Here is a 57,671-nt window from a genome sequence, read left to right as displayed (position 1 = left end):
ATCTTTTATCTTTCCCAATACGCTTCTTCTAAGCTGTCTTCACGTTCAGGTAAACCACGTGACAGACGAGGTGAATGCTGGGCTAGCACCTCATAACTGGCACGGTTGGAATATTTGCAAACTTGCGAGAAGGATGAATAGGTTAAAAAGTTATTCTGATGCTTGCTCGAATTAGGGACGTTCTCTTTATGATATTTATTGGCTGCCATATCATGCAGCAATGCCGATAACGCCGCATCTCCCGCACCATTAGTATTTTTAATTTTCTCAGGTCCACCCATATACGGTGAAATATGAGAATAAACACGTATCGGATTTTCACAACTTATTTTTGATGCTGGGCGACTAAATTCATAACGATTGAATTCAGCAATAGAACCAGGTAATAGTGGCAACGATGTTTCACGTTTCGCCGCATCTTCAGTATATCCTGCCATAAATAAACCGACTGGGCCTGCGGTGCATAATACAAGATCAACCCAATTTAAGGCTTTATTTGACGCTGCAAGGGGATCACTTTCCCCGGTTAATGCTTCGGCTTCATCTTCATTCATGGCAACAACAGTGACATGATCACGCAAAAAATTTTGCCAAAATTGAGGGTCATCTTGAATAACAAATTTAGTACCTAAGGTTAAAACAACAGGTACATCATATTTCTTAGCATATTCAATCGCTCTCATTGTTGCCTCTGGCATTGGATCACCAGTTTTGCAGCGAATTAAATAAGCAGTCAATACTAAGGCTGAAGCACTTTTAAATATTTTTTCTGGAACACTTTCTGCGCGAAGTTGGTTCATTTGCCCTTCACTAATAGCAAAGGTTCTTTCTCCATCCTCTGTGATCAAGGCAAAGCAGCGCCCAATCGCTCCATCGACCGCTTGTAAATAATTCAGATCCATCCGACTTGATGTATTACATAAATAACGATAACCGTAACTACCAATTTTTATATCTTGACTCATCACACCTAACAACGTTGAGCGATCATCTGCCAGCACCGAATAATTGTGTAATGTGTTGCCAATCGTTCCCCCAGCATATTCGTTAGTAATCAGACCATTTTGTTTGAGCTCAGTGTACAACGCTTCGGCCTTCTGATCGTCAATCACTAACGAATGGCCTTTACTAAGCTCATATTTTTCGATGAGGTCAGTATTTACTTTCGCTTCTATATCCACCAAGGTCTGGTCAATACCAATAATATGTGTACGTGACATTTTTTTATTTTCTTGTGCTTGGATAACAAGTGGGTCACGTGCATGAACAGGAAAGTAATGCTTTGATTTGCGTTGGCCAGGAAATTTCATAACGTCAGTCTGAGTAGAGGAGAAAAAGATGCGCGATTCTACCGCGCACCCATTAGCGCGGCAACTAAGGCAATTATAGCAAACGTTTGCTCTTGATTATTTTTATTCACCTTCCATAAAGCTGAGATCAGGTAACCTATCTAAATGCTCTGAATAGCGTTTTAGGTCAAATTGCCCTTCGTTTTTCATCACATCAAAAATCTCAATTGCAAGCGCACAAGCAATAGAGGCAACGGCATCCTCCCTTGAGTGACCTGTCATCATCAAGCGCATCAAGGTTTCTTTGACCTTTAACGGATTTCCGTCCGCGAGTTGATTCTCTACTGTTTCAATGAGGAACGCGTCATCCATAATCTGATTGTCATCTTGCATTTTGTGGCCTTTTGTTACGCTTTAAAATGGCACGCACTATGCCATAAGCCATTGTAGAATTCTAAAACTAATTTCTGCTGACATTGACAGATACGACGCCAATTAAACCAGATAGAAGTGTGATTGCTGTCTCGGATCTGTCGCGACGAAAATCTTTCTGCTAGAATCTGCGACCAAGTCAATTGAGTGGTATTAAGTAATGTCAGACAACCGCAGCGCAAACAGCCAAAAGAAAGTCATCGTCGGCATGTCCGGTGGTGTTGACTCCTCCGTTTCGGCGTATCTTCTCAAAGAGCAAGGTTATCAAGTCGAAGGCCTGTTCATGAAGAACTGGGAAGAAGATGATAACGAGGAATATTGTACAGCGGCGGAAGATTTAGCCGATGCACAAGCCGTGTGCGATAAGTTAGACATCCCTCTTCATACCATTAATTTTGCCGCCGAATATTGGGACAACGTATTTGAATATTTCCTTGAGGAATATAAAGCAGGGCGAACTCCCAACCCAGACATTCTTTGTAACAAAGAAATCAAGTTTAAAGCCTTTTTAGAGTTTGCAGATGAAGTGCTAGATGCCGATTATATCGCCATGGGCCACTATGTTCGACGCACCTTCCCTGAAGGTAATGACAAACCAAAAATGCTGCGCGGCTTGGACAACAACAAAGACCAAAGCTACTTCCTCTATACACTAAGCCATGAACAAGTGGCTCGTAGCTTATTTCCTGTCGGTGATTTAGAAAAACCCGAAGTTCGACGCATTGCGGAAGAACAAGGTTTGGTGACGGCGAAGAAAAAAGATTCAACTGGTATCTGTTTCATCGGCGAGCGCAAATTTACCGACTTCTTGTCTCGCTATTTACCAGCACAACCGGGTAAAATTGAAACACCAGAAGGTCTCGTTATTGGTGAACATCAAGGCCTGATGTACCACACTTTAGGTCAACGCAAAGGGTTACACATTGGTGGCCAAAAAGGCGGTGGCGGTAACGAAGACCCATGGTATGTCGCTGATAAAGATCTTAAACGTAACGTTTTGATTGCAGTCCAAGGCGCTGATCACCCATTATTGAAATCTCATGGCTTGATCGCTTCCCAATTACACTGGGTTGATCGTACACCAATCCAAGCAACGCTAAGCTGCACGGTAAAAACGCGTTACCGTCAAACGGATATAGCGTGTACCATCATCCCTATTGATGATGAAAACATTAAAGTCATTTTTGATGAGCCACAAGTGGCCGTCACGCCTGGTCAATCCGCGGTTTTCTATCAAGGCGATGTGTGTCTTGGCGGTGGAATTATTGAGCAGCGAATTTAAACAACTTAGGAGTAATAAACGTGGCTAACACCCTTTATGACCGTACCATCGCTTTTGCGGGTATCTGCCAAGCTGTCGCTTTAGTGCAACACGTAGCAAAAAATGGTCACTGTGATTCAGACGCGTTTGAAACTTCTCTAACGGCTATCTTAAGTACTAATCCAAGCAATACACTTGATGTCTTCGGCTCTGAGGCCAACTTAAAAATTGGCCTCGAATGTTTGGTGAAAGGTATTGATAGCACGCCATCAGGGAGTGAAATCACTCGCTATATCATTAGCCTGATGGCATTAGAGCGTAAATTAAGCGCTCGTCGTGATGCGATGTCACAGCTGGGCGATCGTATTCAAACGATTGAACGTCAAGTCAACCATTTTGACTTGCTTGATGATCAGATGATCAGCAACCTTGCCAGTATCTACTTGGATGTTATCAGCCCTATTGGCCCAAGAATCCAAGTCACTGGAACCCCTACCATACTTCAACAAACTTCAACCCAGCACAAAGTGCGCGCCTTACTCCTTTCAGGAATTCGTTGCGCTGTCTTGTGGCGTCAGGTTGGAGGAAAGCGTCGCCATCTGATCTTCGGTCGTAAGAAAATGATCGAACAAGCTCAGATTTTATTAGCTCGAGTCTAATATTGACGCAAAGAATTCACTCTCACACTTAACCTCAAAATTCAGGAGAAAAACATGGAACTGTCAGCCTTGACTGCTGTTTCACCGGTAGACGGCCGCTACGGAAGTAAAACGATTGCGTTACGCAGTATCTTTAGTGAGTTTGGTCTCCTCAAGTATCGGACCATTGTTGAAATTCGTTGGTTACAGAAGCTTTCAGCCACTGCTGGAATTGCCGAAGTTCCAGCATTCAGTGATGAAGCCAATCAATTTCTTAATGCGATAGCAGACAATTTTAGCGAAGAAGATGCCGCTCGTATTAAAGAAATTGAACGCACAACGAACCATGATGTTAAGGCTGTAGAGTATTTCTTAAAAGAAAAAGTAGCGGGTGTTCCTGAGCTGCACGCCGTTAATGAATTCATTCACTTTGCTTGTACTTCAGAAGACATCAACAACACATCTCACGCGCTAATGCTCAAAGAAGCGCGCGATACCGTGCTTCTTCCTGAAATGCGCAACATTATTGATGCGATTCGTCACTTAGCAGAAGAGTATCGCGATATTCCGTTATTGTCTCGTACCCACGGACAGCCAGCATCACCAAGTACTATGGGTAAAGAGATGGCTAACGTAGCGTACCGTATGGAACGCCAATATAAGCAGATTGCCAATATCGAGATTCTCGCAAAAGTAAACGGCGCAGTAGGTAACTACAACGCTCACCTTTCAGCCTATCCAGAACTCGACTGGCATACCTTTAGCGAAGAGTTTATCACTGAATCGCTAGGTGTGGCGTGGAACCCTTATACCACACAAATTGAGCCACATGATTACATCGCAGAGCTATTTGATGCCGTTGCCCGCTTCAATACTATTCTGATCGACTTCGATCGTGACATTTGGGGCTATATCGCTTTGGGCCACTTCAGACAAAGAACCATTGCGGGTGAAATTGGTTCATCGACAATGCCACATAAAGTCAACCCGATCGATTTTGAAAACTCAGAAGGCAACCTAGGCCTTGCTAATGCCGTGTTCAATCACCTAGCACAAAAGCTGCCTATCTCTCGCTGGCAACGTGACTTAACAGATTCAACCGTGCTGCGTAACCTTGGTGTGGGTGTTGGTTATGCGATCATAGCCTACACTTCAACGCTAAAAGGGATCAGTAAACTGGAAGTGAACCGTGATGCGCTGCTTGCTGAGCTCGATAAAAACTGGGAAGTCCTTGCTGAACCAGTGCAAACGGTTATGCGCCGCTACGGCATCGAAAAACCGTACGAAAAATTGAAAGAACTCACGCGCGGTAAGCGAGTCGATGGTGAAGCGATGCGCCACTTTATTGATGGCCTTGCGCTACCTGAAACTGAAAAAGCACGCTTGAAAGAGATGACACCAGCCAACTACATTGGCCAAGCAATTGAGTTAACCGACAAATTGTAATGCTCTTCAATCTAGCCGATTAATGACAAAGCCCACTTAGTGGGCTTTGTTTTTTAAGGTCGTATTTTATGTTATATCGTTTTTGATACCATAAAAAACGTTAGGCGTACTGCTGTTCAAACTCTTGCATAAAATCAACTAAGGCTTGAACGCCTTCCAGTGTCATCGCATTGTAAATCGAGGCACGCATACCACCCGCGACTCGGTGACCTTGCAGCGAGACTAAACCACGCGCTTCAGCCAACTCTAAAAACGTACTATCCAACTCTGGTTTCACTAATTGGAAAGGCACATTCATCAGTGAACGGTTGTCTGGGTGAATGGTATTGCGATAGAAAGGTGACTCATCAATTGCGTTATAAAGCAGCGCTGCTTTCTCGCGGTTGATTATCTCAATCGCAGCGACACCACCCTGCCCTTTTAGCCACTTGAACACGAGACCCGACAAATACCACGCAAACGTAGGCGGCGTGTTGAACATAGAATCTTGTTCAGCTTGTACTTTATAATTCAAGATAGTCGGTAGCACATCACTGGCTAAATCAAGCAAATCATCACGAACAATCGCAATACAGATCCCCGCTGGCCCAATGTTTTTCTGCGCTCCCGCATAAATGACTCCGTACTTTGAGACGTCTATTTGGCGCGACAAAATCGTAGATGACATATCAGCTACAATCGGTTTGTCTGTATCTGGTAAATCATTAATCTCAATACCATCTATTGTTTCATTCGGACAAAAATGCACGTAAGCCGACTCAGGATCGATTTTCCATTCGCTGGCTGGTAATACCGCTGTTTTGCCCTCTTTGGTCACTTTGGCGTTAAAAACATCGATTTCACAATATTTCTTCGCTTCTTTGACCGCACTTTCAGCCCAGTAACCCGCATCTATATAGGTCGCTTTAGTCGCATCGCCTAATAAGTTTAAAGGCACCGCCGCAAACTGAGCGCGCGCTCCACCCTGACAAAATAATACTTTGTAATTACTTGGGATATTAAGCAAATCTCGCAGATCTTGCTCCGCTTCTTGAGCAACATGAATAAAAGGTTTACTGCGATGACTAATTTCCATAACGGACGTGCCAAGCTCGTTCCAGTTAATAAACTCGGCTTGCGCTTTTTCCATCACGGCTTTAGGTAAGGCTGCTGGGCCTGCGCTGAAATTATAGACTGGGCCCGCTTGATTTGATTCCATGAGTTCCTTGCTCCTGCTATCGACAATTAATGTGATTAATACCACTTTTTGATGTGGATAAAAAGCGAGAAAAGAGCTTCTATCGGCTCTTTTCTCTTACTGATTGCTAAAACTCGCGAAATCGTTTGCTTGAGCGCCGTTCGCTATCGCATCAATGCCGGAAGTAATAGTGTCAATAGCGGCATTTGATTGCCATTTTCAAATTCCAAGTTGCCCTGTTTCAGCTCAGCTTGGAGTCGATATCCTTGATCGGTTTGCTGCATAATTTCCATCACAACAAGCTCATCAATACCTTGCTGGATAAAAGGAAAATCTTCAACCAGCTGGTTAGAAATGAAGGTATCAATGTGGCCGGTTAAGGCTGGTAAAATGGTACTCGGATCTTGCACCACATTATTTGTCCCTTCAGGAACCGCTATCTTCCAGTTTGATTCAAACTCACCTTGGCCAACTTTTAGCGCCATTTTATTCATCGATAGATAAAAACCTTTCTCGAATAATGATTGCACATAAGGCAGTGCTTGCTGAATGTCCTCATCAGAAAGTTCTGGGCTGTTTTGGTAAAGCGTTGAGAGCTTCTCAAAAGCGTCACCATCTAAATCACCCAAAGTAAAATCAAGATTGAGGTCCTTCACCTCGCCTTCGCTATAAGTTAATTTATCCATCTCAATCAAGTGATTACTATCAAAGCGAGAAGGCTCTCCTTTTAATACCGAATCAAAGGAATAACGCATGTTGTCCATACTCAGCGTATTTTCACCTAGGCCATCGACAAGATTAATTTTTGCTAACGCCAATGACTGTTGTCCTAGCCAGAAGACTTTATCTTGTTTACCTATACCTTGACCAGTTAGCTGTGAAAGCATCATTTTTTCACCACTGGTAAAATCCAACTCAACAGAAGGAACATTGAGTTGATAAGTGATTTCACCTAGCACCGAAATATCACCTTTCAATGTGGCGGGCGTTGTCGAAAACGTCATCTCGCCATCTTCACTTTGGTAGTGCCAACTGTCTAGCGCCACAGTGTATTGAGTATTGCCATTCAACTGCGTGATACTGGTCATCGTCAATGGTAGATTTTCTTGATCAGCTATAACGGATGTTGCTGTTAAACTCAACAGGCCATGCTTAACCTCGCTATTGACTAAAACTTGGGTCGGTAAACCATCGGCAACAAACTGTTGTTTGAGCGTTTTATCTGCAATCTGATAGCGGGTTTGCACGGTTGATGAAAGGTAACCGCGCTTATAACTGACAATGTCCGCCTCGATTGAACCTGAAGAGATATTTGCAATACCGTTAGTGATCACCTTTTCACCGATTTGCCCGACAGCCAACGGCCAACATGCTGCTAAGACGATAGCACCACCAACCGCACCAATGATTTTTAACTGTTTCATAGTGTTCCATTCCTGAAGATTTTACCCAGTCTACCGTAAACAATTGAAAACCAAAACATGGAGTTAGGTCAGAGTATTGCTAAGATGTGATGAGAAATTCTAAAACCTAGCTCTCAAACCCACTGCGTAATACTTGCTACAGTAGTCAAAACAGCGATGACAGTAGAGGCTTGTGTGAACCATTACGCACTACTTTGTTTAGACAATAACCCAATCAGCACAGAACAGTTGCGAGCTGAGTTAGCTCCGTTCGCCACTAAATTTGATCTTCATACAGCGGACACCATAGATGAAGCTGAGCAAGCCCTAGAATATTTGCACGAACAGCAACAAACGATTGCATTGGTCATTGCCAGTCACCATGAGCAGTTTGATGGTGCGGATTTTTTGACTCAACTCGATAAATCAACCCACACGCGTTCAGCGCGGAAAGTGCTGATAAGCTGCGGACAAGATATTCAAGCCATTCTCACCGCCGTCAATGAGGGGCGATTAGATCACTGTCTCACTAAACCACTACAAAATAACGTGCTCTATAAAACCGTCCAAAAAGAGCTCACGACCTACATCTTAGATCATGATAAAGACAACATTCTCAACTACAGCACAATACTTGATCAACAGCGCATCTTACGCGCGCACATCGATAATAAAATGCGCAGTTATCGAGATGGTTTTATCTCCGATTACCACAAGCTTTCTGATACAGAACTGGCTGAACAAGTAATTGGTGCTTTACACCAATTTTTTGAAAATGAAGATGAAACTCGCGCCTGCCGAACCTATTCCACTAATCACTTTCTTACCAAAGAGGGAGAAGAGAACCGCTTTCTTTGGTTCATCACTGAAGGTGAAGTGGCCCTGTATAAAAAAGATGATTTAGGGCAACAAAGAGAAGTGGTTCGCCACAAAAAAGGCAACATTGTCGGTGGTATGTCTTTTGTGACTGGTGAGAAATCTTTTTCTACTGCCGTCACCCTGACTAAAACCGATGTGATTAAACTAGACCGAGATGTATTTGCAAAAGTCATGCATTCGGATACTCGGCTATTGCCCCTATTTACTAACTTGCTGCTCCGCCATTTTAACCGCCGCTTACAACGCAGTATTAACACTAAATTGCAACTACAAAAAACGCTCGAATCACTTGAGTCAGCTCATCAGCAATTAATCGAGCGGGAAAAAATGGCCATGCTCGGTCAGCTTGTTGCCGGTGTCGCTCATGAGCTAAACAATCCTGTCGCCGCAATTTTACGTGGAACCGAAACATTGTCAGACAAGATTGAGCACTTAGTCCAAGAGACTGAACATAAAAACCTGCAACATAAAGGCAGCCAACTATTAAGGAATGCACTTTCAGCCAAACCTACTTCTACATCAGAAGAGCGAGCACGCGCTAAAGCGATAGAAAATGAAATTCATCATCGTTTAATCGCGAAAAAATTGGTCAAACTCAATCTAGATGATGATCTTGCGCTCCGACAATCGGCTAAGCACGATCCCGAAAAAACGTTAGAAACACTGGAACAATTAGAAAACTATTTCCTAACTGGTAGTACACTTCGTTCTATCAATGTTTGTGCACAACGCATCGCCGATATGGTACGAAGTCTTAAAGGGTATGCTCGCCCTGATGATGAAGCACTGCACAAGGTCAATATTCATGAAGGTATTGAAGACACTCTGGTTATTTTCGAAAATCGTCTTAAGCGCCACAAAGTCGAAAAAGAGTATGCCGACTTACCTTTGATTACCTGTCAGCCGATTGCATTACAACAAGTATGGACAAACCTCATTTCCAACGCTATTGACGCCTTCCCAGCCAATGGCGTACTGCACATTGCAACCACATTAGCAAAACAGGGTAATCAATCTTTTGTGACCATCAGTTTCACGGATAATGGTTGTGGGATCCCGTACGAGCAGAAAGAGCGTATCTTCACATTAAATTACACGACGAAAAAAGAAGGTAACTTTGGACTCGGTATTGGGCTTTCTGTCTGCCAACAAATAGTCCACCAGCATCAAGGTTGGATCGATGTTCAATCTGAACAGGATAAATACACGACGATGACGGTATGGCTGCCAGTTAGTCGATAACTTGTCGTGCTGATGATTAAGGAGAATATCATGAACAAATTTTTGATCTTATGCGTGGACGATGAACGTGAAGTATTGGACAGCGTCATACAAGATCTCGACGAATTTGAAGAGTTTTTTATCTTAGAAGCCGCAGAGTCTGTTGCAGAGGCAAAAGAAGTGATTGCCGATCACCAAGCTCAAAATATCAAGCTGGCTTTAATTTTGTGCGATCACATTATGCCCGAACAAACAGGCATTAGTTTCTTAATTGAATTAAGCCGCAATGAAGAGACGCAACATACACGCAAAGTACTACTAACAGGCCAAGCAGGGCTAGAAGACACCGTAGAAGCGGTGAATCATGCCAGCCTACATTTTTATGTAGCCAAACCTTGGGATGGGAACAAACTTCGCGATGTTATCAAAGATCAATTAACACAATATATGATTGAAAACGAATCAGATTTAATGCCTTGGGCCAGAGTCTTGGATGCCGAGAAAATCTTCAATGCGATCGCACAAAACCGCATCAGTTTTGGTGAATAAAATATCCTAACGAAGAAATGGCACTCTCTTTGCTTATTTTTTGCGAAGACAACAAAAGAATGACACTTTTTAATGGCGACAATGTCAATCTATGCACTATGATGTCTAAATTCTTTAATGTCACCGCGGGTATTCCGCGACTGGCCATGGAAATAAACTAAAAATATAGGTTTATAGTGACTATGCGTAAAACAATCATTGCAGCCGCTTTGCTGCTAGCCTCAGGCCAAACACTGGCAGAAATAGACCGAAATAGCCCATCCGTCATGAGCAATTTTAGTTATGACTATATCGAAGCTCGTATTGGAGCAAGTCCAGTCACCTTTGGTGCTGCGATGAGCAAATCAATTCACCCAAATGCACATGTTATTGGTCGTATAGACTCTGAGTTTGAAGGTGATTTTGACGCAGCCGCAGGTTTTGGCTTTCATGCTCCTATTAACAACTGGGCTGACTTCACGGGTGAAATGCTATTACGCCTCGTAGATACCCGCGATAATAAAAGCGCCGATACAGGAATGGAATTAAACCTTGGCGTACGTCAATGGCTTGGACCACAGTTGGAAGTTGGTGGCAAAGGTGGCTTTGTTTCTATTGATGACAATGATGACTGGATTGCGTCTGTTTATGCCCGTTTTCATTCTACAGAACTTTTCTCTCTCGGTGCCGAAGCTCGTATCAATGATGCTTACGGCGATCAGCTGATGTTTACGACTCGTTTTAAGTTCTAAGTGTAAGCTAAATACAATAAAAAGCCGAGACATAAGACTCGGCTTTTTATTTGATAACTATCTTTATTTATTTAATAACAGTGCTACAAAACTGTCAGCGTAATGAGCAGCTTTCTAATAATTGACGCTTGCGAGGCTCTTGCAGCAATTTCCAATGAATGCCTTCGATCGCACCAGCAAACTTCCACAGTAGTTTTACATCGACGTCACTACCGTACGTTTTTCTCACTTTAGAAAATATCGTAGGAGCACCTAAGCGCATGAACGTTTCCACATCATTGATGCCCGCTTTTTTAACCATACGCTCTAACGTTAACTGCATGTTTGGCAAATCACGTAGTCGACGACTTGCAGAGGATTTTTGAAAGCTACGTTGCTCAACAGAATAGCGGATGGAACGTTCAATAATCGTATCTAGGCTCTCATGATTGCTCACAAAAAGCTCAGTAATATCATAATAATTAACGGTTGCTGTGGTCTGCTTTTTAACGTGTTTGTATTTTTCGCAGCCTAATTTTGTGAGTGCATCATCGAGCTCTTCACCTCCACGAATAAAAACAGACTCTTCACTAATCAGTGAATACATCGCTTCTTTTTGGAAAAGCCCAACACCACCAAACATTGAACGCTTTTGAAATGCGCCAAATTTAATAACGTAATTGAAAAATGCATGCTCAATCATATCCATTGATCCTTAATCAAGTTCCCCGATTAATAGTGATCACCAGATAGCAGCGTATTTTTGCGAATAAAAAGAGTAAGTTAGTAACAAGCTTGTAGTAGTTTAGTATTAGCTTGCTTAATATGGGTACTATCATAGTTAACGATACAAAATAAGTCTGGGCATACATCACATCAATAAACATATCTGCGCAGAGTTATGAGATGAAAATCACATCATTGTGTTTATGAATAAATTTTTTTTGACACACATTCCTTTCATTAACGTATTAAGGCTAATGTATCAAGAAAACAAATTAATGCGATTAATGGTGAATTGATTGCTTATTTGGGTTAGCAGACGGTAAAATGCCTTCAGTACAGATTGAGCACAAATTTATGAATCATCTATCTTTTTACTGGCTTCCAGATCATCATCAAATGCTCATCCAAGGGTTAGAAAGTGAATTTTCTCAATTGGTTGAACACTCACTCAGCACAGGAAAAATTTCACTTCCTCCTATTCCTGATGTTGTTCTAAAAATACAGCGCTTATGCACATTAGAATCTACTGAAATTTCAGATGTCGCCGATTGTCTACTTGAAGATCCCGGACTGACTGCAATTGTAGTACGCGTAGCAAACTCTGTTGTCTTTAATCGTCGAAATATTACCTGTACGGATTTAGTCACGGCTGTATCACGCTTAGGCATACTACGAGTACGCGACATTGTAACAGCCCAAGCGATTGAGCAGTTAAAGCACTCTGTAAACTTAAGCAAAGAATGCAATAAAATATTGGTTAATAGCGCCGCCATATCGCGAGAGCTTGGCGCAACCATGGTGATGGTAACTCACGCATTTAAACAACTTGAACCAAGCCGATATCAACATTTAGAGCAGGAAAAAGCCTTACTTGTCGGTCTACTTGCGGATATTGGCTTGTTTTGTCTGGTACACGAATATCATTTATATCTTGAGAAAGGCAACTATCTCGATCAAGACATCGCCCTACAGATTTTTCAGTCGCGATGTTCAAAAACCAGTCAGCTTGTGTTAAGAAGTTGGGGATTCGACTCAGATTTCCTTGGAGTAGCAGGAAATCAATCTTTAGTCGCATCTTCTCACGAAGTCAGTTACCTTGATGTGGCACGTATTGCTCACCATCTTTTACTGTTTCGTCGTCAAGATGAAGAGATTGAAGAGCATGACGTCGAAATTAATGCGACCGGAGCTGAGGTGCTATATAACTTAAGTAACCTTAGTGAGCTTGAATTCAAATCAAAACTCAATGATGTGATCAACGCAAGCGGCTTCTAAACCCAAAATAATCAGAGGATGAGATGTTCTCAGGGATGTTATTTATTTTTGCCCCACTAATAGTGGGGTATCTATTTTCTATTGCCAATCAACAGTGGCTAGCAGCATTAAATAAAGCCACGTCTTGGTTAGTTTACGTCATTCTGTTTCTGATGGGTTTAAGCTTGGCAGCCCTCGATAACTTGGGCAGTAACCTACAGTTGATACTTAAATTTACCACCGTATTTTTCTTGATGATTGGTGCTTGCAACTTGTTGGTCTTGCCCTTTATTGACAAATTTCTACCCATAAAAACCGATGTGAACCATTCAAAACTGCCACTATCTAGCATGGCGTTAGAATCCGTAAAGCTGATTGTGGTTGTCGGTGGAGGATTGGCGCTTGGGGTTGTATTAGGATTCGATTTAAGTTGGGTGAGCACCGCCAGTGAATGGATCTTGTTCGTATTACTTTTCTTTATTGGTATTCAGTTGAGAAATAGTGGTTTAACTCTACGACAAATTTTGCTCAATAAATACGGAATGGTCATCGCATTAGTCATTATATTGACCTCTTGGATTGGGGGGATCATTGCGGCCATGATTCTTGATATCCCAATTTATCGAGGACTAGCCATGGCTTCCGGTTTTGGATGGTATTCACTTGCCGGGATTTTAATGGGTGATGCTTTCGGCCCAGTCTATGGTGGTGCCTCTTTCATGATAGAGCTACTTAGAGAACTGGTTGCTTTAGTGATGATCCCCATGCTAATCCGAACCAAACCTTGCTCTGCCATCGGCTATGCTGGGGCAACCGCGATGGATTTCACCTTGCCCGTGATCCAGACAACTGGCGGGGTTCGTTGCGTACCGATCGCGATTGTCAGTGGGTTTATTCTCAGCCTACTGGTGCCTATTCTTATGCTGTTCTTTGTATCACTTGCAGGCTAGATCTCAGGAATCACTTTAGCCTTCATTTAAACTAACAATAGGGAGTAGAAAACTCCCACACAATAACAAAGCCCAAAGGAAGATTTATGAAACGTGTTATCGTTGCCCTACTGCTCTCAACTTCAGCGAATGTTGCTCTCGCTGCTGATAACCAATGCTTATCCGAAAAATATGACGCTTATGTCGACGCGTCTCTCCATTGGTATAGTGATCTCGCAGACTTAACGACCGCGCAATATCCTGAACTTACTGAAGTCAGCCAATGGTTTCTGCAAGGACGCCAGCATCACTTTGAATTAAGCCGTGCGGCAGTCCACTATTACCTAAGCAACGATCCTTCTAAAGTTGCCACCTCGCAACCTGTAGAAGCTTGGTTAAAACTAGAACAGCACGACATTAAAGTATTGGCCTCACGCAGTGACGATCTCGGCCACATTGCTAAAATCACCTATGAAGATCGCCAAGCAAAGCCTAACGAAAAAAACTATGAATTACGTTCAGCTTTAGCCGAATTGCTCAGTCATCCGAAGCAGATCGAAGCTGCGTTGAATAAATATAACGATGCCATCGCCTTGATCGAAAAGAAAGTCTGTAACTAGTCGCCGCCTCTACTCTAACCGAATTAAGACGGGACAACTGTCCCGTTTTCGTTTAGATTGTGCCGCTCGCATTCCATAAAATCAAAATAACGAAGCTGTATGGTATCAGAACAAAAAACTGCAAATGTGAGTTTCGAGAGCTTGTTACGGATCTTCACTGTGCCCGAAGGCCCCGATTCAACACTGACAAAAATAGACCAAGAGCTATCGCGCAATTTGAACCTCTTCTTGCGTGAACATATTGTCGCTGAAGAAAAACCACTCAAAGAGATCGAAAAAGATTTCTCTAATCCGCAAATTCCAGAGTCACCGGAGTTCGTTTCAGAACATACTCAGCATTTGTTGGATAATTTAGTCGCTCATTCAGTGCATACATCGGCTCCTAGCTTTATTGGTCATATGACATCTGCACTGCCATATTTCTTGATGCCGTTATCAAAGATCATGATTGCGCTGAATCAAAACTTAGTCAAAATTGAAACGTCAAAAGCGTTTACACCGCTAGAACGGCAGGTTTTGGGTATGTTGCATCGTTTGATCTATCAAAAAAACGACGCTTTTTACAGCCAATGGATGCATAGCGCTAATCATTCGCTCGGTGCATTTTGCTCTGGCGGAACAATTGCCAATATCACGGCATTGTGGGTGGCTCGTAATAATGCTTTGAAAGCCGATGGTGATTTCCAAGGCGTCGAGAAAGAGGGGCTGTTTAAAGCCATGCGTCATTATGGTTACCACGGGTTAGCCATTTTAGTGTCTGATCGTGGCCATTACTCTTTAAAGAAAGCCGCTGACGTATTGGGTATCGGCCAAGAAGGCTTGGTTTGTGTAAAAACCGACCACAACAACCGCTTATGCCCACAAGATTTGAAAGCCAAAATGGCACACCTAAAAAGCCAGAAAATTAAACCTTTTGCGGTTGTTGGCGTCGCCGGAACGACAGAAACGGGCAACATTGATCCCTTAAGAAATATCGCCAATATTTGTCAGCAAGAAGGTTGTCATTTTCACGTAGACGCCGCTTGGGGCGGTGCAACATTAATGTCGAATAATCACCGACACTTACTCAATGGTATTGAGTTGGCTGACTCCGTTACGATTGATGCACATAAACAGCTCTACATCCCTATGGGTGCAGGCATGGTACTATTCAAAAAGCCTGATGCTATGCATTCAATTGAGCACCATGCGCAGTATATTTTGCGGAAAGGTTCAAAAGATCTAGGCAGCCATACGTTAGAAGGTTCTCGTTCAGGTATGGCCATGTTGGTGTACGCTAGCATGCACATAATTAGTCGCCCTGGCTACGAATTATTGATTGACCAAAGCCTAGCTAAAGCTCGCTATTTCGCCGATCTAATTAAAGAACAAGACGATTTTGAGCTGATTTCTGAACCCGAACTGTGTCTTTTAACCTATCGTTATATTCCTGCTTTTGTTCGCCAAGCACTGCAACAAGCCTTGCCCAATCAAAAAGCAGAACTGAACGAGTTGCTAAATGAAATCACCCAGTTTGTGCAGAAAAAACAAAGGGAAACGGGGCGTTCATTTGTCTCTCGAACTCGTTTAAACCCAGAACGCTGGGACAAGCTTGATACCATCGTATTTCGCGTGGTACTAGCCAACCCGCTAACAACACATGCTATCTTGCACTCGATCTTAGATGAGCAGCGACATATTGCCACGCTAGCCCCTAATTTGATGGCCAAAATTGAGCTGCTTGCTCAAAGAATCATCAGCTAGAATCCCTGTAAGTTACAGCGAATTGAAAATTTATTTCTTTTTGCTGTAACTAATACATCATTAATGAGCTGGAAATTTCCATTAATCATCGATTTAAATCTAAATTCTGTAGTTTTCATGAAATTTTGTTTGAGGCTTGTCATGTTCTCATCAATTGTTAACTTGAATTGTTACGGAAATCTACATCCTAGGTTTATACTCATTGCATGGCGTTGGTTTAACTTACCTTTTTGGAAATGTGTTATTTCCAATCCCCCAAAGGGCGACCGGGTAAAACCAACGAGTTGTTCTCTTCGCCCGCGTGAACACTATGAATACATTAGAAAAAATTCAAAAAAATCTGGAAAACTTTAGCAAGTCGGAACGTAAAGTCGCCGAAGTAATTATGGCTTCGCCCCAAACCGCGATTCACTCAAGTATTGCGACGCTCGCCAAAATGGCCGATGTCAGTGAACCAACGGTAAACCGCTTTTGTCGACGACTCGACACCAAAGGCTTTCCCGACTTTAAGCTTCATTTAGCGCAAAGCCTTGCTAACGGAACTCCGTATGTAAACCGAAATGTTGAAGAAGATGATGGTCCAGACGCCTACACCCATAAGATTTTCGAATCGACTATGGCGTGTTTGGATGTGGCTAAAAACAGCTTGGATCCAATGCAAATTAACCGTGCAGTTGACTTACTCACACAAGCAAAACGGATCTCTTTCTTCGGTTTAGGAGCCTCTTCTGCTGTAGCAAAAGATGCCCAAAACAAATTTATTCGCTTTAACATTCCGATCACTTGCTTTGAAGATATCGTGATGCAACGCATGAGTTGTATCAACTGTACCGATAATGACGTAATTGTTTTAATTTCGCATACAGGTCGTACTAAAAGCCAAGTGGAAATCGCCAATCTTGCGCGCGAAAATGGTGCGACTGTCATTGCGATTACGGCAAAAGATTCACCGCTGGACAAAGCAAGCTCGTTGTCGATCTCTCTTGACGTACCTGAAGATACTGACGTCTATATGCCCATGGCAAGCCGTGTGGTGCAAATGACGGTAATTGATGTACTGGCTACTGGTTTCACCCTGCGCCGTGGCTCTGGTTTTCGTGAAAATCTTAAACGCGTCAAGGATGTACTAAAAGACTCGCGCTACGATAAGCTGTCACAGTTCTAAGATAATCGCGATCCTAAAATAATCGTTAGAACGGAGCTCAATTGCTCCGTTTTTTTATCAACTTTGCTTGCTACTTTCAGGCGCGACTGGATCATGCCTAACTTCTACCTGATTGGATGAATTCGGTTGCCACTCCTCACACTCACCTTGGCACTCGCAAACTTGATTTAATATATGGATTAACCTTTCTTGTGTTAAAGGCAAAGGGTTACCTTTAATCGCGACCGACTTTAAAGCATCTAACGCCACGCGATCAAACGAGGTATTGCACACACCAAACTGGTTGAGTTTAGGCAGTTGCAACTTATCTAACATCATTTTCACCCACAGCACGCCATCTTCAACGTGAACATTTGTTCTGCCAGTCACAATTTGAGCGATTTTTTTATAACGTGTAAGTACATCATTTCGCCCTGCTTTTTGCGCTGCTCGAATGTTTTCTCGCATAACATGAGGGGCCAAACGCGCCGTGATCACGCTGTGTGGAGCATCAAGTTTCCCTCCCAATGCCGATGCCAAGCCATGTGCCGCGCCAAGTTTTGCATTGGTAATCGCCATTCCTCCAAGCATTGCTGCAAAAGAGAGATCCGCTCGCGCTTTATGATCATCTTTTCGGCACGCTGGCAATATAGAACGACTGAGTTTGCGCAGCCCCTCTTCACAGACCATATCGGTGAGTGGATTGGGTTCACCACACACATAGGCTTCCATTAAATGCGTAAAAGCATCCATTGCGCCTCTGCCAGATGTGTAACTGTCGGTACCATAGGTCAACGTGGGGTCAACAATCGCAACATCTGCCAGCATATCTGGGCTGCGCAAGCTTACTTTTACTTTGTCTTGTCCCGATTTCAACACGGCATTACGCGTGACTTCGGATCCCGTACTGGCGGTGGTTGGAATAGCAATAAATGGCAGCGGTTTTGTCTTTAACGGCACATTTCGGCCAACCACTTCCACATAATCATAAACGTTACCTTGGTTAGGAATGATTGCCGCGAGTGCCTTGCCCATATCAATCACACTACCGCCACCAATAGCAACGACCATGTCCGGTTGAAAACGTCGGCCTAAAATGGCCGTTTCCTCCACCATGGTAATATTAGGTTCACCAACAATAGCTACATGCTGATAGCGCATATTCTGCATTTTCAGGTATTGAACAATAGGGGAAGCTCGTTGTTGTTCTTTTCCCGAAACCAGCAGTACGCTATAACCATATTGGTTGAGAACAGAAAGTGAATTCAATAACGCTCCTTCTCCAAAAATGATCCGCGTCGCCGTCATAAATTGGAACATGAATAACTCCCTTTTCTCTCATCTAGATTAGCTCTGTTTAGAGTGCACCTATCGTTAAAAAAATTTTTTGATGCAGTGCAATGTGGAGCAAATAACCACATAAAAAACACAAGTTTATGCGGCATGTCACAGCCAAGCCATTGTTGATCTATTCCCAACACCATCGAGAGGTAAGCTTGCTTTGATTAAGGAATAAGCAATAGCTTTTACCTATTGAAGTAACTGGTGAATGCCACTTTATTTCCGACCTTGAATCGGGCATAGTTGCATGCAACAAGAATGAAGGAGAAAGCTATGTTCGTTGTTATTTTTGGCCGCCCTGGTTGCCCCTACTGTGTTCGCGCAAAAGAACACGCTGAAACATTGAAATTAAAACGCGATGATTTTAACTACCGTTATGTCGATATTCACGCGGAAGGCATCAGCAAAGATGATTTAGAAAAGACAGTGGGTAAACCAGTTGAAACTGTGCCACAAATCTTTATTGATCAAGAACACATCGGTGGTTGCACTGATTTCGAAGCTTATGCGAAAGAACATTTAGGCTTATTCGACGAATAAAACCAAGAAACATAAAAACCCGCTGATTTTTAGCGGGTTTTTGCTATTTATAGATAAATGGCTCTTTCTCTCAAATTAAGTCAATGAAATGTCAATTGTCACAAATTTCACTTATCTTTTTGCAATATTCAGATACAATTCCCACACTTTACCTACCCCACTTGGCACACATAACGAGTTGAGCCGTGAATATCGACGTCGTACTTTTGCTTGATCAGAACCCTATTCTTCTTATTTTTGTTGTCTTAGCGATTGGCCTTGGTTTTGGCAAAATTCGTTTTGGTAGCTTACAACTGGGCAACTCTATTGGGGTGTTAATTACATCACTCATCATGGGGCACCTTGGTTTTTCCTTCAATGCTGAAGCCTTAACCATAGGTTTCATGCTGTTCATTTACTGTGTCGGCATTGAAGCTGGCCCTAACTTTTTTGGCATATTTTTCCGTGACGGAAAACATTATCTCATCTTAAGTTTAGTGGTGCTCATTACCGCCACTTGGATTACCTATTTTGGCAGTTATTATCTCGGCCTCGATTTTGGCTTAGCTGCTGGTATGATGGCAGGCGCATTAACCTCCACCCCCGTATTAGTAGGCGCACAAGATGCGTTAAACTCCGGGCTAGCCACCATTCCAAGAAATATGGATTTATCCCTTATTTTAGATAATGTTTCGGTGGGTTATGCGATGGCTTATTTAATTGGTCTTATCAGTATGATCATGTTTGCCAAGTTACTGCCTAAGTTGCAAAAACAAAACCTCTCTGATTCTGCTCAACAGATTGCTCAAGAGCGTGGTTTGGGTGGCAGCGGTCAACGCAAAGTCTATTTACCCATCATCCGTGCCTATCGTGTTGGTCAAGAGTTAATCAACTGGATTGATGGGCGCAATTTACGTGAGCTTGGTATTTATCGTCAAACGGGTTGTTATATTGAACGCATTCGACGGAATGGTATTCTTGCCCATCCTGACGGTGATGCCATCTTGCAAGAAGGGGATGAAATTGCACTGGTTGGCTTCCCTGACAGCCATGCAAGGCTAGACCCTAGCTTTCGAAATGGCAAAGAGGTGTTTGATCGCAACCTACTTGATTTGCGCATCTCTGAAGAGGAAATCGTCGTAAAAAGTGACAGTATTGCCGGTAAACGCCTATCGGATCTGAATTTATCCGAATATGGCTGTTTCCTGAACCGAGTAATACGAGCACAAATTGAAATGCCGATGGACTTAGACATTGTGCTTGCCAAAGGTGATGTGCTGCAAGTCAGTGGTGAAAAAAGCCGTGTTCAAGGCTTGGCCGATAAGATAGGTTTCATCTCTATCCATAGTCAAATGGCCGATTTACTCGCCTTTTGTAGCTTCTTTATTCTCGGCATTTTGTTTGGTTTGATCACCATGACCTTTGGACAAGTCTCCTTCGGTTTAGGCAACGCGGTTGGGCTACTGCTTTCTGGCATTATGCTTGGTTTTTTACGAGCCAACCACCCCACTTTCGGCTATGTACCGCAAGGGGCATTAAATATGGTGAAAGACCTAGGTTTGATGTTCTTTATGGTAGGCATTGGCTTAAGTGCTGGCGGGAAAATGTTCCAGCACCTCTCAGAAGTGGGCGTACAAGTGATCGGCCTTGCATTTTTAGTCAGCGTGGTGCCAGTCGTCTTTGCCTATTTGGTCGGTGCGTACATTTTGAAAATGAACCGCGCGCTTCTATTTGGTGCGATTATCGGTGCACGAACTTGCGCACCAGCGATGGATATCGTTAACGACTACGCAAAATCGACCATTCCCGCATTGGGTTATGCTGGCACCTATGCTATCGCCAATATACTGATGACACTGACAGGAACTATTTTAATTTTACTCAGCTAAACCTAATAATCCTCAGTGCTACTCGCTCAAAGTCACATGTGTGGCTTTGGGCGAGCCATCGCCCCTCTATTTACTTCGCTTTTATCTCAATGTTTGCCGCTTTATCGGCTCAGAACTGCATCTTTTCTCCTGGATTCAACTCACCACTGCTTAATTTTTCAAGTAAAAATCCGCCTTCTTAGAAGGCGGCTTTGGTTTATAGCCCCCTATAAGGGGGCATCCCTGCACTGCTAGTTTATCTTCAACTCTAACTGCGCCTCATATTCTTGATCTTTCTTGTCTTGGTGCCTTACGTAACGCCTGATGATTTCTTCATTCACACCAACTGTGTCAACAAAGTATCCCCTTGCCCAAAAATGATTACCCCACAGTTTCTTTCTTATATGTGGGAACTTGTTAAACANTTTTGGTGGAACTATCACAACCAAGTGAACGTGATCCGGCTGAACATTTAATTCCAAAACTTCACAATCTTTCATATTGCACAAAATATAGATTGAGCGATAAAGCTCCTTACCTACATTCCCTTTCAAGATCTTAAATCTGTATTTCGGAGTCCAAACTATATGGTATTTGCAACGCCAATATACATGTGATGAACTTCTATAATCGCCCATGTTTTTAGTTTCCTCTTACTTGTGGTGAATAAGAGGTTTACTTCTAGCATGGGCACTCCTTCGGGCAATAGCCCCAAGGTTCAATCACCACCGCCCAAGGCGGTGGTTTAGGGATGACAACAAAAGGCAATCGTTTGCTTTTTATCTGGCAGCAGAAAATAGTTCTGGTATGATGCGCACAGTTTATCGATATCCTTACTAGCGTTGAGCTAAGCGATATCTTCTCTGTATGACGTTTGAAAAAGATAGGAATGCCTAAATGAGCCTTGCTGATCAAATCCTTGCCGTCAATGACGACCTCCCAATTCGCACTCACCAACCTGTTCATAGCGGCAAAGTTCGCTCTGTTTATTGGCTAACTCCAGAAGATAGCCAGCGTTTGATCAAAGAAAAAGGTTACAACGTTGCTCCTGATGCACCTTTAGCCATTATGGTAATCAGTGACCGTATTTCCGCTTTTGATTGTATCTGGCATGCCGAAGGTGGCATCAAAGGTGTACCAGGTAAGGGCGCGGCATTAAACGCGATTTCAAACCACTGGTTTAAGCTATTTCAAGAGAGCGGGTTAGCCGATAGCCATATTTTAGATATTCCCCATCCTTTTGTATGGATTGTGCAAAAAGCCAAGCCAATCAAAATTGAAGCGATTTGTCGCCAGTATATTACTGGTTCAATGTGGCGTGCTTACGAAAAAGGTGAACGAGATTTTTGTGGTATTCAATTACCAGAAAGCTTGCAGAAAGATAAAAAACTGCCCGAACTGCTCATTACACCATCAACCAAAGGCATCTTAAAAGGCATTCCCGGCGTTCCAGAAGCCGATGATGTCAATATCTCACGTCATAATATTGAAGAGAATTTTGCCGCTTTTAACTTCAGTCGTGTCGAAGATATTGCCTTGTACGAAAAGCTATTAAAAGAAGGCTTCGGCGTCATTAGCCATGCACTCTGCCAAGTAGAGCAAATTTTCGTCGATACCAAGTTTGAGTTTGGTTATGTCACCGATGCCAACGGCGTTGAGAAACTCATTTATATGGATGAAGTGGGTACGCCGGACTCTTCTCGCATCTGGGACAGCGCTGCCTATCAGCAAGGACGTATTGTGGAAAATTCGAAAGAGGGTTTTCGTCAATTCTTGCTCAACTACTTCCCTGACCCAGATATTTTACTCAACAAAGAACGGATGGTTGAGCGAGAAGCGCTTGCACGTGATAATGCGCTGCCTTTGGCTGCATTAATGGATATTTCCAACACCTATCTTGCGATTGCAGAGAAAATTGTTGGCCAACCGATCGTATTAAGCCAAAACCCAAAGCAAGAGATCATTACGATCCTGCGTTCTCAATATGGCTTGATTGACTAGCACTCAACAATAACGGGGCATTAAATATGCCCCGTTATCTGTTTATACCCTTACAGGGTGATAAGAAATTCATCTGGTTTTGTATTTTTTATCAAAGATTGGCTTTTATTTTGAATCAATTGGATCTGTTCAGAATCCAACGCATACGGCATTACTAATTTTAGCTCTTCAATCCCCTCTAATTTCGCCAATCTCACCAGTGAAATTAAATTCGCTTCATCACTACGGCGTGTTGATAACGACTTCAACGCCATTTCCCATAGGCGATCCTCTGGGCTTGATAATTCTTTAATGCTGTCTTTCCATACCGTACCAAAAATCGGTGCAAATGACGTCATGGCTTCGAGGAATGTCCATTTCTTATTACATGACGCACCAAGAAATGTAGTGTAATCAAACACCACCCGTCTCCTTTCTTGTGTATTCATTTTGTCCCCCGACAAATTGGCAGCACACTGTACTCAATATCATCCATGATTGTTCATATAGCAATAGGATATAAAAAAACAGTCTTTTATGCCTTAAAACCGAATGGATTGGCTATATCAAAACCAGGTTTGTAACAAGGTATAAACAGACTTACTGACATATGTGTCTGATTGATTAATATTTCAAACCGTGAACAAAAAGTCGCTTTATCACTTAAAGTGATCATCGCTCAACACTACTTTTGAAATCTCTGCTTAAGGAGACCAATAGACAAAAATGTGTACATTGGCGCCCTCAGCAATTAACACGGAGAATTCTACCGTTTTTATCGGCATTCTTCAGTATTCTGTGCCATGTGTCGCCGCTCGTCTATTTACAATCTCATGAGTAAACCGTTATCATTTTTGAGTTCCCTTCTACCCTAAAATAGGCCGACAATGAATAATGATAAACGCCCTCTTTATATTCCCTATGCGGGCCCCGCTCTACTCAGCACGCCTTTGCTCAATAAAGGCAGTGCATTTTGTGCTGAAGAGCGCAGTTCCTTCAACTTAGAAGGCCTGCTTCCTGAAACGACGGAAACGATACAAGAACAAGTTGTTCGCGCATACCAACAATACTGCAGCTTTGAAAGTGATATGGATAAGCATATCTATCTGCGTAATATTCAAGATACTAACGAAACCTTATTCTATCGTTTAGTACAAAACCACATCACTGAGATGATGCCCATCATCTACACACCAACGGTGGGTGCCGCGTGTGAAAACTTTTCAAATATTTATCGTCGCGGCCGCGGTCTGTTCATTTCCTTTCCGAATCGAGATCGCATCGATGACTTACTCAATAATGCAGCGAACCATAACGTAAAAGTTATCGTAGTGACCGATGGTGAACGCATTCTCGGCTTGGGCGACCAAGGAATTGGTGGCATGGGTATTCCTATCGGCAAACTGGCACTTTATACCGCATGTGGTGGTATTAGCCCTGCTTATACTTTACCGGTCGTGCTCGATGTTGGAACCAATAACCCACAGCGCTTGGCTGACCCGATGTACATGGGCTGGCGTCACCCTCGAATTACTGGGGCTGAATATGATGCATTTGTAGAAGAGTTCATCCAAGCGGTGCAACGTCGCTGGCCTGATGCACTAATCCAATTTGAAGATTTTGCACAAAAGAACGCAATGCCACTATTAGAGCGTTATAAAAACCGTATTTGTTGTTTTAACGATGACATTCAAGGCACTGCGGCGGTAACTGTAGGTTCGCTATTGGCCGCATGCAAAGCCGCGGGCAGTCAACTCTCCGAGCAGCGTATCGCTTTTCTTGGTGCGGGCTCTGCAGGCTGTGGTATTGCCGAAGCAATCATCGCGCAAATGGTGTCAGAAGGTATTTCAGATGCTCAAGCTCGTTCTCAAGTCTATATGGTTGACCGCTGGGGTCTGCTGCAAGAAGGAATGCCTAACCTACTTGATTTCCAACAGCGCCTCGTGCAAAAAAACAAAGACACGCATGATTGGAACACAGAAGGTAATGGTTTCTCATTATTGGAAGTAATGAAAAATGGCAAGCCAACGGTGTTGGTCGGTGTTTCTGGGGCTCCGGGATTATTCAGTGAAGAGATTATCACAGAGATGCATAAACACTGCCCACGCCCGATTATTTTCCCACTATCGAACCCAACCAGCCGTGTTGAAGCGACGCCCAATGACATTATCCGTTGGACCAACGGTGAAGCACTCGTCGCCACAGGCAGCCCGTTTGCTCCCGTGTTGCATAACGGTAAAACCTACCCAATTGCACAATGCAACAATAGCTATATTTTCCCTGGTATCGGCTTAGGCGTACTGGCGGTCAATGCTCGTCGAGTTACTGATGAGATGCTGATGGAATCAAGCCGCGCACTCGCCAACTGTTCACCTCTGGCGCTTAATGGGCATGGTGCGTTACTTCCACCACTGGAAGCCATTCACTCCGTTTCCAAGAAAATTGCGTTTGCGGTAGCGAAAAAAGCAATTGAGCAAGGCGTTGCACTGGAGATCCCAGATGATGTGTTAGAAACCGCCATTGAGCAGCATTTTTGGCAGCCAGTATACCGCCGCTACAAACGCACTGCTTTCTAAGCTCCTACTCTGCTGCCCCTAAGCTTCGGCTGATGTTTAGGGGCTTTTTCTGTGAGTCAATATGATGAACTTTTTAGCGCCCGCAGGGCATTACTTATCACCGTATTTAACGGAGATATCAACTGCATTTATCGCTTGTTTGCTCGTGATGCTCGGTGGAGAGATTAACGCCGCGATGCGCAAGCTAATGCGCAACCAACACTTTGTCGTTCGCACATTTACGTTTATATTGATTAACGCTTTCGGCTACGGTTTGGTGATCATCAAAGCGAGCCCTTACCTTGCTCGGACACTTTCGCAGTTAGAATCAGGCATGATGTTTAGCATTATTATGCTCTGCTTTATTGCTATCGGGATCTGGGCACAAAGGAACCGTCAAATTTAGTGTTAAAATTTTCATCTTCAAATCACTCTCGCCCTGTTTGGAAAAAGCGGGTTCACACGCTGCTTCGCTACGTGTCTATACTGTTGTTCATTTCAAGCCTTTTTGTGCTTGGCATTGATCGCTGGGTCAGTTGGCAGGCCGAAAAACAAATCGTCACCGAGCAAAATCAAGTCGGTCAATTCCAAGTCGCTGTTGTACTTGGAACCAGTAAGTACTTGGGCAAGACGCTCAATGACTATTATACCCACCGAATTGAAGCCGCGATCGCTTTGTATGAACAAGGCAAGGTAAAAGGATTTTTACTCAGTGGTGATAATGCTCACCGTTCGTACAATGAACCGTGGACGATGAAACGCGATCTGCTGCGCGCAGGGATCCCGAGTGAACATATTTACTTAGATTATGCAGGGTTTCGTACTTTGGACTCCATTGTTCGCGCAAAACGTATCTTCGAAACCGACAATTTTTTGATCATTTCTCAACAATTTCATTGTGAGCGAGCACTCTTTATTGCCAACTACCATAACATTAATGCTCAGTGTTTAGCGGTTGCAGGGCCAACAACTCGTTCTGGTTTTAAAGTGAGGCTGCGTGAGGTCTTTGCTCGTACGAAAGCATTTTTAGATCTCTATATCACGAATACTCAACCTAAATTTTTAGGTCCCAAAGAGCCAATTGTGATCGAAGAGTTACCCTTAGAGCCAACCGAAGATGAAAGCTAAAAGAGGCACTGCGCCCCAGAAACCTTTCCTTCGACAGATTTCCGGGCCGCTTTGGTTACGCTAATGTGGATAAGACATCAAACAAAGCGTCAATTTCACTGCGCGTGTTGTAGTGCATAAAACCGATACGGACAACTCCACCGCTGTTTTCAAGATCTAACTGACGCACTAAACCAAGCGCATAGAAATGCCCATTCCACACACAAATATTATGCTCGCCCAATGTTTTGGCCACAAATTCTGGGTGGTGATTAGCTAAGCGAATGGCAAAGGTCGGTGTACGTAGCTCACTGTTAGCCTTGATCAGGCCATAGAGCTTAGCCGAACTCAATCCTTTAAGTTTATACAGAAAATACTCACTTAATTGGCGTTCATGCTGGTTGTATTGAATGAAACTATCGATCAAACGCTCTCTTAACGAGCCACTCACGTCTCCCCATTGCGCCAAATATTCCACTGCAGCAATCACGCCAGCCAAACCTTCAAAACTCTGCGTACCCGTTTCAAAACGTCCCGGACCAATATTGGTTGCAGGTTCAACTTTGTAGGGTTTAAGTGCATGTAACCACTGCGAAGCGATATAAGCGATACCAACGTGTGGACCAAAAAACTTATATGCCGAACAGGTTAAAAAATCACAGCCTAATTCTTGTACATCAATCAAATGGTGCGGAGCATAGTGAACGGCATCCACATACACCATCGCGCCGACTTGATGCGCCGCATCCACAATGCGTTTAACATCGACAATAGATCCTGTGGTATTCGAAGCATAAGTGACCGCGACCAGCTTTGTTTTAGGATTGAGCAATGACAGTAAGTGCTCAATATCCAAAGTACAATCTTGTTGGTTCACCTTTACCTGGTGCACTGTAACGTGCTTATCCTGCGCCGCTTGCTGCCAACTGGAGACATTGGAGTAATGGTCAAGCGCAGTAACAATCACTTCATCGCCCGCTTGCCAATCTCGGCTAATGGCTCGACTTAGCTGAAAAGTCAACGAGGTCATATTCGCGCCAAATACAATATTTCCTGATGACTCAGCGTTCAGAAGCGCTTGCACCGACTCACGAGCCTGCTGCATTAAATCAGTGGTGATTTGGCTTGAAAAATAGTGTCCGCCCAAATTAGAGTTAAAATGGCCCAGATATTCACTCATTTTGTCTATTACCGACTTAGGTACTTGCGAGCCACCTGGACCATCTAAGAAACTCACTGACTTACCATGATATTTTTGCGACAAAGCACTAAACTGCGTACGCACTTTTTCAGGAGTGAAGATCATTTCGGCCATCCTTAGCGGTTAACACAAAAACATCCATATGACCTTCTTGCCCATGCTCAATCGAGCGAATAGGACAAGCGTTATGCCATAACTTACTGTCCGCGAGCATCGCAATCTCACCATTTTCTAACACTTTCCGAAAGAAAGGGGCTTCATGGCAGTCTTGATAAAGCATAATTTCACCGCCGACGATATTGTGGCGATTCACCCCCACCAACGCAATATGATCAAAACCATCTTGATGGACACCTTCTGGCGCGACTTGCGTCTCATCAAACACAGCAGCAATTCGGATCTGATGGATTTCAATCTCTTGCCCATTAGGCAGACCATTCGTACTCACAAACACCTCGCACACTTCTCTCATCCCCTCACTTTGTAACGTAGAGGGTAAAATAGGATCGAAATGACGCTTAATGTTGCCTTGAAAATGATTGATTTGATCGGTTTGCATAAAGTCATGCTTGTCCAACGCCTCGACTTTCCCTTTGCTAAATTGAACCACAGAGTAGCGCCGTAAACGATACTGACCATCAGCATGCTCCGTATGTGGTAATTGCGCAAAGGAGGGAGCAAGTTGTTGAATCGCTTTTTGACTTAATTGCGTAATCTGTAAAGTGTTTTCGTGTACAGCTAACATCACCAGCTCCTTAATTAAATGATTGGACACATTAAATTAACAATTAATTTACACTAAGGATACGCACTAATATTGCACATTCAAGTAAAAATGAATGTTATATCTGTATATGACTAGCAATATTAAATTTAATACTTAAATAATCACAAAAATAAGAATTAACATCCAATAGCGAGCATGAGACATAGCGATTTTTAGACAAGCTCACTACTTCAAGGTTAATAAGCCTTTAAAAACAATGAATTAACAACATTAGGATGATGTAGGAATGGTATGTAGACCATGAGTGGGTTTAAAGGAAATATCAGTAACTAATTTATCAGCTCGATTCGACTAAATTTAGCAAGTATTAATCCATGAGCCATATAGCATCTCATTAACTCGAAATTAGCACCATTTAAGTAGTAAGCCATGCCAAAAATTAGACTAAAGTTAATACTAGATCATCAAACTAATTGATATATTTGACTATTAAGACTTAGTTGAAACATCGCTCAACTGATAAGGAGATCCTCAACTCGTGAACTCTAGTATTAAAGTCACACTGTGGGCTTTCATCGCATTAGGTTTCAGTGTAATCAATGCCTATGCGGCTATGGATCCTAAAGATAAATTTCTCCAAGCATTGGAGGGCATTGAGCAGATCACCTATTCACTACCGATCAAGGCAAAAGCACAAATTAGTGAACTAGAAGAAGACTACATCATATTGTCACAGCCTTCCGCTCTCGTTGTACGTTACTATTTAGCCAAAGCAACTGTGTATGGGCTACTAGAGGAATATGATAGGAGCTTAGAAGCGGCACAATTAGGATTAAAGCGAACAGAACACACCAACGTTGAAACGCTCACTCTCAAACTAAGAGAGATTCAAGCTTTACGGCACCAAAAAGTCGACGTGTTGCCGAAACTTGACGCACTGTTAATTGAAGCAGGAAACGATCACAATGCACAAATCGAATCAGAAGTATTACTAGCTAAAAGTCTCTATTACCAAGAGCAAGGCGAGTTTAAAAAATCGTACGCCGCAATAATGACCTCAATTGATACAGCAAAATCCATTGATAACAAAGAGTTAATGGAGAGAATATCTCACGGTCTAGGTCAAATACTGGTTCAGCTACAAGATTTTGATCGTTCACAGCTGTTACTTGAAAATTCCTACAGTTACTTCAAGCAGCGTAAAATGTCTTATAGCCAATTGGTTAGCTTACTCGACATCTCTAAGTTGCAAGAGTCACGTAATCAAATCACGGCGGCGATCGAAACCTATAAAACCGCACTCAAGCTGGCACAAATACTGGGTGACGGGCGACATCGCTTTCGTATTAACATCGAACTTGCACGGCTTTATCGAGATACTAACAACCGAGATCAAATGCGCTTTTTCTTGAAAAAAGCAGAGGAACTGCAGTACAGAGAAAGCCAACCAGGCTACCTTGCCACTTTTCAGCTATTACAAACACAAGATCTATTGGAACAAAAACGCTACGGTGAAGTGATTGAATTTGTAGAACCACTCATTGCGCATATACAACAAAGATCAAATCTACTTATTCAACAGATAGAGTTGTTAAAAGTGGCAGCACAGGCTTATGCTGGGCAAAATAACTACAAACAAGCCTATGAAACTTATGATTTTTATCATTTACGATCGCTCACACTTCGCAATGTTGAACAGATAGAGAACTTACAGCGACAACAAATGTTGTTTGATCTTGAGCGTCTGCAATATGAAAATCAGGATCTAAACTGGAACAACGTACTTCAAAAGCTAGAAATTGAAAACCATCAGAAAACGTTTCATCTATTAGGTGAAATCGTCTTTTTCCTTGCTCTTGCATTAATCGGATTATTGGTCATATTTATCTGGGCCAACCGCTCTCGCATCAAAATGGGCATGCTTGCCAAAACGGACACCTTGACTGGCTTGTATAATCGACGCTACATGGAAGAACGATTTGCAAAACATCAATCCAAATCTTACCAAAATAGTAGCGAAGCGCTTATTAAACTCGCACAACGGATTTTGATGTGGCAACAGACTTGGTTCAAAGGTCAATCTTCACCTAAAAAAAACGCCGAACCATTCGACTCAGCGCAATTAGACGAACAGATCCAACATAATGAAGATGCAAAACCGATTAGCCTTATTTTGACCGATATTGATTATTTTAAAGTCATTAATGACACTTATGGTCACGCCTTCGGCGATCAAGTATTAGTGGAAATTGCGGCTATCTTTAAGTCATCGGTACGCTCTTCCGATGTTGTCGCTCGCTACGGTGGGGAAGAGTTTCTCATCTTACTACCCGACACTGACTTAAGCGTCGCTAGCGAAATTGCCGAAACCTTGCGCCGAAAAATTGAAGACCACGATTTTGTAACCGAATCACGAGAATCGGTATCCGTCACTTCAAGTTTTGGCGTGTTGACCGCAACGAATACTGATTTAGACCTCCAAGCATTGTGTGAAGAAGTCGACCAACTGCTTTATGCGGCTAAAGCCAGCGGCCGAAATTGCTTAAAAACACGTTGGCTGACTTATTAGCCAAGTCCCATCATTGCTTAGTTTGGCTATATAACGATTATTTCTAAGCTAGCCCATGTAATCGCTTTAATTGACTCGAGATATTCCCTACAATCGTGTTAAATTTTCGAGCATTTTCGATACTGGAGTCCCCATGAGCAACGTGAAACATTGCAAACTTCTTATTCTTGGTTCAGGCCCGGCTGGTTATACGGCAGCCGTTTACGCAGCTCGCGCTAACCTTAATCCAGTTCTCGTTACCGGTATGCAGCAAGGTGGCCAGTTAACGACCACTACAGAAGTAGAAAATTGGCCAGGAGACGCCGAAGGCCTCACGGGCCCTGCTTTAATGGAGCGGATGAAAGAGCATGCCGAGCGCTTCGAAACCGAGATTGTGTTTGATCATATTAATGAAGTTGATTTTTCACAGCGACCATTCCGCCTTAAAGGCGATAGTGCAGAATATAGCTGCGATGCTCTGATCATTTCAACAGGAGCATCCGCACGTTACCTAGGTTTAGATTCAGAAGAAGCCTTTAAAGGACGAGGAGTTTCCGCTTGTGCTACTTGCGATGGTTTTTTCTATCGTAACCAAAAAGTAGCCGTTGTAGGTGGCGGCAATACCGCTGTGGAAGAAGCGCTTTATCTATCTAATATTGCGGCACAAGTTCACCTCATCCACCGCCGTGATTCGTTCCGCGCAGAAAAAATTCTGATTAACCGTCTGATGGATAAAGTCGCAAGCGGCAATATAGTGCTACACACTGACCGTACCTTAGAGGAAGTCTTAGGTGATGAGACTGGCGTGACGGGTGTTCGTATGAAACATACCCAATCAGAAACGACAGAAGATCTGGACGTGATGGGCGTCTTTATCGCGATTGGTCACAAACCGAATACCGACATGTTTGCTGGTAAGCTAGAGATGAAAGAAGGCTATATCGTGGTCAGATCTGGCCTTGATGGTAATGCAACTCAAACTAGTATTGAAGGTGTGTTTGCTGCTGGTGATGTGATGGATCACAACTATCGCCAAGCGATCACTTCGGCAGGAACAGGTTGTATGGCCGCCTTAGATGCGGAACGTTACCTAGATAGCTTGAACGATAAGTAGGCATGAACGACAAGTAAGCAAAAGGTTATTTTCCAGTTTTATAACAAAACCCTACAGCCCGGTGGTATATCCATCGGGCTTTATTTTGTATACTACCGCCCTTCCGTTTACATAATAATTCTCATTAAGCCTTCAAAATGGATAAGAAAAAGCAACGTAGCTTGAATAATTGGCTCAAACAACAAAGTAAACTGGCAAAACGCTGGTTAATGATTGCTGTTGGCCTTGGCGTATTATCAAGTGTGTTTTTGCTGGCTCAGGCCGCACTCCTCGCCTCCATTCTGCATCAACTGATTATTGAACAAGTTGATAAAGCAGAGCTCATTCCCTATTTTCTTGGTTTGGTGGTGACGATTGCCGCACGTGCCGCGTGCGCATGGGGGCGTGAAATTGCGGGTTTTCGCTGCGGAGAGCAGATCCGCATTTATATCCGTCAGTTAATACTGGATAAAGTTCGCGAGTTGGGCCCTGCTTACATTAAAGGTAAGCCTGCCGGTGCATGGGCAACATTACTGCTTGAACAAGTCGAAAACATGCAGGACTTTTTTGCGCGCTATTTACCGCAGATGTCATTATCTGTGTTGATCCCGTTTATGATTTTGATTGTGGTCTTTCCCGTCAACTGGGCGGCGGGTTTGATCTTCTTAATCACCGCCCCCTTAGTGCCGCTGTTTATGGCCTTAGTCGGTATGAAAGCGGCCGATGCTAATCGTAAAAATTTCAAAGCTCTGCAGCGGTTATCTGGTCACTTTTATGATCGCCTGCAGTCGATGACTACAATACGCCTATTCAACCGCACACAAGCCGAAGCCGATCAGCTTAAAGGCGCTTCTGAAGTCTTTCGCACTCGCACAATGGATGTATTGAAAATCGCCTTTCTATCATCAGCAGTGTTAGAATTTTTCACCTCGATATCGATCGCCATCACCGCCGTTTACTTTGGTTTTAGCTTTATTGGCGAGTTGAATTTCGGCTACTACGGTACAGCCGTAACTCTATTTTCCGGCCTATTTATCTTGATCCTTGCGCCTGAGTTTTATCAACCATTACGTGATTTGGGCACCTTTTATCACGCCAAACAACAAGCTGTCGGCGCGGCTGAAAGCATTGTCGAGTTTTTGGAAACAGACATCAGCAAAGTGAAATCAGGATCTATCTCGCTCGACGGTGCACAGCAGATTGACATTGTAGCGCAAGATCTCGAAGTGTTTAGTCCAGAAGGAAAACGCTTGGTCGGCCCAATTTCATTTACGTTAGATAACCATTCAACCACTGCGCTTGTCGGGCCAAGCGGTGCAGGTAAAACCAGCTTAGTAAACGCCATTTTAGGCTTCATGCCTTACCAAGGCAGTTTGAAAATTAATGGTATTGAACTGAGCGATCTTGAGCATACCAGCTGGCGTAAGCAGATCAGTTGGGTTGGGCAAAACCCACTATTGGTGCACGGAACCATCGTTGAGAATATCAGCCTCGGCAAGCATGACATGAGTGACGAAGCGCTTCATTCGGCTTTAGACAATGCCTATGCAGCTGAATTTGTCGACAAACATGGTTTGGATTACGCCATCACCGATCGATCCGGTGGATTATCTGTCGGACAAGCTCAGCGAATTGCACTTGCGCGCGCGCTGCTACAAAACGGCAATTTTTGGCTACTTGATGAACCAACCGCCAGCTTAGATGCACGCAGCGAACAGTTAGTGATGCAAGGTTTGAACCGCCAAATTCAACACCACACCGCTTTAATCGTGACACACCAATTAGCACCATTAAAATCGGTGCAACAGATTTTGGTGATGCAAAATGGGGCGATAGTTCAAACAGGCGATTACAATACACTCAGCCAGCAAAAGGGGCTGTTTTACGATATGTTACAAGCTAATCAAGCGCTTGATGAAGCCAATAAGGGGAACCTTGATGCGTGATCTCATCCCTTACCTTAAATTGTATAAAAAGCACTGGTTTGGTTTATCTCTCGGTATGCTGCTGGCCTTTTTAACCCTGTTTGCCTCGATTGGTCTACTGACCTTATCCGGCTGGTTTTTATCCGCAGCGGCCATTGCTGGCTTAACCATTGCTCGTGAAACATTCAACTACATGCTACCGGGCGCGTTTGTACGTGGCTTTGCCATGGGACGTACTGCAGGACGTTGGGGTGAGCGTGTTGTCAGCCATAATGCTACATTCAAGCTGCTGACGGATCTGCGTATTTTCTTCTTCCAAAAACTCGCGCCACTGATCCCAGGTCGTATGTCAAACCTCAGAGACGCTGATTTACTCAACCGTCTAGTGGCAGATATCGATGCTATGGATCACGTCTATTTACGCTTAATCAGCCCAGTAACCGTGGGTGTACTGGGCATTAGTGCGTTAACGGCATTCTTATGTTGGTTCGACCCTGCCATTGGCTTAACCCTTGGTGCAATTCTTCTGACGCTACTGCTCGTGTGGCCTGTCCTCTTTTATAAACTGGGTCAGAGTAATGGTGCCGAGCTCACCCAGCACAAGGCGGATTTGCGTATTGCAACGCTTGACTGGTTGCAAGGCTACAGTGAACTGACCCTGTTTGGTGCAGAAAACCGTTACCGTGAAGCGATTCTTAGAGCGCAGCAAAAATTGCTGGTCAATCAATTGGCTAACGCTCATTTTTCTGGCCTTGCACAAGCACTGCTCATGCTCGCTAATGGCTGGACGCTTGTGTTAGTGATCTGGCTTGCCGCCGATGGTGTGGCAGGTAATCAACCCGACCCGATGATTGCACTGGTGGCTTTTGCAACTATGGCAAGTTTTGAGCTGCTGATGCCGATTGCTGGTGCATTTCAACATTTAGGGCAAACACTCACTTCTGCTCGCCGCCTCAACGATATTATTCTGGCTGAGCCTGAAGTCCAATTTCCTACCGCTTTAACTCAGCACTCAGGTCAATTCGATATTGAATTTTCAGACGTAACCTTTCACTATCCTGACAGCAGCCAAGATGTGTTACGCGGTGTCAATCTCCATATTCCCGCAGGGCATCGCGTTGCGATAGTGGGGCAAACAGGCTCTGGCAAATCAACCTTAATGCAATTGCTGTCACGCTATTGGGATCCACAGCAAGGTAGCGTGTCCATTGCAGGTACCCACTTAACAGCATGGAATGAGAGCGAACTTCGCCAAACCATCAGTGTGGTTAGCCAACGTGTAGATGTACTCAATGGCACGCTGCGAGACAACCTCGCGATGGCCAATCCAAGCGCAAACGATCAACAGCTAGCTCACGCCTTAACGCAAGTCGGTTTACATACTCTATTGGACGATCTAGGTTTGGACGCATGGCTGGGTGACGGCGGCCGTCAGCTCTCTGGTGGAGAGAAACGCCGCATCGGTATCGCGCGCGCGCTGCTCCACAACGGTTCAATTTTATTACTCGATGAACCCACGGAAGGCTTGGATAAACAAACAGAGCAGCAAATTCTGGCTCTGTTTCAACAGCATTTTGCGCATAAAACGGTCCTCTTTATTACTCACCGCTTGGTCGAGTTAGAAACAATGGATGCTATTTGCCTGATTGAACAAGGTGAAATCGTGGAATACGGTAGCCACCAAGCGTTATTGGCCAAACAAGGCCGCTATTTCCAACTACAGCAAACCTTGTAGCCATAGTTTGTCATTTGCTCGTAGTGCATGAGGGTGAAGAAGCTGCCTTACAAAGAAGCGGCAGTCAACCAAACTCGCTAAATACGTACCTCATCAGCTTAATAAGTACTGAGCGTACTACTCATTTTATAGGTGAGATTTTTAATTAATATTCAAAGATAGATGGTTAATAAGATCTTCCACTGGCATTGGGTGTCCTAGGTAGTAGCCCTGCACTTGTTGACAGCCCATTGTCTGCAAAATTTTCAATTGGTTGGCTGTCTCTACGCCTTCTGCCACAATATTGATGTCAAAACTTTGCGCCATAGCAATAATGGCATTCACTATCGTTCTTGAACGATCATCATGTTCTACTTCAGAGACGAAACTGCGGTCAATTTTGATTTCATCTACAGTAAGATCTTTGAGCATGGCAAGTGACGTATAACCCGTGCCAAAATCATCGATGGAAAAAGTAATCCCGTTAGATTGCAGATTAGAAATAATTTCAACACTCTTTTTCATATCGGTAAGCGTTGCTGTTTCCGTAATTTCAATGCGTATGTATGAGTTCAAATTCTCATGCTGCTGAATAAATCGCGTGAGTTCATACATCTCATCAGCATTATTGAACTCAGTCGCGGAGACATTAACAGCAACGTGTTTAATTTGTGTCCCCAATATTCCTGAACGCCCCAGCTCCTGCGATACTTTTCCAACCACAAATTTGGAGATAGCGCCCGTCAAGCCATTGTCCTCGGCTAGTGGGATAAAAACATCCGGCGGGATAGCGCCTTTAACAGGATGGTTCCAACGAATCAGTACTTCGACACCGTTGACTGTTAATGTTTTTAGGTCATATTTAGGTTGATATACAACCGTTAAGCTATCGTCGTCGATCGCTAAGCGCAGGTCGAGGACCATTTGCCGGCGCTGCATCGCTTTTTCTGTTAATGTTTTGTCATGATACTGAATGGCATTCTTTTGTTTCTTTGCAACATTAAGAGCCTCAGTCGCGGAAACCATCAGTTCTCTGGCACTGATACCATCGGCTGGGTAAATGGCAACACCTATGCAGCAAGTTGTTTCAATATTGTGTTGCTTGGCCCGATGGGTATACAGACGTTGGACGCTCCGAACATGAGAATCCATATCTACAGCGTCACTCAACTTTACAAAACTGGCAAACTGATCGGCATGTAAGCGCGATACTAATGAGCCGGGCAAAGCCATTTCGTTAATATCGTGAGCTAAATCCTGCAAAAATGCATCTGCACGCTCAAACCCCAGAGTTTCGTTGATACTTTTAAAATCGTCGACATCAAGGTAACAAAGAATAAATCGCTCATTAGACTTTAATTTTTTGATCGTTATATTGAGAGTACGCACAAACATACTAAGGCTGTGCAGCCCAGTGAGGCTGTCCATATCATTGGCTTTTTCTAGTAAGCGATTCCCTCTAAGCACCAACATGAGCAAAAGTAAGGCGGTAATAATGACAAACATCAACCCCTTATAGGTTTGAGCGAGAGCGCGCAACTGGGCGTTATCTAGCAATAATTCGACTGTCATATCCGAGAATAATATCCAGAGCACGGCAAATGTTGCGTAGATAAGTGCCACTTTAACGGCTGAGATGCCTGCTCTATCCATGTTTAACTGACTCCAAATGTACCCGCTTATGATCGTAACATTGTAGCATCACTAAAATTTAGTCAACCATACATGCCACATGTAGCCTGTTTCTTCACTCTACTCACTTAATACCAGAAAATATGAACATAGGGATGTCAATCATGCACAAGTGCTCAATACCAACTCTATTGTTTTAATTTTTAGTTTATTATCAATCTCTTAAACGAAAAAATCCCGAGCTTAGCTCGGGATTTTAATATCAATTAACAGGCAACGAGAAAGTTTCGCTTATCGACGTGGCGCTTTCACTTTACCAGTTTGAGGCCGACCAGTGCCGCGGCTACCATCGGCACCACTGTTACGGGTACTTGAAGCAGGCTTGCGACGGCCAGTCGTTGTACCATTGGTTGTCGTACCGTTAGTTTTTTTACCATTCGTCGTTGTACCATTGGTCGTACGACTTTTAGGCTTGCCAGTCGTCGTTACGCGCTCTTCATGGCGCTTAACGGCACGGCGAATTTTTTGGCTACGCGCACGCTCACGAGTACGTGAAGTGTTGTCTTTGCTCAAATCTAGCATCGTCTCTTTTTCAGGACGCAGTTCAACCAATTCACGTAAATAGTTTACATCTTTAAGATCCAGTTCCATCCAACCGCCGCGTGGCAGTTTTTTGTCCAAATAGATCTCGCCATAACGAACGCGTTTCAAACGGCTCACTGTGGTATCTTGAGATTCCCAAAGACGACGAACTTCGCGATTACGGCCTTCGTTAATCGCGACGTAGAAAGTATGGTTCATACCTTCACCACCAGCGTAAACGATATCTTCAAAGCGTGCCAAACCATCTTCTAGCTCAACCCCCTTAACGAGGTTACGCACTTTCTGTTCGTTCACTTCGCCAAAAACACGCACTAAATATTCGCGTTCTACTTGACGGCTTGGGTGCATAAGGCGATTAGCCAATTCACCATCGGTAGTAAAGAGAAGTAAGCCTGAGGTGTTGGCATCTAAGCGGCCAACTGAAATCCAACGCGAACCACGAATTTTAGGTAGACGATCAAATACCGTCCGACGGCCTTCTGGATCATGACGGGTACAAAGCTCACCTTCCGGTTTGTAGTAAGCAAGCACTCGGCAAATAACCTCTTCTGGCGCTTTAACGGAAACAGCATGTCCATCAATACGCACAACCGCGTTATCATCTTCTAGACGCTCGCCTAACATAGCTACCTTGCCATTAACACTGACACGTCCTGCTCTAATCAAAGCTTCTAACTCACGACGAGAACCATGACCAGCTCGTGCTAAAACTTTTTGTAACTTTTCGCTCATTTATCTACCTATGTGTCGTCTTCACAGACGTCGAATGAAAAAATGCGACCCCAAAATCGCGGCCGCATAGTATCTCAAATTCTACGCCAAAAAGCACTCGTTTTGATGGCCTACTCAAAAGCTATTCAAAAGGTGTTGGATCGCCCGCTCCCACGCGAGCAACCACCATATCATCTTCACTGAAATCAATCACTGTCGTCGGCTGTTCACCTAAATAACCCCCGTTTAAAATGACATCCACGGCGTGCTCAAGGCGATCCCGAATCTCTTCTGGATCCGATTCTGTATGGGTGTTGCCGGGCAAAATAAGTGAAGTGGACATTAGCGGTTCACCTAACGCTTCAAGTAAATCAAGTGCAATACGGTTATTAGGCACGCGGATACCGATCGTCTTACGCTTCGCATTCATCAACCGACGTGGCACTTCTTTGGTCCCTTTAAAAATAAAGGTATAAGGGCCAGGTGTATTATTCTTGAGCAAGCGAAAAGCGGTATTATCCACACGCGCATAAAAAGAGAGCTCTGACAAATCACGGCACAGCAAGGTAAAATTATGCTTATCATCAAGGCGGCGAATTTGGCAAATACGCTCTAATGCTTGTTTATTTTCTAGTTGGCAGCCTAGTGCATAACCAGAATCCGTTGGGTACACAACAACTCCACCATTGCGGATAATGGCAACCGCTTGAGTAATCAAGCGAGTCTGCGGGTTTTCTGGATGAACGTAAAAAAACTGGCTCATTGTAATTCCTCATTATTGAGTCTATCTACAGGGCTTAAACCCCAATCTTTCCAGACAGGATCGACGCCAGAAGGCAACCAAAGATTTCGCCCCAGTTCCATCCAAGGTGAGGGGTAATGAAAGTCACTGCCTTGAGAAGCTAATAGATTGTATTGTATGGCATAATCGGCCAAATTACGTCTTTCTTGTGGCGCTTGTTGTGGCTGTGCCACTTCCATAGCGTCACCACCCGCTTCTACAAACGCCGTTATTAAGCGCTTGAGCCACTTGGTCGTCAAGTCATATCGTCCAGGATGCGCTAATACCGCTTGGCCACCAGCGGCATGTATTGCTTCAACGGCATCTGTCATCGAGCACCAACTTGGTGGTACATACCCGGGATTATCGCGGGTAAGAAACTTTTTGAACACCTGCTGCATGTTCTTCGCAAAACCCTGTTCAACCAGCCATTTTGCGAAATGCGCACGAGTAATCGGTGCCTCTCCGGCGATGGCTTGCACCTCTTCTAACACCCCTTCACGTGTCACTTTTTGCAATCGTTGTGCAATCAATTGTGCGCGCTGCACACGATGTGCCTTTTGCTGCTCAATTAACTGCTGCAGAGCTTGAGCGTTTGAGTCGATGTTGAGCCCAACAATATGAATATCTTTATTTTGCCAAACCGTAGAAATCTCGATGCCATCGATCAAGGTGATGGGTAATTGTTGCTGATTAATATAGTCATGAGCAATAGTTAATGCATCAGTCGTATCGTGATCAGTGATCGCCAATACCTCAATATCAAAGCTTAGCGCTCTATCGATTAAGGCTTGCGGCGATAACCTGCCATCTGAAGAAGTGGTGTGGCTATGTAGATCAATTCTCATAATTTTATTTTGGCCATCTTTTAGGCTTGACTTTTTACTATCGCACTAGTTAACTAGTACACAAATGCAAGGCACGTATTTGAGGTTGACCATGTTACAAGAATTTAACCAAAACCATAATCACAATTTAAGCGCAGCTTCATCTGAGCTCAATTGGTGGCACACTTGGACAAGTTCTTGGTGGGCAACCGTGTACTTTTAAAATAGAACACGAATTCACAAAGCCCGCCTCAATGAGCGGGCTTTTTATTTTGTCGAATAGCTCACATTACATTGCGCAATAAAACAGCGAAACCCCCAAAGTGAAGATTGGGTCTCTAAGAGGATTATGCGAGTATGGACGACAGGAACATTAAAATTCATCAAGGAGGTCTTGTGAATAAGACCATTGAAATTAAAAACTTAGGCCAAATTGACGTAATCAATATGTCCGTGCCTTATACCCAAGATCCAACACGTCTATTTCATACGCTATGTGAGTCAAAAACAGATTGTTTGCTATTAGAATCCGCCGAGATCGACTCAAAACAGGATCTCAAAAGTCTATTATTGGTTGATGCAGCCGTGCGCATCACTTGCTTTGGTCACGTTGTCACTTTTCACGCATTGACAGACAATGGTCAACAGCTCATCGAACATCTACAGCGTAATATTAAAGCGGATATTGAACATCAGTTACAACAAAATACCTTAACACTTCAATTTCAAGCACCATACGACACGCTAGACGAAGATTCTCGCCTACGCGAAGCCTCTTCTTTTGATGCACTACGTCTCGTGCAGCACAGTTTCGATCTTCGTCATCACGATAAACATGCCCTCTTTCTAGGCGGTTTATTTGCCTACGATTTGGTGGCCAACTTCGAACCGCTAGGAAATGCCGATACGACTAATCAGTGTCCAGACTACGTTTTTTATATCGCGGAAACCTTGTTAGTGATTGACCATAAAACTGAGCATTGTCAGTTGCAAGCCAGCGTTTTTAACCCCACGCCAACAATGCGCGAAACATTAATTACTCGTTTACAAGAGATCGCGCAGCAATGTGCCGCACCCAAATTACTACCGCAAGCCAAAACCGTAGCTAACGTAAGCGTGACAACGAATATTTCTGACCAAGAGTTTTGCAAGACCGTTAAAGCGTTAAAAGAATTTGTCGTGAAAGGCGATGTTTTTCAGGTGGTGCCTTCTCGCCGATTTACCCTGCCTTGCCCTTCACCACTTGCTGCTTATAAAAAACTAAAAGAGAGCAATCCAAGCCCTTACATGTTTTATATGCAAGACGAACGCTTTACTCTGTTTGGCGCTTCTCCTGAAAGCGCATTGAAATACGCCACCGAAACCAACCAGATTGAGATTTACCCTATCGCAGGGACTCGCCGCCGTGGTAAACGCACCGATGGTTCAATTGATTTTGATTTAGATAGCCGCATTGAACTTGAACTACGTTGCGACAAAAAAGAGAACGCTGAACACATGATGTTAGTCGACCTTGCGCGCAACGATGTCGCACGTATTGCACAAGCAGGAACGCGCCACGTCGCTGATTTATTGAAAGTGGATCGCTACAGTCACGTCATGCATTTGGTTTCTCGCGTGGTGGGTCAACTCCGAAGCGATCTCGATGCACTGCACGCTTACCAAGCGTGCATGAATATGGGCACACTCACTGGTGCGCCGAAGATTCGCGCCATGCAGCTTATCCGTAACGTGGAAAAAGCCCGCCGTGGCAGTTACGGTGGCGCGGTAGGCTATCTTACCGGGGAAGGCGATTTAGATACTTGCATTGTGATCCGCTCGGCTTATGTCGAACAGGGTATTGCGCAAGTTCAAGCGGGCGCTGGGGTCGTTTATGATTCAGACCCTCAATCGGAAGCCGACGAGACACGTGGTAAAGCACAAGCCGTGATCTCTGCAATTCAAGCCGCGCATCAGGAGTAGCAGACATGGCCAACATTATTTTTATCGATAACTTTGATTCCTTTACCTACAACCTTGTTGATCAATTCCGCTCACTCGGCCATACGGTGACAGTTTATCGCAACAACATCGCCGCACAGAGCATTGAACAAGCGGTCTTTCAATTGGATGAACCGCTGCTGCTACTCTCCCCCGGACCGGGCGCGCCCGCAGACGCGGGATGCATGCCACAATTAATCCAACGCCTTAAGGGCAAAGTGCCGATCATTGGCATCTGTTTAGGTCACCAAGCGATTGTTGAAGCTTACGGCGGCACTGTCGCGGGTGCTGGCGAAATTATCCATGGAAAAATCTCGATGATGGAACACCAACATCACCGTATTTACCAACAGCTACCGTCACCACTAGCCATTGCTCGTTATCATTCCCTAGTGGCTACTGAGGTTCCAGATAGTTTAACCATCACGGCTGAGGTTGATGGGCTCGTGATGTCCGTGGTGCAAGAGCAAGATAAAGTGTGCGGCTTTCAATTTCATCCAGAGTCCATCATGACTACTCATGGCGCAGCATTGCTTGCCAATGCGATCGATTGGGCTTTAGAAAAAAGCACCCACTAACGGATTTATAGGGATATTTTATGGAAAACATCATTAATAAACTTTACGCGCAGCAGTCGCTCTCGCAAGCAGAAAGCCAGCAACTGTTTGATGTCATCATCCGTGGTGAACTCGACTCTATTTTGATGGCAGCGGTATTGACGGCACTGAAAATCAAAGGTGAAACACCCGATGAAATTGCTGGCGCAGCCAAAGCATTATTGGCTAACGCGGCCCCGTTTCCAAGGCCAGACTATGATTTTGCAGACATAGTCGGCACTGGTGGTGATGGCTCAAATACTTTTAATATTTCAACCACCGCAGCATTTGTTGCTGCTGCCTGTGGCGTAAAAATTGCCAAACATGGTAATCGTGGAGTATCGAGCAAATCAGGCTCTTCTGATCTACTGGATTCATTTGGTATTAACCTTGCGATGAGCGCTGAAAATACTCGCCAAGCCATCGATGATTTGGGCGTCGCTTTCCTATTTGCGCCGCAATATCATGGTGGCGTGCGTCATGCGATGCCCGTGCGCCAAACCATGAAAACGCGCACTATCTTCAATATATTAGGACCGCTAATTAACCCTGCTCGCCCCAACATTGAACTGATGGGTGTTTACAGTAAAGAACTGGTTCTGCCTATTGCCCAAACCATGTTACAAATGGGATTGAAACGTGCAGCGGTCGTTCATGGCAGTGGTTTAGATGAAGTGGCGATTCATGGTGAAACCTTAGTGGCTGAAATTCGTGATGGACACATCATCGAATACACCTTAACACCTAAAGATTTTGGTGTTGAAAGCTATCCACTTGAAGCCATTCAAGGTGGTGAGCCTGCGGAGAATCGCGCCATTATCACCAACCTGCTGACAGGGAAAGGCACGCCAGCGCAACTGGCTGCCGTCGCTGTTAATGTGGCGCTGCTGCTGCGTCTTTTTGGCCAAGAAGATCTCAAAGCCAATACACAACAGGCTATTAGTGTAATGAACTCGGGCAAAGCCTATCAGCTCGTCCAACAACTGGCACAAAGAGGTTAAGCCCCATGCCTGAGCAACTTTCTGACCACATTTCAACCCAGCATACTCAAATGGCTGAAGTGTTGGCCAAAATCGTCAATGACAAATATGAATGGGTCGAGCAGCGTAAAACGCAGCAACCATTAGGCAGCTTCGAACATTTATTAACCGCATCGGATCGCTCATTTTATGATGCGTTAAATACGGGTAAAACCGCTTTTATTTTGGAGTGTAAAAAAGCGTCACCTTCCAAAGGGCTCATTCGCCAAGATTTTGATTTGGATTATATCGCCTCGGTTTACCATCAATATGCAGACGCCATTTCAGTTTTGACTGATGAAAAATATTTCCAAGGCAACCTCGAATTTCTGCCACGCGTTCGCGCGCAAGTAAGCCAACCTGTGATTTGCAAAGACTTTATGGTTGATGTTTATCAGGTTTATTTGGCTCGTCACTACAGTGCAGATGCCATTTTATTGATGCTGTCCGTCCTTGATGATCAACACTATCAAACGCTAGCCAATGTGGCTCACCAACTGGGTATGGGTATTTTAACCGAAGTGAGCAATGAGGAAGAGCTGCACCGGGCAGTCGCCCTGCAAGCGAAAGTTATTGGCATTAATAACCGCAACTTGCGCGATCTCTCAACCGATCTAAATCGCACTAAACAGCTGGCACCTTTACTCCCAGAAGGAACCGTGATCATCTCTGAGTCTGGCATTTATACTCACCAACAAGTGCGTGAACTTTCGCAATACGCCAACGGATTTTTAATCGGCAGCTCGTTAATGGCCGAAGAAAATTTAGAGCTAGCGGTACGCAAAGTGACGCTCGGCGAAAACAAAGTGTGCGGCTTAACTCACGCTGACGATGCGGCCAAAGCCTATCAAGCTGGAGCCGTGTTTGGTGGCTTAATTTTTGTGCCGCAATCCAAACGCTATGTCGACTTGGACAATGCACGTTTGACGGTGAGCGGCGCACCGCTGCGCTACGTGGGCGTGTTTCAAAATCACACTATTGAAGCCATTACGCAGATTGCTACGACGTTAAAACTCTTTGCGGTGCAACTGCATGGCGAAGAAGATCAAGCCTATGTTGACCAATTGAGAGCTCACTTACCTAGCCAGATTGAAATCTGGAAAGCTTATGGCGTGAGCGACTGCCTGCCGACCAAACTTGAGCGCCACATTGACCGTCATTTATTCGATGCCAAAGTAGGAACGCAATCTGGCGGCACTGGCCAACGGTTTGACTGGCAATTACTAACCGAGGTAAACGATGTCATGTTGGCGGGTGGCTTATCCCCTGAAAATGCTCAGCAAGCAGCAAACATCGGTTGTTTAGGGCTCGATCTCAATTCAGGTGTTGAGAGCGAGCCGGGGAAAAAAGACTTACACAAGCTGACCCTAGCGTTCGACGCTATTCGGCAGTACTAACACTAAATCGATTCCCATTGACTTGAAAAGCGAGTGACTCACCCAGCCGCAAGGTCAAGTAGCAAGGGATAACAACAGATTCATTACCGCTGAATTACTCAGCAGTAACACAGAGACTAAGGATACGAATCATGGCAAAACTCGATGCCTATTTTGGCGAATACGGTGGTCAATACGTTCCACAAATTTTAGTACCAGCGCTTGACCAATTGGAACAAGCTTTTATTGATGCGCAGGAAGATCCTGAATTTCGTGCTGAATTCATGACGTTACTACAAGAGTATGCAGGTCGGCCAACGGCGCTAACTTTGACGCGAAACCTCACGAAAGGCACAAAAACCAAATTGTACTTAAAACGTGAAGACTTATTGCACGGTGGCGCACACAAAACCAACCAAGTACTTGGTCAGGCACTGCTTGCTAAGCGTATGGGTAAACATGAAATTATTGCCGAAACAGGCGCAGGGCAACATGGTGTTGCAACGGCGTTGGCCTGCGCACTACTGGGGCTAAAATGTCGCGTTTATATGGGCGCAAAAGATGTTGAACGCCAAAGCCCCAACGTGTTTCGTATGAAGCTAATGGGCGCAGAAGTGATCCCCGTTCATTCAGGATCAGCAACACTTAAAGATGCGTGCAATGAAGCGCTACGTGACTGGTCTGCCACCTATGAAACCACCCACTATTTATTAGGTACAGCAGCGGGTCCTCACCCATTTCCAACCATAGTCCGTGAATTTCAACGCATGATTGGCGAAGAAACGAAACTGCAAATTTTGGCTCGCGAAGGTCGTTTACCAGATGCGGTGCTTGCTTGTGTCGGCGGCGGTTCGAACGCGATTGGCATGTTTGCTGACTTTATTGAAGAAAAGAATGTCCGTTTGATTGGCATTGAGCCAGCAGGAAAAGGCATTCATACCCACCAGCATGGCGCGCCATTGAAGCACGGCAAGACAGGTATTTTCTTCGGCATGAAATCACCTTTGATGCAAGATGAAAACGGGCAAGTAGAAGAGTCTTACTCGGTGTCCGCTGGGCTTGACTTCCCTTCTGTTGGCCCTCAGCACGCTCATCTTTATGCGACAGGCCGCGCTGAGTACGAAAGCATTACCGATGACGAAGCACTCGATGCTTTCCAATCGATCGCACGTAACGAAGGTATTATTCCCGCGCTGGAATCATCACATGCGGTTGCTTACGCCGTGAAGATGGCGTATGCCGAGCCAGAAAAAGAGCAGTTATTGGTCGTGAATCTATCCGGTCGCGGCGATAAAGATATTTTCACCGTCCATAAACTATTAGAAGAGAAAGGAGCGCTGTAATGGATCGCTATCAAACCCTATTTCAGCGTTTAGCTGACAACAATCAAGGTGCGTTTGTTCCATTTGTGACCATCGGGGACCCAGATCCAGAGCAATCACTGCGCATCATGCAAACGCTAGTGGAAGCAGGAGCAGACGCATTAGAACTCGGTATCCCTTTCTCGGATCCGCTCGCTGATGGCCCAACCATCCAAGGGGCGAATATTCGTGCACTGGATGCAGGGACGACTCCAGATATCTGCTTTGAGTTGATAACCAAAATTCGCGCGCAATATCCTGACCTGCCTATCGGACTACTCATGTATGCCAACCTCGTTTATTCACGCGGCATCGAGAACTTCTACCAACGCTGTAAAAATGCAGGTGTGGATTCAGTATTGATCGCCGATGTTCCGACTAATGAAAGCCGTGAATTTGTCGCGGCGGCAGACAAATACGGGATTCAACCCATTTTCATCGCACCACCCACCGCCAGTGATGAGACCCTAGCCGCGGTCGCCAAACTTGGCCGTGGCTATACTTATCTACTGTCTCGATCCGGTGTGACAGGAGCAGAAACAAAAGCCAATATGCCAGTACATGCCTTGTTGGAAAGACTGAACCAATTTGATGCCCCACCCGCATTGCTTGGGTTTGGCATATCAGAACCTGAGCAAGTCAAACAGGCCATCACCGCCGGTGCCGCTGGCGCAATATCGGGATCCGCAGTGGTGAAAATTATTGAACAACGACTTAATCAGCCAGATGAAATGTTAACGACTCTCAGCCATTTCGTTTCCAGCATGAAAGCAGCGACGTTGAAATAAATTGGTTTACAGCAAAAACCAACCTGATCGATTTCTGAGTCAAACCAAGAAATCGATCTTTTTTTTAACATTTACGCCTCGCCAAATTCATTCACAAAACACAAACCAACCACTCATTAAATTGACAAAACAAATAGCAAACGTTTTCTCTTTGAAAAAACCACGTTTCATGTCAATGAACTATCAATAATCTTGTCAATTTACCTTGTTACCATATTGCTAAATGTAAAATATCCGTGTAAAAAGCTAGTCGAAATATTTATCCACCGATTGATATTTATGTAGTGGGTAACACTAGGAATTTACAATTAATTAGCACAGAGGTTATGGAAGTGTTAAACAAAAAGAGTTTGTTAAGCAACATTGGCGTGCAAGTCGTCATTGCAATGATCATTGGTACTGCCGTTGGTGCCATGATGGGACACGATGCGGCCGTCTTTTCGCCACTGGGTGTCATTTTTATCAACCTAATTAAGATGCTGGTGATCCCACTGGTGGCCGTTGCGCTTATTTCCGGTGCTGCGGGCCTTGGTAATAGCCACGCGGCGGGTAAAGTCGGTTTTGTCACACTCAGCTTTTTTGCGGTCACTTCCGCACTCGCCGTGACGCTGGCACTGGTAATGGGCGAAGTCTTCCAACCGGGTATCGGCGTCGATATTTCGGGCGTTGAAGGTATGTTTTCTGCCGAATACGCAGCAAAAGGTGAACTACCTACTTTTTGGGCAACCATTACGGGTATGATCCCAACCAACGTTTTCCAGTCACTGAATAATGCCAACATTCTACAAATCCTTGTTTTTTGCTTGTTCTTTGGCATTGCCATTTCTAAACAGAGCAAAGAAAAACGTGACCCGATCATCAATGGCGTAAACACTATTGTTGATGCCATGGTGTGGATGATCAACAAAGTGATGATCATCGCGCCTATCGGTGTATTCGGTTTGATGGCTGAAGCCGTCGGCACGTTTGGTTTTGGTGCATTGATGGTGGTATTTAAGCTGTTTGTCGTTTATGTCGCGGCCATTTTAATTTTCGGCTTTATTGCTTACCCACTGATGATTCAGGTCTTAACCAAGACGTCGGCTAAGAAATTTATCCTTGCGATGAAAAAGCCTCAAGCCGTAGCCCTTTCAACCGCGTCATCAATGGCGACACTCCCTGTCACTATGGATACCGTAGAACACGACCTTGGCGTACGCAACTCAACTGCCGCCTTTGTTCTGCCGTTAGGTGCCACCATCAACATGTCTGGCAACGCCATCTATTACGGTTTAGTTGCGATTTTCTTCGCCCAGCTATTCAATATTGATCTCTCGATGGGCGCTTACATTGCCATCATCGTAACAGCGACACTGGGCGCCGTCGGTCAAGCAGGTGTTCCTGGTCCTTCTTTCCTTGTAGTGGCCGTTTTGCTAGCGGCTGGGATTCCAATTGAAGGTTTGCCACTACTGTTCGCCCTTGACCGTATCTTCGACATGATCCGTACCGCGCTCAACATCACAGGGGATGCCGCGTGTGCCGTTATTGTTGATGCTTTGATTGAAGAAGAAGCCACTGAGGCCTCATTGAAGCAGCAAAAAGCCTAACTCATCACAGAGCATCATTGATCCAATACAAGCCGCATCCTATGCGGCTTTCTTTTTGCATCGCAATTTGCAAAAAAAACAGTTCTCATACTAAAGTTAATCATTAAAGCGCCCTATGACTGACGATAAAGTTGGCATTGCGATTGCTATAATAAACGACACCTCTTTCGTGCCACATAGCAGCGGCAAACTTTTGGCGTTAGCACGAATCGACTTGGAGTATGAGTAATGGATATTCATCGTGATACTTATTATGGTTTGATTCACCACGGGATCCGAGAATTGGTTATCGATCGGATTGGCCATTTCAGTGAATTTGAATACCACCAATATCTAGGCTTAATTACTGGCAAAGATTCCTGTTTTTCAATGACAGATGAAGAATTGCAGATAGCTGTCGCCAATTTAAAAAGTGAAGGCTATTTAGAAGATATGAAACGAGCAATACCACAACTTGAAACCAGCGGCTGGGAACGTTGATCCATTTCTAGTTAATTTGTTTCGAATTGTCTCTTTCTATTTAGCTCTGACACGGTTTTGGTTAGACTGTGCGCAACGTTTAAATCGGAAGCATAAATACGAATGAAGCAACTTATTGATTTTATACCACTTATCATCTTTTTTGCCCTTTTCAAGATGTACGACATCTATGTCGCCACAGGGGCACTTATCGTGGCCAGTGCGGTACAGATTGCCCTGACCTACGCACTGTATAAGAAAGTTGAAAAAATGCAGATCATCACGTTTTTGATGGTGACTATCTTCGGTGGTATGACGATTTTCTTTCACGATGACAATTTCATTAAATGGAAAGTCACCATTGTTTACGTTGTGTTTGCCTTGGGCTTGACCATCAGCCACATCATGGGCAAATCAGCCATTAAAGGAATGCTTGGCAAAGAGCTAACCTTACCTGAACACGTATGGGCAAAAATCAACTGGGCGTGGGTTTTCTTTTTCAGCGTTTGCGCTGTACTAAACATCTACATTGCATATCAACTGCCATTGGATGTTTGGGTCAACTTCAAAGTATTTGGCTTATTAGCCGCAACTTTTGTTTATACCTTATTAACGGGCGTTTTTATCTACAAACACCTGCCAAAAGAGAAGCAAGTTTCCGAGAGCAAACCCTCCTCGCACGAGCACTGATTGCACTAACCTTCTCGCTAGGATTCATTCAGAGGACTCTTTGAGTGCAAAACAGGCTGTCTTTGGTATAATCCGTCCCTATTTTTCAGCGACCACTTTGGTCGCTGTTTTGTTGTTGTGGATGTCGAAAAATGAATCAGGAAAATAGTGCCCCAAGAGGCCAATTATTGCTACGCACCTTAGCCATGCCAGCAGATACTAACGCCAACGGTGACATTTTCGGCGGTTGGATCATGTCTCAACTCGACTTGGCTGGCGCAATTTTAGCCAAAGAGATCTCATTTGGCCGCGTTGTCACTGTGTCTGTTTCTAGCATTACGTTTAAAAAACCCGTCAAGGTAGGTGATGTGGTGTGTTGTTATGGTGAATGCACCAAAATTGGCCGCACTTCAATGTCAGTCAATCTTGAAGTATGGGTAAAACCCATCAAATACGACAGCGTGGGAGATCGTTTCCAAGTATGTGAAGCAACCTTCAATTATGTCGCCATTGATACCGATGGCCGCCCTCGACCGATTAAGCCTAGCAACTGATCACAGAAATTCAGTTTGGTTGCTTTCAATACGCGCCAGTTTCAGTACAGTAAGGCCTCGACTTCATTATCAAACAATAAGGATATCAATATGTGGTACGTTATTTTCTCTCAAGACGTAGAAAACTCGTTGGAAAAACGCATGAGTGTCCGGCCACAACATTTAGAGCGCTTACAAACCTTGCAAGATGAAGGTCGTCTATTAACCGCAGGGCCAATGCCAGCAATTGATTCGGAGAATCCAGCAGAAGCTGGGTTTACCGGGTCAACAGTCATCGCTGAGTTTGATTCGTTAAGACAAGCTCAAGCATGGGCCGATGCCGATCCTTATGTTGCTGCCGGTGTGTATCAACATGTTATCGTTAAACCCTTCAAGAAAGTGTTTTAAGATGAAAGTCATTCTCTGTGCTCTGTTTACAACGCTGGTACTGGTGGGTTGTAGCTCGAATGGTGATCAGCAAAAATATTTGGAAGCCGTAGCCAGTAATCGCGCGAATGTGATTAGCGCTGAGTTACCCTTAGAATTTGGGCCTTTGTCCGTGATGCGTGCCAGTGCTAAAGGCAGTACGGTGGAAATTATGATGATTTACAATGAGGGTCAAAAAGGAGCAAAGCCGATTGATCAAGTGTTGAAAACCAGCATCAATACCTACTGCTCGGATTCAACCACACGCGCTAACCTCGACCTCGGCTTAACTTATCGAATTAAAATGCGCAATACGCGAGGCCAACTTGTTGTGGACCAATTCATTAGTAAAGCAACTTGTTCGGCACAATAGTCCTCCCCTTATTAGTGATGACCACTCATCAACCACTTTATTCGTAAAAAACAGAGGCTTCATTTGAGGCCTCTGTCAAGATTAATGTAGCTTAACTTTGCTGGGGTTTAAGCTCTTTGCGCAGCGCTTTAGCTGCTGACACTAAGTTGGTCAGTGCTGCCTCAACTTCATTCCAATTGCGCGTTTTTAAGCCGCAATCAGGGTTAACCCATAATCTATCGGCTGGAATTTTTTCCGCCGCTTTACGCAACAAACCTTCAATCCACTCTTGAGAGGGAATGTTTGGCGAGTGAATATCGTACACACCTGGGCCAATTTCATTCGGGTAGTTAAACTCTTCAAACGCTTTGAGCAGTTCCATATTCGAGCGAGAAGTTTCAATCGTAATCACATCAGCATCCAGTGCCGCTACCGAATCAATGATTTCATTAAATTCGCTATAACACATGTGAGTGTGGATCTGCGTTTCGGGTTTTGCACTCGCCGCCGCAATTTTAAATGCCTCAACTGCCCACGCCAGATATGCTTGATGGTCACGCTTCTTCAATGGCAATCCTTCACGAATCGCAGGTTCATCAATTTGGATGATGTTAATGCCCGCTTGCTGCAGGTCTGCCACTTCATCACGCAAAGCGAAAGCCAATTGCTGTGTGATGGTTTGACGAGAAATATCTTCACGAGGAAACGTCCAGCATAAAATCGTTACAGGCCCAGTCAACATTCCTTTCATTTGCTTCGCAGTCAATGATTGAGCATAAGTAGACCACTCCACCGTAATCGTTTTTTCACGTTCAATATCGGCCACCACGATAGCCGGTTTTACGCAGCGTGAGCCGTAACTTTGCACCCAGCCAAATTGTGTAGTCTGGAAACCGGCTAAGTTTTCGGCAAAGTACTCCACCATGTCGTTACGCTCAGCTTCACCGTGCACTAACACATCGAGATCAAGTGCCTCTTGACGTTTTACTGCATCGGCAATGTGCCCTTTCAATGCATTGATATAATCAGCGTGTGCCAGTTTACCTTGACGGTAAGCACTGCGCTGATGACGGATCTCACTCGTTTGAGGGAATGAGCCTATGGTTGTCGTTGGCAAAAATGGCAACCCTAACACTTCAGCTTGGTGATGAGCGCGCTCTGAATAAGGTGCACTGCGCTCAGAGAGTGCCGCCGTTATGCTGTTGACTCTCGCCTGTACATGCGGTTTATTAACGTGAGTTGCCGTTTTACGTGCAAGTATCGGTTGGCTATAAGTTTCACAGGCCAGAATCGCCGCGTCATCACCGTCCAGTGCCTTACCAAGTAAAGCAACTTCTGTCACTTTTTGTTTGGCAAATGCAAACCAACTTTGTACTTCATCACTGAGCTGCTGCTCAAGATCTAAATCGACCGGGCTATGCAAGAGTGAACACGAACTCGCAATCCACAGACGATCCCCCAGTTGCTGCTTCACTGGCTGTAAACGAGCCAATAACGTCGCAAGATCGGCGCGCCACACATTGCGACCATTGACCACACCTGCCGAAAGTACCCAATTTTTTGGCAATTTCTCTAGTACCGCGTTCAATTGATCGGCAGAAGCAGAGAGATCGATGTGCAATCCATTTACTGGTAGCTCAATGATTTTATCGAGCGTATCAAGCACCGAATCAAAATAAGTAGTCAGTAACAGTTTTACATCACCAGCGATCACTTGATAAGCCAACTTAAATGCATCTTGCCACTTTGATTCTAGCTCTAACGCTAAAATAGGCTCATCGATTTGTACCCATTCCACTCCTTGTTTAGCAAGCTTAGCTAAAATTGCTTGATAAGCGGTCAATAAACGAGGCAGTAAGGTCAGGCGATCAAATCCCTCTTCGACCTCTTTACCCAAGTAGAGGTAGCTCAGCGGGCCAAGCAGTACAGGCTTAACTTGGTGGCCTGCTTTCGACGCTTCATTGACTTCCTCAAACAGTTGAGGCCAGCTGACTTCGAACGTATCGTCTTGGCTGAACTCCGGCACAAGGTAGTGATAATTGGTATTAAACCATTTAGTCATATCAGAAGCGGCACTTCCGCTACAGCCGCAACCCGCTTGTGATTGACCACGTCCAACGCGAAAGAGTGTATCTAAATCAGGAAAGCCGTTTTTATGACGTTTAGGAACGTGTCCAAGGAGCAATGTGGTTGTGAGTACGTGATCGTACCAAGCGAAATCGCCTACGGTTGAAAAACTCAGACCCGCTTGTTGCTGCTCAGCCCAGTTTTTCTGACGAATGTCATGCCCTACTTGCAGTAACTGCGCTTGATCGCTTTCGCCACGCCAATATTTTTCTAACGCAAATTTCAGTTCGCGTTTTTCACCAATGCGTGGATAACCTAAGATGTGAGTCGTCGTTGTCATGTCCCTAGTCCTTTTGCTGTTGATCGTGTCTGATTCTTTATCGCATGAGATAAAGATGTCTGGATGGCTAGAATATCCATCTAAACTGACCCACAGACAAGGTGCAATTATTCAACTTGTTTATTAAAAAAATTCATGTTGATTGCAGAGAGCTTTAATTGACATCAAGATAAATAGACGTCTAGATGTTTACAGCTCCATATTAAAAGCGTAACTTAGCTCAGAACAGCAGAATGGTCACCGTGTTGATGCGACCCACGACATTGGTATCAACCACCGTTCTCTCAAAGGAATGAAGGAAAATAATGGCAATGATTGAACTTAAGCATCTGAAGACTTTAGTTTCTTTAAGGGACAGCGGCTCACTCACCTCAACAGCTACCGCGCTCCATTTGACGCAATCGGCCCTTTCACATCAGGTTAAAGATCTCGAAACACGCATTGGCGGGCCACTGTTTCTACGTAAAACTCGCCCAGTGAAATTTACCTCAGAAGGAGAGATCCTACTGAAACTGGCTGACGAGATCTTGCCAAAGCTGGCCAGAGCTGAAAATGACTTGGCCAGTTTGAAAGAAGACGTCAATGGGCGCTTACACATGGCGATTGAATGCCACTCTTGCTTTCAATGGTTGATGCCAGCGCTGCGCGAATACCAGCTTGCTTGGCCAAGTGTGACGTTAGATTTTTCGTCCGGCTTTGGCTTTGAACCGTTACCCGCATTGCTGGCCGGCGAACTTGATTTGGTCATCACTTCCGATATTTTGCCTCGCTCAGAGGTACATTACGAACCACTCTTTGATTTTGAAATGCGCCTTATCACCTCTACAACTCACCCACTTGCAGGAAAATCGGTGATTGAACCAGAGGATCTCGCCTCACAAACGATGCTCACTTACCCCGTACAAAAGCAGCGTTTGGATGTGGTGAAACACTTTCTACAACCTGCTAGTGTTGAACCCGCGAAGTGGAAACAAGCCGACAACACTTTGATGCTAGTACAAATGGTCTCTGCTGGATTAGGTGTGGCAGCACTGCCAAATTGGGCCATCAGCGAGTTCTCTAGGCAGGGGCTTATTACCAGCAAGCCACTAGGGAAAGGTTTATGGCGTCGACTATTTGCCGCAACACGCCACAGCGAAAAAGATCGCCACTATTTACAAGCTTTTTTTGCCACCGCGCGCCAACAATGCAAAAGCCACCTTGACGGGATTAAGGTTGCATAAATTAGCGTAAAAACATTTATTTTCAATAACTTAAACATCAAAAACAAGGTAAATAAATCGCAAAAATGCAGTTATTTTAAATTATGCATATCAATGACTTGGCTTTTATTTTGGGGAATGAAATTCCCCATCTTATAGATCATGCAACAATAAAGGTAGGGTGCAATTACCCCACCCGCATGGCACAATTTAGCCTTATCGAACAGAAAATACATTCACTGCATCAATTGACTCAAGTTGCATCAACTCCACTTCAAGTTGATTAGACCACTGTCTAATACTTTCTTTTTCTTGGTAAATATCATTAACTGTTTCATAGCCTACAATACCAAGAGCTTCGCGTTCTTTTGCACGTTCTAAACGCCATTCCAGTAAACCAATCCTACGTTCCGCTTCAGATTTAATTTCTAAAATCTTCTCAGCTTTTGCCACTGTCATATCTGCAGGTACATCCAACTTAAGTAGTTCTCTAAGATTCTTATCTACTACAACAATGCCCATTATTCGTACCTCATATATAAATTAGGTGTGTACTCAGTGAATCCGACCGTATTTACAACAGAACTCGTCTTCGCTGTTTGAGAAATGACTAATTGATTATCTACACTTTTCAATGCAAATAACGCATAGTCATTGGCACTTATAGGAGTTATTTTTTCCGTGGCCACTAGTCGCATAGGGTTTGTGTACAGTTTCCTTACAACGGGTGACTTACCTACAGCGCTACCACTTGCCCCTACATATATAGCACCGTTAACGCTTGCACCATGTTGAACATTTGCCGTATCTTCTCCTCCTGAGTGAGTGTAAACCTCCGCAGGTGCTTCTGATGCATCAATCTCTGGGTAGTAAAGTAAACTAAACGCAGAAGTAGAAGCCCCCGTGAACAACAGATAAACACCATCCTCTTTGCTTACTATGTCGTAACAATTTACAAAGCTAGTATGGCTGCTTATATCACGAGGAACTACTGTCAAAAAAGCATTTGAAGTGGTTATTAACCCCCCACCGTATGTCCCAATAATTGCTGAGCCACCCTCTGCATACCCTCGCCTCAGTGTCGCTGTAGTGCCAGTAAGCACCTGAGTAAAACTACTTCCGCCCTCTCGCTTAACTGCTAATATACCTCCAGCCCCAAAAACACTAATCATACTTTCGGTTACAGTTAACCCGAAAATATTACCCGTACCAAAGATATTCTTTACTGAATTGTCAACTGTAAAGGTAGCTCCATCATTTACTGACACTGCATATAAACCTTGATAACCCGCTACATGAATCTCATTATTGTGTACTACCACGCTGGACAAAGGGGTGGATTCAAACCCAATTATTTCTTTTCTTGTATATGCATTACCATTCTTAGACAGAAGTATCCCACCAGCAGAAGTAATAGCTACGCCCAATTGAGATGCTTCATCATATGCAAAATCTGTAACTCTCTCAGGCGAAACCAATAAGCTAGATAGAGGCATTACTTCTGTCTGATTAAGATTGGGGGAGGCTATTGACGCTAACTGACCAGCAGGATTCGCTATCACAGCCCCAGACAATAAAAATCTCATACCATTGTATGTGGCATCTACTCCAGATTCAGGTAGCAACACCCCTTGCCCTATCATCACTGGACCACTTTCACTGCCGGATAAACTGTCTATAACTCTGGTAGCTTCTTTACTTACCGCCAGCGCTACGACTGCTTCACTATCAGTTATGGTTTGCTGCAAAGTAGTTGTTTGCTCAGCTAACTTTGTTGCAGTTTCGCTATTGATAGCTGCAATAGTTTGCCCAGATTCTGCGCTTACATGTGTGTTAATCTCATCACGTTTAGTCGCATTATCAGTAGTTAAAACCTGTGTCTGCGTATCTATTTTTGCCTGAGTTTCAGCCGACTTTAGCTGTACCTCGTTTAAGATTACTGGCTCTAGGCTCATTCGGTTGTTACTCCCATGCTTGCTAACCGTCCGTCTGTGTATGTGTAAGTGGTTGTCTTAGTTACGTCGTTTCTTACACTGACATCTTGGGTTAATGCGTTATTTACATACGTGTAAGTGATAACTTCTTGTCCGTCACCGTGCTCGATTGTCTGTTTCATTAGCCTGCCGTTTTCGTAGGTAAAAGTGCTTGCGTTCGTCTCAAGCGCAAGAACATCGACTTTCTTTGCGAGTCGAGTATCTACTTGCTGCTGGCTGTACACGTTCAAGTTAGCGCGAGCTTCTGTCGTAGAATTTAGGTCAGATAAGTTGGCTTCTTTGAGTAGCGAGCCGCCTGTCGCTGCATTTACTAAATCCTCAGCTTTAGCAGCCTGCTCCGTTGCAATCGTCGCTTGCTCTGTTGCTACTT

Annotated in this window: 53 protein-coding genes and 1 other annotated feature (1 of these 54 cut by a window edge); of the genes, 35 read left to right on the top strand and 18 right to left on the bottom strand. The window is 44.2% G+C overall.

Annotated features, from left to right (window positions below; genetic code table 11):
* Positions 1-5 precede the first annotated feature (5 nt).
* Both AACT42_RS04395 and AACT42_RS04390 read right to left on the bottom strand, forming a co-directional pair.
* Positions 6-1,310, bottom strand: a complete 1,305-nt coding sequence (locus AACT42_RS04395; RefSeq protein WP_088721150.1) for an inosine/guanosine kinase — start codon at positions 1,308-1,310, stop codon at positions 6-8.
* A gap of 102 nt (positions 1,311-1,412) precedes the next feature.
* Positions 1,413-1,682: a hypothetical protein gene (locus AACT42_RS04390; RefSeq protein ID WP_013857103.1), complete on the bottom strand. Its 270-nt coding sequence runs from the start codon at positions 1,680-1,682 to the stop codon at positions 1,413-1,415.
* A gap of 199 nt (positions 1,683-1,881) precedes the next feature.
* On the opposite strand from AACT42_RS04390, the gene mnmA reads away from it, so the two are divergent.
* Genes mnmA through purB form a run of 3 tightly spaced genes read left to right on the top strand, consistent with a single transcriptional unit; the run spans position 1,882 to position 5,066 of the window.
* A complete protein-coding gene (gene mnmA / locus AACT42_RS04385) occupies positions 1,882-3,003 on the top strand; it encodes a tRNA 2-thiouridine(34) synthase MnmA (RefSeq protein WP_017043901.1) in 1,122 nt (373 codons plus the stop codon).
* A gap of 20 nt (positions 3,004-3,023) precedes the next feature.
* Positions 3,024-3,641 carry a high frequency lysogenization protein HflD gene (gene hflD, locus AACT42_RS04380; protein ID WP_019281971.1) on the top strand — a complete coding sequence of 206 codons (618 nt, stop codon included), beginning with the start codon at positions 3,024-3,026 and terminating at the stop codon, positions 3,639-3,641.
* A gap of 54 nt (positions 3,642-3,695) precedes the next feature.
* A complete protein-coding gene (gene purB, locus AACT42_RS04375) occupies positions 3,696-5,066 on the top strand; it encodes an adenylosuccinate lyase (RefSeq protein WP_088732247.1) in 1,371 nt (456 codons plus the stop codon).
* Positions 5,067-5,166: 100 nt separating this feature from the next.
* Here purB and serC read toward each other — a convergent pair whose 3' ends face one another.
* Positions 5,167-6,264 carry a 3-phosphoserine/phosphohydroxythreonine transaminase gene (gene serC / locus AACT42_RS04370; RefSeq protein ID WP_161441952.1) on the bottom strand — a complete coding sequence of 366 codons (1,098 nt, stop codon included), beginning with the start codon at positions 6,262-6,264 and terminating at the stop codon, positions 5,167-5,169.
* A 143-nt stretch (positions 6,265-6,407) separates the two neighbouring features.
* Positions 6,408-7,667 (bottom strand): DUF945 family protein, encoded by a 1,260-nt coding sequence (locus AACT42_RS04365; RefSeq protein WP_094131737.1) that lies wholly within the window; start codon positions 7,665-7,667, stop codon positions 6,408-6,410.
* 174 nt (positions 7,668-7,841) lie between these two features.
* Between AACT42_RS04365 and AACT42_RS04360 the strand changes: the two genes are divergently transcribed.
* The 3 genes from AACT42_RS04360 (at position 7,842) to AACT42_RS04350 (ending at position 11,026) form a co-directional block, all read left to right on the top strand.
* Positions 7,842-9,767 carry an ATP-binding protein gene (locus AACT42_RS04360; protein WP_174223827.1) on the top strand — a complete coding sequence of 642 codons (1,926 nt, stop codon included), beginning with the start codon at positions 7,842-7,844 and terminating at the stop codon, positions 9,765-9,767.
* 30 nt (positions 9,768-9,797) lie between these two features.
* The gene (locus AACT42_RS04355; protein WP_026028033.1) at positions 9,798-10,295 is read left to right on the top strand and encodes a response regulator; all 498 of its coding nucleotides are present in this window, start codon (positions 9,798-9,800) and stop codon (positions 10,293-10,295) included.
* Positions 10,296-10,477: 182 nt separating this feature from the next.
* Positions 10,478-11,026, top strand: a complete 549-nt coding sequence (locus AACT42_RS04350; RefSeq protein ID WP_026028575.1) for a hypothetical protein — start codon at positions 10,478-10,480, stop codon at positions 11,024-11,026.
* A gap of 94 nt (positions 11,027-11,120) precedes the next feature.
* Here AACT42_RS04350 and AACT42_RS04345 read toward each other — a convergent pair whose 3' ends face one another.
* Positions 11,121-11,714 carry a TfoX/Sxy family DNA transformation protein gene (locus tag AACT42_RS04345; protein ID WP_013857112.1) on the bottom strand — a complete coding sequence of 198 codons (594 nt, stop codon included), beginning with the start codon at positions 11,712-11,714 and terminating at the stop codon, positions 11,121-11,123.
* 371 nt (positions 11,715-12,085) lie between these two features.
* On the opposite strand from AACT42_RS04345, the gene AACT42_RS04340 reads away from it, so the two are divergent.
* The 5 genes from AACT42_RS04340 to AACT42_RS04320 all read left to right on the top strand — a co-directional run bounded on the left by AACT42_RS04340 (position 12,086) and on the right by AACT42_RS04320 (position 17,442).
* Positions 12,086-13,006 carry an HDOD domain-containing protein gene (locus AACT42_RS04340; protein ID WP_176429116.1) on the top strand — a complete coding sequence of 307 codons (921 nt, stop codon included), beginning with the start codon at positions 12,086-12,088 and terminating at the stop codon, positions 13,004-13,006.
* A gap of 23 nt (positions 13,007-13,029) precedes the next feature.
* Entirely contained in the window at positions 13,030-13,935 is a 906-nt protein-coding gene (locus AACT42_RS04335) for a lysine exporter LysO family protein (protein ID WP_094151060.1), read from the top strand.
* Positions 13,936-14,021: 86 nt separating this feature from the next.
* Positions 14,022-14,534, top strand: a complete 513-nt coding sequence (locus AACT42_RS04330; protein WP_017044636.1) for a hypothetical protein — start codon at positions 14,022-14,024, stop codon at positions 14,532-14,534.
* 99 nt (positions 14,535-14,633) lie between these two features.
* On the top strand, positions 14,634-16,277 hold the full coding sequence (gene panP, locus AACT42_RS04325; protein WP_094168081.1) for a pyridoxal-dependent aspartate 1-decarboxylase PanP: 1,644 nt from the start codon (positions 14,634-14,636) through the stop codon (positions 16,275-16,277).
* 310 nt (positions 16,278-16,587) lie between these two features.
* Entirely contained in the window at positions 16,588-17,442 is an 855-nt protein-coding gene (locus AACT42_RS04320) for a MurR/RpiR family transcriptional regulator (protein WP_010320194.1), read from the top strand.
* A gap of 57 nt (positions 17,443-17,499) precedes the next feature.
* Here AACT42_RS04320 and AACT42_RS04315 read toward each other — a convergent pair whose 3' ends face one another.
* Positions 17,500-18,741, bottom strand: coding sequence for an iron-containing alcohol dehydrogenase (locus AACT42_RS04315; protein WP_094133527.1), 1,242 nt, complete (start codon positions 18,739-18,741; stop codon positions 17,500-17,502).
* A gap of 294 nt (positions 18,742-19,035) precedes the next feature.
* On the opposite strand from AACT42_RS04315, the gene AACT42_RS04310 reads away from it, so the two are divergent.
* The gene (locus tag AACT42_RS04310) at positions 19,036-19,302 is read left to right on the top strand and encodes a GrxA family glutaredoxin (RefSeq protein WP_094133528.1); all 267 of its coding nucleotides are present in this window, start codon (positions 19,036-19,038) and stop codon (positions 19,300-19,302) included.
* 185 nt (positions 19,303-19,487) lie between these two features.
* Positions 19,488-21,170, top strand: coding sequence for an aspartate:alanine antiporter (locus tag AACT42_RS04305; RefSeq protein WP_013857120.1), 1,683 nt, complete (start codon positions 19,488-19,490; stop codon positions 21,168-21,170).
* 230 nt (positions 21,171-21,400) lie between these two features.
* Here AACT42_RS04305 and tnpA read toward each other — a convergent pair whose 3' ends face one another.
* Positions 21,401-21,787 (bottom strand): IS200/IS605 family transposase, encoded by a 387-nt coding sequence (gene tnpA / locus AACT42_RS04300; protein WP_094183099.1) that lies wholly within the window; start codon positions 21,785-21,787, stop codon positions 21,401-21,403.
* 259 nt (positions 21,788-22,046) lie between these two features.
* On the opposite strand from tnpA, the gene AACT42_RS04295 reads away from it, so the two are divergent.
* The gene (locus AACT42_RS04295) at positions 22,047-23,150 is read left to right on the top strand and encodes a phosphoribosylaminoimidazolesuccinocarboxamide synthase (protein WP_094131762.1); all 1,104 of its coding nucleotides are present in this window, start codon (positions 22,047-22,049) and stop codon (positions 23,148-23,150) included.
* 50 nt (positions 23,151-23,200) lie between these two features.
* Here the strand turns inward: AACT42_RS04295 and AACT42_RS04290 are convergent, their stop codons facing one another.
* Complete coding sequence (locus AACT42_RS04290; RefSeq protein WP_026028036.1) at positions 23,201-23,578, bottom strand: hypothetical protein; 378 nt, start codon at positions 23,576-23,578, stop codon at positions 23,201-23,203.
* A 438-nt stretch (positions 23,579-24,016) separates the two neighbouring features.
* Here AACT42_RS04290 and AACT42_RS04285 point away from each other — a divergent pair, with 438 nt between their 5' ends.
* The 3 genes from AACT42_RS04285 to AACT42_RS04275 all read left to right on the top strand — a co-directional run bounded on the left by AACT42_RS04285 (position 24,017) and on the right by AACT42_RS04275 (position 26,812).
* Positions 24,017-25,705 carry an NAD-dependent malic enzyme gene (locus AACT42_RS04285; protein WP_017044631.1) on the top strand — a complete coding sequence of 563 codons (1,689 nt, stop codon included), beginning with the start codon at positions 24,017-24,019 and terminating at the stop codon, positions 25,703-25,705.
* A gap of 61 nt (positions 25,706-25,766) precedes the next feature.
* Complete coding sequence (locus AACT42_RS04280; RefSeq protein WP_088721142.1) at positions 25,767-26,090, top strand: DUF3392 domain-containing protein; 324 nt, start codon at positions 25,767-25,769, stop codon at positions 26,088-26,090.
* A complete protein-coding gene (locus tag AACT42_RS04275; RefSeq protein WP_174223849.1) occupies positions 26,063-26,812 on the top strand; it encodes a SanA/YdcF family protein in 750 nt (249 codons plus the stop codon). The genes AACT42_RS04280 and AACT42_RS04275 overlap by 28 nt, the downstream gene beginning before the upstream one ends.
* 55 nt (positions 26,813-26,867) lie before the next feature.
* Here AACT42_RS04275 and AACT42_RS04270 read toward each other — a convergent pair whose 3' ends face one another.
* Together AACT42_RS04270 and AACT42_RS04265 are read right to left on the bottom strand one after the other, a co-directional pair.
* Entirely contained in the window at positions 26,868-28,106 is a 1,239-nt protein-coding gene (locus AACT42_RS04270) for a cysteine desulfurase-like protein (protein WP_094131763.1), read from the bottom strand.
* Complete coding sequence (locus AACT42_RS04265; protein WP_029189735.1) at positions 28,081-28,737, bottom strand: 2OG-Fe dioxygenase family protein; 657 nt, start codon at positions 28,735-28,737, stop codon at positions 28,081-28,083. Before AACT42_RS04265 ends, AACT42_RS04270 begins: the two co-directional genes overlap by 26 nt.
* Before the next feature lie 520 nt (positions 28,738-29,257).
* Here AACT42_RS04265 and AACT42_RS04260 point away from each other — a divergent pair.
* The 4 genes from AACT42_RS04260 to cydC all read left to right on the top strand — a co-directional run bounded on the left by AACT42_RS04260 (position 29,258) and on the right by cydC (position 36,020).
* Positions 29,258-31,288: a GGDEF domain-containing protein gene (locus AACT42_RS04260; protein WP_094131764.1), complete on the top strand. Its 2,031-nt coding sequence runs from the start codon at positions 29,258-29,260 to the stop codon at positions 31,286-31,288.
* A 133-nt stretch (positions 31,289-31,421) separates the two neighbouring features.
* Positions 31,422-32,381: a thioredoxin-disulfide reductase gene (gene trxB, locus AACT42_RS04255; protein ID WP_026027123.1), complete on the top strand. Its 960-nt coding sequence runs from the start codon at positions 31,422-31,424 to the stop codon at positions 32,379-32,381.
* 137 nt (positions 32,382-32,518) lie between these two features.
* Entirely contained in the window at positions 32,519-34,306 is a 1,788-nt protein-coding gene (gene cydD / locus AACT42_RS04250; protein WP_094131765.1) for a heme ABC transporter permease/ATP-binding protein CydD, read from the top strand.
* Entirely contained in the window at positions 34,299-36,020 is a 1,722-nt protein-coding gene (cydC, locus tag AACT42_RS04245; protein WP_094131766.1) for a heme ABC transporter ATP-binding protein/permease CydC, read from the top strand. The genes cydD and cydC overlap by 8 nt, the downstream gene beginning before the upstream one ends.
* 141 nt (positions 36,021-36,161) lie before the next feature.
* Here the strand turns inward: cydC and AACT42_RS04240 are convergent, their stop codons facing one another.
* From AACT42_RS04240 to rnm, 4 genes are all read right to left on the bottom strand, one after another.
* Positions 36,162-37,652 (bottom strand): putative bifunctional diguanylate cyclase/phosphodiesterase, encoded by a 1,491-nt coding sequence (locus AACT42_RS04240; RefSeq protein WP_094124102.1) that lies wholly within the window; start codon positions 37,650-37,652, stop codon positions 36,162-36,164.
* Positions 37,653-37,922: 270 nt separating this feature from the next.
* Positions 37,923-38,966, bottom strand: a complete 1,044-nt coding sequence (gene rluB / locus AACT42_RS04235; protein WP_081244903.1) for a 23S rRNA pseudouridine(2605) synthase RluB — start codon at positions 38,964-38,966, stop codon at positions 37,923-37,925.
* 121 nt (positions 38,967-39,087) lie between these two features.
* A complete protein-coding gene (locus AACT42_RS04230) occupies positions 39,088-39,708 on the bottom strand; it encodes an L-threonylcarbamoyladenylate synthase (protein ID WP_094124084.1) in 621 nt (206 codons plus the stop codon).
* A complete protein-coding gene (gene rnm, locus AACT42_RS04225) occupies positions 39,705-40,574 on the bottom strand; it encodes an RNase RNM (RefSeq protein ID WP_017042022.1) in 870 nt (289 codons plus the stop codon). Before rnm ends, AACT42_RS04230 begins: the two co-directional genes overlap by 4 nt.
* A gap of 64 nt (positions 40,575-40,638) precedes the next feature.
* Here rnm and AACT42_RS04220 point away from each other — a divergent pair, with 64 nt between their 5' ends.
* The 13 genes from AACT42_RS04220 (at position 40,639) to AACT42_RS04160 (ending at position 51,719) form a co-directional block, all read left to right on the top strand.
* Entirely contained in the window at positions 40,639-40,776 is a 138-nt protein-coding gene (locus AACT42_RS04220; protein WP_010318233.1) for a hypothetical protein, read from the top strand.
* Positions 40,723-40,825, top strand: a sequence feature (Trp leader region). (Overlaps the previous gene by 54 nt.)
* A gap of 124 nt (positions 40,826-40,949) precedes the next feature.
* Positions 40,950-42,515: an anthranilate synthase component 1 gene (locus AACT42_RS04215; RefSeq protein ID WP_094131767.1), complete on the top strand. Its 1,566-nt coding sequence runs from the start codon at positions 40,950-40,952 to the stop codon at positions 42,513-42,515.
* Positions 42,516-42,520: 5 nt separating this feature from the next.
* Positions 42,521-43,111 carry an aminodeoxychorismate/anthranilate synthase component II gene (locus tag AACT42_RS04210; protein WP_013857142.1) on the top strand — a complete coding sequence of 197 codons (591 nt, stop codon included), beginning with the start codon at positions 42,521-42,523 and terminating at the stop codon, positions 43,109-43,111.
* Between the two features lie 20 nt (positions 43,112-43,131).
* On the top strand, positions 43,132-44,130 hold the full coding sequence (trpD, locus tag AACT42_RS04205) for an anthranilate phosphoribosyltransferase (RefSeq protein ID WP_013857143.1): 999 nt from the start codon (positions 43,132-43,134) through the stop codon (positions 44,128-44,130).
* A gap of 5 nt (positions 44,131-44,135) precedes the next feature.
* The gene (gene trpCF, locus AACT42_RS04200; RefSeq protein WP_094131768.1) at positions 44,136-45,545 is read left to right on the top strand and encodes a bifunctional indole-3-glycerol-phosphate synthase TrpC/phosphoribosylanthranilate isomerase TrpF; all 1,410 of its coding nucleotides are present in this window, start codon (positions 44,136-44,138) and stop codon (positions 45,543-45,545) included.
* Positions 45,546-45,676: 131 nt separating this feature from the next.
* Positions 45,677-46,867, top strand: coding sequence for a tryptophan synthase subunit beta (trpB, locus tag AACT42_RS04195; protein WP_013857145.1), 1,191 nt, complete (start codon positions 45,677-45,679; stop codon positions 46,865-46,867).
* A complete protein-coding gene (gene trpA / locus AACT42_RS04190) occupies positions 46,867-47,673 on the top strand; it encodes a tryptophan synthase subunit alpha (RefSeq protein ID WP_017047754.1) in 807 nt (268 codons plus the stop codon). Before trpB ends, trpA begins: the two co-directional genes overlap by 1 nt.
* Before the next feature lie 326 nt (positions 47,674-47,999).
* A complete protein-coding gene (locus AACT42_RS04185; protein WP_038171785.1) occupies positions 48,000-49,259 on the top strand; it encodes a dicarboxylate/amino acid:cation symporter in 1,260 nt (419 codons plus the stop codon).
* A 228-nt stretch (positions 49,260-49,487) separates the two neighbouring features.
* A complete protein-coding gene (locus AACT42_RS04180) occupies positions 49,488-49,739 on the top strand; it encodes a hypothetical protein (RefSeq protein ID WP_017044617.1) in 252 nt (83 codons plus the stop codon).
* Between the two features lie 102 nt (positions 49,740-49,841).
* Positions 49,842-50,408, top strand: a complete 567-nt coding sequence (locus AACT42_RS04175; RefSeq protein ID WP_017042013.1) for a septation protein A — start codon at positions 49,842-49,844, stop codon at positions 50,406-50,408.
* A gap of 131 nt (positions 50,409-50,539) precedes the next feature.
* Positions 50,540-50,941: an acyl-CoA thioester hydrolase YciA gene (yciA, locus tag AACT42_RS04170; RefSeq protein WP_013857152.1), complete on the top strand. Its 402-nt coding sequence runs from the start codon at positions 50,540-50,542 to the stop codon at positions 50,939-50,941.
* A gap of 90 nt (positions 50,942-51,031) precedes the next feature.
* Complete coding sequence (locus tag AACT42_RS04165) at positions 51,032-51,328, top strand: YciI family protein (RefSeq protein ID WP_013857153.1); 297 nt, start codon at positions 51,032-51,034, stop codon at positions 51,326-51,328.
* Between the two features lies 1 nt (position 51,329).
* Positions 51,330-51,719: a GspS/AspS pilotin family protein gene (locus tag AACT42_RS04160; protein WP_017047758.1), complete on the top strand. Its 390-nt coding sequence runs from the start codon at positions 51,330-51,332 to the stop codon at positions 51,717-51,719.
* Positions 51,720-51,810: 91 nt separating this feature from the next.
* Here AACT42_RS04160 and metE read toward each other — a convergent pair whose 3' ends face one another.
* Positions 51,811-54,105, bottom strand: a complete 2,295-nt coding sequence (gene metE, locus AACT42_RS04155) for a 5-methyltetrahydropteroyltriglutamate--homocysteine S-methyltransferase (protein ID WP_094133428.1) — start codon at positions 54,103-54,105, stop codon at positions 51,811-51,813.
* A gap of 311 nt (positions 54,106-54,416) precedes the next feature.
* Here metE and metR point away from each other — a divergent pair, with 311 nt between their 5' ends.
* The gene (gene metR / locus AACT42_RS04150) at positions 54,417-55,328 is read left to right on the top strand and encodes an HTH-type transcriptional regulator MetR (protein WP_094167896.1); all 912 of its coding nucleotides are present in this window, start codon (positions 54,417-54,419) and stop codon (positions 55,326-55,328) included.
* Positions 55,329-55,523: 195 nt separating this feature from the next.
* Here metR and AACT42_RS04145 read toward each other — a convergent pair whose 3' ends face one another.
* The 3 genes in view from AACT42_RS04145 to AACT42_RS04135 are tightly spaced (each overlapping or abutting the next) and all read right to left on the bottom strand, a layout consistent with a single transcriptional unit that may run on beyond the window.
* Entirely contained in the window at positions 55,524-55,829 is a 306-nt protein-coding gene (locus tag AACT42_RS04145) for a hypothetical protein (protein WP_094133592.1), read from the bottom strand.
* The gene (locus AACT42_RS04140) at positions 55,829-57,262 is read right to left on the bottom strand and encodes a hypothetical protein (protein ID WP_094133593.1); all 1,434 of its coding nucleotides are present in this window, start codon (positions 57,260-57,262) and stop codon (positions 55,829-55,831) included. The genes AACT42_RS04145 and AACT42_RS04140 overlap by 1 nt, the downstream gene beginning before the upstream one ends.
* A protein-coding gene (locus tag AACT42_RS04135) for a hypothetical protein (RefSeq protein ID WP_094133594.1) crosses the window boundary here: on the bottom strand, positions 57,259-57,671 show its 3' portion. It continues 946 nt past the right edge of the window; 413 of the gene's 1,359 nt are visible here — the last part of the coding sequence; its start codon lies off the right edge, out of view — the gene reads right to left on this strand; the stop codon is at positions 57,259-57,261. Before AACT42_RS04135 ends, AACT42_RS04140 begins: the two co-directional genes overlap by 4 nt.

This window comes from Vibrio sp. V15_P4S5T153, from assembly GCF_963874485.1.
In the GTDB taxonomy this organism is placed as follows: domain Bacteria; phylum Pseudomonadota; class Gammaproteobacteria; order Enterobacterales; family Vibrionaceae; genus Vibrio; species Vibrio anguillarum.
This window is presented reverse-complemented; position numbering and strand designations above follow the sequence as displayed.

Excerpts from the sequence above, each read along its gene's own strand:
- AACT42_RS04280 (WP_088721142.1), top strand. The coding sequence starts at position 25,767 with ATGATGAACTTTTTAGCGCCCGCAGGGCATTACTTATCACCGTATTTA.
- trpCF (WP_094131768.1), top strand. The coding sequence starts at position 44,136 with ATGCCTGAGCAACTTTCTGACCACATTTCAACCCAGCATACTCAAATG.
- trpA (WP_017047754.1), top strand. The coding sequence starts at position 46,867 with ATGGATCGCTATCAAACCCTATTTCAGCGTTTAGCTGACAACAATCAA.
- AACT42_RS04315 (WP_094133527.1), bottom strand. The coding sequence starts at position 18,741 with ATGTTCCAATTTATGACGGCGACGCGGATCATTTTTGGAGAAGGAGCG.
- AACT42_RS04160 (WP_017047758.1), top strand. The coding sequence starts at position 51,330 with ATGAAAGTCATTCTCTGTGCTCTGTTTACAACGCTGGTACTGGTGGGT.
- cydC (WP_094131766.1), top strand. The coding sequence starts at position 34,299 with ATGCGTGATCTCATCCCTTACCTTAAATTGTATAAAAAGCACTGGTTT.
- AACT42_RS04180 (WP_017044617.1), top strand. The coding sequence starts at position 49,488 with ATGGATATTCATCGTGATACTTATTATGGTTTGATTCACCACGGGATC.
- AACT42_RS04285 (WP_017044631.1), top strand. The coding sequence starts at position 24,017 with ATGAATAATGATAAACGCCCTCTTTATATTCCCTATGCGGGCCCCGCT.
- AACT42_RS04340 (WP_176429116.1), top strand. The coding sequence starts at position 12,086 with ATGAATCATCTATCTTTTTACTGGCTTCCAGATCATCATCAAATGCTC.
- purB (WP_088732247.1), top strand. The coding sequence starts at position 3,696 with ATGGAACTGTCAGCCTTGACTGCTGTTTCACCGGTAGACGGCCGCTAC.
- AACT42_RS04335 (WP_094151060.1), top strand. The coding sequence starts at position 13,030 with ATGTTCTCAGGGATGTTATTTATTTTTGCCCCACTAATAGTGGGGTAT.
- AACT42_RS04320 (WP_010320194.1), top strand. The coding sequence starts at position 16,588 with ATGAATACATTAGAAAAAATTCAAAAAAATCTGGAAAACTTTAGCAAG.
- AACT42_RS04310 (WP_094133528.1), top strand. The coding sequence starts at position 19,036 with ATGTTCGTTGTTATTTTTGGCCGCCCTGGTTGCCCCTACTGTGTTCGC.
- AACT42_RS04345 (WP_013857112.1), bottom strand. The coding sequence starts at position 11,714 with ATGGATATGATTGAGCATGCATTTTTCAATTACGTTATTAAATTTGGC.
- AACT42_RS04210 (WP_013857142.1), top strand. The coding sequence starts at position 42,521 with ATGGCCAACATTATTTTTATCGATAACTTTGATTCCTTTACCTACAAC.
- AACT42_RS04185 (WP_038171785.1), top strand. The coding sequence starts at position 48,000 with ATGGAAGTGTTAAACAAAAAGAGTTTGTTAAGCAACATTGGCGTGCAA.
- AACT42_RS04240 (WP_094124102.1), bottom strand. The coding sequence starts at position 37,652 with ATGGATAGAGCAGGCATCTCAGCCGTTAAAGTGGCACTTATCTACGCA.
- AACT42_RS04175 (WP_017042013.1), top strand. The coding sequence starts at position 49,842 with ATGAAGCAACTTATTGATTTTATACCACTTATCATCTTTTTTGCCCTT.
- rnm (WP_017042022.1), bottom strand. The coding sequence starts at position 40,574 with ATGAGAATTGATCTACATAGCCACACCACTTCTTCAGATGGCAGGTTA.
- trpD (WP_013857143.1), top strand. The coding sequence starts at position 43,132 with ATGGAAAACATCATTAATAAACTTTACGCGCAGCAGTCGCTCTCGCAA.
- panP (WP_094168081.1), top strand. The coding sequence starts at position 14,634 with ATGGTATCAGAACAAAAAACTGCAAATGTGAGTTTCGAGAGCTTGTTA.
- AACT42_RS04265 (WP_029189735.1), bottom strand. The coding sequence starts at position 28,737 with ATGTTAGCTGTACACGAAAACACTTTACAGATTACGCAATTAAGTCAA.
- cydD (WP_094131765.1), top strand. The coding sequence starts at position 32,519 with ATGGATAAGAAAAAGCAACGTAGCTTGAATAATTGGCTCAAACAACAA.
- AACT42_RS04270 (WP_094131763.1), bottom strand. The coding sequence starts at position 28,106 with ATGGCCGAAATGATCTTCACTCCTGAAAAAGTGCGTACGCAGTTTAGT.
- rluB (WP_081244903.1), bottom strand. The coding sequence starts at position 38,966 with ATGAGCGAAAAGTTACAAAAAGTTTTAGCACGAGCTGGTCATGGTTCT.
- AACT42_RS04395 (WP_088721150.1), bottom strand. The coding sequence starts at position 1,310 with ATGAAATTTCCTGGCCAACGCAAATCAAAGCATTACTTTCCTGTTCAT.
- yciA (WP_013857152.1), top strand. The coding sequence starts at position 50,540 with ATGAATCAGGAAAATAGTGCCCCAAGAGGCCAATTATTGCTACGCACC.
- trxB (WP_026027123.1), top strand. The coding sequence starts at position 31,422 with ATGAGCAACGTGAAACATTGCAAACTTCTTATTCTTGGTTCAGGCCCG.
- AACT42_RS04145 (WP_094133592.1), bottom strand. The coding sequence starts at position 55,829 with ATGGGCATTGTTGTAGTAGATAAGAATCTTAGAGAACTACTTAAGTTG.
- AACT42_RS04355 (WP_026028033.1), top strand. The coding sequence starts at position 9,798 with ATGAACAAATTTTTGATCTTATGCGTGGACGATGAACGTGAAGTATTG.
- mnmA (WP_017043901.1), top strand. The coding sequence starts at position 1,882 with ATGTCAGACAACCGCAGCGCAAACAGCCAAAAGAAAGTCATCGTCGGC.
- AACT42_RS04330 (WP_017044636.1), top strand. The coding sequence starts at position 14,022 with ATGAAACGTGTTATCGTTGCCCTACTGCTCTCAACTTCAGCGAATGTT.
- metE (WP_094133428.1), bottom strand. The coding sequence starts at position 54,105 with ATGACAACGACGACTCACATCTTAGGTTATCCACGCATTGGTGAAAAA.
- AACT42_RS04350 (WP_026028575.1), top strand. The coding sequence starts at position 10,478 with ATGCGTAAAACAATCATTGCAGCCGCTTTGCTGCTAGCCTCAGGCCAA.
- metR (WP_094167896.1), top strand. The coding sequence starts at position 54,417 with ATGATTGAACTTAAGCATCTGAAGACTTTAGTTTCTTTAAGGGACAGC.
- AACT42_RS04390 (WP_013857103.1), bottom strand. The coding sequence starts at position 1,682 with ATGCAAGATGACAATCAGATTATGGATGACGCGTTCCTCATTGAAACA.
- AACT42_RS04140 (WP_094133593.1), bottom strand. The coding sequence starts at position 57,262 with ATGAGCCTAGAGCCAGTAATCTTAAACGAGGTACAGCTAAAGTCGGCT.
- AACT42_RS04365 (WP_094131737.1), bottom strand. The coding sequence starts at position 7,667 with ATGAAACAGTTAAAAATCATTGGTGCGGTTGGTGGTGCTATCGTCTTA.
- AACT42_RS04295 (WP_094131762.1), top strand. The coding sequence starts at position 22,047 with ATGAGCCTTGCTGATCAAATCCTTGCCGTCAATGACGACCTCCCAATT.
- AACT42_RS04165 (WP_013857153.1), top strand. The coding sequence starts at position 51,032 with ATGTGGTACGTTATTTTCTCTCAAGACGTAGAAAACTCGTTGGAAAAA.
- AACT42_RS04220 (WP_010318233.1), top strand. The coding sequence starts at position 40,639 with ATGCAAGGCACGTATTTGAGGTTGACCATGTTACAAGAATTTAACCAA.
- AACT42_RS04290 (WP_026028036.1), bottom strand. The coding sequence starts at position 23,578 with ATGAATACACAAGAAAGGAGACGGGTGGTGTTTGATTACACTACATTT.
- AACT42_RS04230 (WP_094124084.1), bottom strand. The coding sequence starts at position 39,708 with ATGAGCCAGTTTTTTTACGTTCATCCAGAAAACCCGCAGACTCGCTTG.
- serC (WP_161441952.1), bottom strand. The coding sequence starts at position 6,264 with ATGGAATCAAATCAAGCGGGCCCAGTCTATAATTTCAGCGCAGGCCCA.
- trpB (WP_013857145.1), top strand. The coding sequence starts at position 45,677 with ATGGCAAAACTCGATGCCTATTTTGGCGAATACGGTGGTCAATACGTT.